Annotated in this window: 56 protein-coding genes and 3 pseudogenes (1 of these 59 running past the window's edge); 35 read left to right on the forward strand and 24 right to left on the reverse strand. The window is 51.9% G+C overall.

Going from position 1 to position 57671, the window contains the following annotated elements; all coding sequences use genetic code 11:
- Positions 1-306 precede the first annotated feature (306 nt).
- From CJP72_RS08175 to CJP72_RS08185, 3 genes are all read right to left on the reverse strand, one after another.
- Positions 307-597 (reverse strand): hypothetical protein, encoded by a 291-nt coding sequence (locus tag CJP72_RS08175; protein ID WP_162380378.1) that lies wholly within the window; start codon positions 595-597, stop codon positions 307-309.
- 71 nt (positions 598-668) lie between these two features.
- Positions 669-1028: a hypothetical protein gene (locus tag CJP72_RS08180; RefSeq protein ID WP_162380379.1), complete on the reverse strand. Its 360-nt coding sequence runs from the start codon at positions 1026-1028 to the stop codon at positions 669-671.
- 129 nt (positions 1029-1157) lie between these two features.
- Positions 1158-2192, reverse strand: a complete 1035-nt coding sequence (locus CJP72_RS08185; RefSeq protein ID WP_162380380.1) for a hypothetical protein — start codon at positions 2190-2192, stop codon at positions 1158-1160.
- Between the two features lie 197 nt (positions 2193-2389).
- Here CJP72_RS08185 and CJP72_RS08190 point away from each other — a divergent pair, with 197 nt between their 5' ends.
- The 3 genes from CJP72_RS08190 to CJP72_RS08205 all read left to right on the forward strand — a co-directional run bounded on the left by CJP72_RS08190 (position 2390) and on the right by CJP72_RS08205 (position 5496).
- A complete protein-coding gene (locus CJP72_RS08190) occupies positions 2390-3889 on the forward strand; it encodes a carboxypeptidase M32 (protein WP_162380381.1) in 1500 nt (499 codons plus the stop codon).
- Positions 3890-4072: 183 nt separating this feature from the next.
- Positions 4073-4402, forward strand: a complete 330-nt coding sequence (asr, locus tag CJP72_RS08195) for an acid resistance repetitive basic protein Asr (RefSeq protein WP_162380382.1) — start codon at positions 4073-4075, stop codon at positions 4400-4402.
- Positions 4403-4674: 272 nt separating this feature from the next.
- Positions 4675-5496, forward strand: a complete 822-nt coding sequence (locus CJP72_RS08205) for a trypsin-like serine peptidase (RefSeq protein WP_162380383.1) — start codon at positions 4675-4677, stop codon at positions 5494-5496.
- Here CJP72_RS08205 and CJP72_RS08210 read toward each other — a convergent pair.
- From CJP72_RS08210 to CJP72_RS26280, 4 genes are all read right to left on the reverse strand, one after another.
- Positions 5487-7649: a bifunctional diguanylate cyclase/phosphodiesterase gene (locus tag CJP72_RS08210; RefSeq protein WP_162380384.1), complete on the reverse strand. Its 2163-nt coding sequence runs from the start codon at positions 7647-7649 to the stop codon at positions 5487-5489. The genes CJP72_RS08205 and CJP72_RS08210 overlap by 10 nt on opposite strands.
- 95 nt (positions 7650-7744) lie before the next feature.
- The gene (mdtI, locus tag CJP72_RS08215; RefSeq protein WP_162380385.1) at positions 7745-8074 is read right to left on the reverse strand and encodes a multidrug/spermidine efflux SMR transporter subunit MdtI; all 330 of its coding nucleotides are present in this window, start codon (positions 8072-8074) and stop codon (positions 7745-7747) included.
- Positions 8061-8426 (reverse strand): multidrug/spermidine efflux SMR transporter subunit MdtJ, encoded by a 366-nt coding sequence (gene mdtJ, locus CJP72_RS08220; RefSeq protein ID WP_162380486.1) that lies wholly within the window; start codon positions 8424-8426, stop codon positions 8061-8063. The genes mdtI and mdtJ overlap by 14 nt, the downstream gene beginning before the upstream one ends.
- Before the next feature lie 106 nt (positions 8427-8532).
- The gene (locus CJP72_RS26280; protein WP_442870747.1) at positions 8533-8703 is read right to left on the reverse strand and encodes a protein YdgV; all 171 of its coding nucleotides are present in this window, start codon (positions 8701-8703) and stop codon (positions 8533-8535) included.
- A gap of 136 nt (positions 8704-8839) precedes the next feature.
- On the opposite strand from CJP72_RS26280, the gene CJP72_RS08225 reads away from it, so the two are divergent.
- A complete protein-coding gene (locus CJP72_RS08225) occupies positions 8840-9874 on the forward strand; it encodes an AI-2E family transporter (protein WP_162380386.1) in 1035 nt (344 codons plus the stop codon).
- A 56-nt stretch (positions 9875-9930) separates the two neighbouring features.
- Here CJP72_RS08225 and pntB read toward each other — a convergent pair whose 3' ends face one another.
- Together pntB and pntA are read right to left on the reverse strand one after the other, a co-directional pair.
- Entirely contained in the window at positions 9931-11319 is a 1389-nt protein-coding gene (gene pntB, locus CJP72_RS08230; protein ID WP_162380387.1) for a Re/Si-specific NAD(P)(+) transhydrogenase subunit beta, read from the reverse strand.
- 10 nt (positions 11320-11329) lie between these two features.
- On the reverse strand, positions 11330-12859 hold the full coding sequence (gene pntA, locus CJP72_RS08235; protein ID WP_162380388.1) for a Re/Si-specific NAD(P)(+) transhydrogenase subunit alpha: 1530 nt from the start codon (positions 12857-12859) through the stop codon (positions 11330-11332).
- A gap of 525 nt (positions 12860-13384) precedes the next feature.
- Between pntA and ydgH the strand changes: the two genes are divergently transcribed.
- The 3 genes from ydgH to folM all read left to right on the forward strand — a co-directional run bounded on the left by ydgH (position 13385) and on the right by folM (position 16659).
- Positions 13385-14329 carry a DUF1471 family protein YdgH gene (ydgH, locus tag CJP72_RS08240; protein WP_162380389.1) on the forward strand — a complete coding sequence of 315 codons (945 nt, stop codon included), beginning with the start codon at positions 13385-13387 and terminating at the stop codon, positions 14327-14329.
- A 187-nt stretch (positions 14330-14516) separates the two neighbouring features.
- Positions 14517-15899, forward strand: a complete 1383-nt coding sequence (locus CJP72_RS08245) for an amino acid permease (protein ID WP_162380390.1) — start codon at positions 14517-14519, stop codon at positions 15897-15899.
- A 37-nt stretch (positions 15900-15936) separates the two neighbouring features.
- Positions 15937-16659 (forward strand): dihydromonapterin reductase, encoded by a 723-nt coding sequence (gene folM / locus CJP72_RS08250; RefSeq protein ID WP_162380391.1) that lies wholly within the window; start codon positions 15937-15939, stop codon positions 16657-16659.
- Here the strand turns inward: folM and CJP72_RS08255 are convergent.
- On the reverse strand, positions 16656-16991 hold the full coding sequence (locus CJP72_RS08255; protein ID WP_162380392.1) for a GlpM family protein: 336 nt from the start codon (positions 16989-16991) through the stop codon (positions 16656-16658). The two genes, folM and CJP72_RS08255, sit on opposite strands and share 4 nt — an antisense overlap.
- Before the next feature lie 126 nt (positions 16992-17117).
- On the opposite strand from CJP72_RS08255, the gene rstA reads away from it, so the two are divergent.
- The gene (gene rstA / locus CJP72_RS08260) at positions 17118-17852 is read left to right on the forward strand and encodes a two-component system response regulator RstA (protein WP_193568652.1); all 735 of its coding nucleotides are present in this window, start codon (positions 17118-17120) and stop codon (positions 17850-17852) included.
- A 12-nt stretch (positions 17853-17864) separates the two neighbouring features.
- Positions 17865-18119, forward strand: a pseudogene (locus CJP72_RS08265) (SOS response-associated peptidase family protein); the annotation flags it as partial.
- Between the two features lie 61 nt (positions 18120-18180).
- Here the strand turns inward: CJP72_RS08265 and CJP72_RS08270 are convergent.
- Positions 18181-19566 (reverse strand): FAD-binding oxidoreductase, encoded by a 1386-nt coding sequence (locus CJP72_RS08270; protein ID WP_162380394.1) that lies wholly within the window; start codon positions 19564-19566, stop codon positions 18181-18183.
- A 179-nt stretch (positions 19567-19745) separates the two neighbouring features.
- Here CJP72_RS08270 and CJP72_RS08275 point away from each other — a divergent pair.
- The 3 genes and pseudogenes from CJP72_RS08275 to tus form a co-directional block, all read left to right on the forward strand.
- Positions 19746-20009: pseudogene (locus CJP72_RS08275) on the forward strand (hypothetical protein); the annotation flags it as partial.
- Positions 20006-21313 carry a two-component system sensor histidine kinase RstB gene (gene rstB, locus CJP72_RS08280; RefSeq protein ID WP_162380395.1) on the forward strand — a complete coding sequence of 436 codons (1308 nt, stop codon included), beginning with the start codon at positions 20006-20008 and terminating at the stop codon, positions 21311-21313. The pseudogene CJP72_RS08275 and the gene rstB, both read left to right, overlap by 4 nt.
- Positions 21314-21381: 68 nt before the next feature.
- Positions 21382-22311, forward strand: coding sequence for a DNA replication terminus site-binding protein (gene tus, locus CJP72_RS08285; protein WP_162380396.1), 930 nt, complete (start codon positions 21382-21384; stop codon positions 22309-22311).
- Here tus and fumC read toward each other — a convergent pair.
- On the reverse strand, positions 22308-23711 hold the full coding sequence (gene fumC, locus CJP72_RS08290) for a class II fumarate hydratase (RefSeq protein WP_162380397.1): 1404 nt from the start codon (positions 23709-23711) through the stop codon (positions 22308-22310). The genes tus and fumC overlap by 4 nt on opposite strands.
- A 265-nt stretch (positions 23712-23976) precedes the next feature.
- Positions 23977-25623 carry a class I fumarate hydratase gene (gene fumB / locus CJP72_RS08295; protein ID WP_162380398.1) on the reverse strand — a complete coding sequence of 549 codons (1647 nt, stop codon included), beginning with the start codon at positions 25621-25623 and terminating at the stop codon, positions 23977-23979.
- A gap of 198 nt (positions 25624-25821) precedes the next feature.
- Between fumB and manA the strand changes: the two genes are divergently transcribed.
- Positions 25822-26997, forward strand: a complete 1176-nt coding sequence (gene manA, locus CJP72_RS08300; protein ID WP_162380399.1) for a mannose-6-phosphate isomerase — start codon at positions 25822-25824, stop codon at positions 26995-26997.
- 101 nt (positions 26998-27098) lie between these two features.
- Entirely contained in the window at positions 27099-28607 is a 1509-nt protein-coding gene (locus CJP72_RS08305) for a YdgA family protein (protein WP_162380400.1), read from the forward strand.
- A gap of 83 nt (positions 28608-28690) precedes the next feature.
- On the opposite strand, the gene CJP72_RS08310 is transcribed toward CJP72_RS08305, so the two are convergent.
- Positions 28691-29719: a Mal regulon transcriptional regulator MalI gene (locus CJP72_RS08310; RefSeq protein WP_162380401.1), complete on the reverse strand. Its 1029-nt coding sequence runs from the start codon at positions 29717-29719 to the stop codon at positions 28691-28693.
- A 200-nt stretch (positions 29720-29919) separates the two neighbouring features.
- Between CJP72_RS08310 and malX the strand changes: the two genes are divergently transcribed.
- From malX to add, 3 genes are all read left to right on the forward strand, one after another.
- Positions 29920-31512, forward strand: coding sequence for a maltose/glucose-specific PTS transporter subunit IIBC (malX, locus tag CJP72_RS08315; RefSeq protein ID WP_162380402.1), 1593 nt, complete (start codon positions 29920-29922; stop codon positions 31510-31512).
- A gap of 10 nt (positions 31513-31522) precedes the next feature.
- On the forward strand, positions 31523-32695 hold the full coding sequence (locus tag CJP72_RS08320; RefSeq protein WP_162380403.1) for a MalY/PatB family protein: 1173 nt from the start codon (positions 31523-31525) through the stop codon (positions 32693-32695).
- A 102-nt stretch (positions 32696-32797) separates the two neighbouring features.
- Entirely contained in the window at positions 32798-33799 is a 1002-nt protein-coding gene (add, locus tag CJP72_RS08325; RefSeq protein WP_162380404.1) for an adenosine deaminase, read from the forward strand.
- 53 nt (positions 33800-33852) lie between these two features.
- Here add and CJP72_RS08330 read toward each other — a convergent pair whose 3' ends face one another.
- A complete protein-coding gene (locus CJP72_RS08330; RefSeq protein WP_162380405.1) occupies positions 33853-34893 on the reverse strand; it encodes an oxidoreductase in 1041 nt (346 codons plus the stop codon).
- Between the two features lie 241 nt (positions 34894-35134).
- Between CJP72_RS08330 and blr the strand changes: the two genes are divergently transcribed.
- The 12 genes from blr to gstA all read left to right on the forward strand — a co-directional run bounded on the left by blr (position 35135) and on the right by gstA (position 45591).
- Entirely contained in the window at positions 35135-35260 is a 126-nt protein-coding gene (blr, locus tag CJP72_RS08335; protein ID WP_162380487.1) for a division septum protein Blr, read from the forward strand.
- Positions 35261-35564: 304 nt separating this feature from the next.
- Complete coding sequence (ydgT, locus tag CJP72_RS08340; protein WP_162380406.1) at positions 35565-35780, forward strand: transcription modulator YdgT; 216 nt, start codon at positions 35565-35567, stop codon at positions 35778-35780.
- Between the two features lie 91 nt (positions 35781-35871).
- Entirely contained in the window at positions 35872-36312 is a 441-nt protein-coding gene (locus tag CJP72_RS08345) for a DUF2569 domain-containing protein (RefSeq protein WP_162380407.1), read from the forward strand.
- A gap of 76 nt (positions 36313-36388) precedes the next feature.
- Positions 36389-36970: an electron transport complex subunit RsxA gene (gene rsxA, locus CJP72_RS08350; RefSeq protein WP_005121199.1), complete on the forward strand. Its 582-nt coding sequence runs from the start codon at positions 36389-36391 to the stop codon at positions 36968-36970.
- Positions 36970-37548: an electron transport complex subunit RsxB gene (rsxB, locus tag CJP72_RS08355; protein WP_162380408.1), complete on the forward strand. Its 579-nt coding sequence runs from the start codon at positions 36970-36972 to the stop codon at positions 37546-37548. Before rsxA ends, rsxB begins: the two co-directional genes overlap by 1 nt.
- The gene (gene rsxC / locus CJP72_RS08360) at positions 37541-39748 is read left to right on the forward strand and encodes an electron transport complex subunit RsxC (protein ID WP_162380409.1); all 2208 of its coding nucleotides are present in this window, start codon (positions 37541-37543) and stop codon (positions 39746-39748) included. Before rsxB ends, rsxC begins: the two co-directional genes overlap by 8 nt.
- Positions 39749-40807 (forward strand): electron transport complex subunit RsxD, encoded by a 1059-nt coding sequence (rsxD, locus tag CJP72_RS08365; protein WP_162380410.1) that lies wholly within the window; start codon positions 39749-39751, stop codon positions 40805-40807.
- 3 nt (positions 40808-40810) lie between these two features.
- Positions 40811-41431, forward strand: coding sequence for an electron transport complex subunit RsxG (rsxG, locus tag CJP72_RS08370; protein WP_162380411.1), 621 nt, complete (start codon positions 40811-40813; stop codon positions 41429-41431).
- Between the two features lie 3 nt (positions 41432-41434).
- The gene (rsxE, locus tag CJP72_RS08375; protein ID WP_162380412.1) at positions 41435-42130 is read left to right on the forward strand and encodes an electron transport complex subunit RsxE; all 696 of its coding nucleotides are present in this window, start codon (positions 41435-41437) and stop codon (positions 42128-42130) included.
- Complete coding sequence (gene nth, locus CJP72_RS08380) at positions 42127-42762, forward strand: endonuclease III (protein WP_162380413.1); 636 nt, start codon at positions 42127-42129, stop codon at positions 42760-42762. Before rsxE ends, nth begins: the two co-directional genes overlap by 4 nt.
- 612 nt (positions 42763-43374) lie before the next feature.
- The gene (gene dtpA, locus CJP72_RS08385) at positions 43375-44880 is read left to right on the forward strand and encodes a dipeptide/tripeptide permease DtpA (protein WP_162380414.1); all 1506 of its coding nucleotides are present in this window, start codon (positions 43375-43377) and stop codon (positions 44878-44880) included.
- A gap of 105 nt (positions 44881-44985) precedes the next feature.
- A complete protein-coding gene (gene gstA, locus CJP72_RS08390; RefSeq protein ID WP_162380415.1) occupies positions 44986-45591 on the forward strand; it encodes a glutathione transferase GstA in 606 nt (201 codons plus the stop codon).
- Between the two features lie 93 nt (positions 45592-45684).
- On the opposite strand, the gene pdxY is transcribed toward gstA, so the two are convergent.
- The 5 genes from pdxY to anmK form a co-directional block, all read right to left on the reverse strand.
- Positions 45685-46545, reverse strand: a complete 861-nt coding sequence (pdxY, locus tag CJP72_RS08395; protein ID WP_162380416.1) for a pyridoxal kinase PdxY — start codon at positions 46543-46545, stop codon at positions 45685-45687.
- A gap of 59 nt (positions 46546-46604) precedes the next feature.
- Entirely contained in the window at positions 46605-47879 is a 1275-nt protein-coding gene (gene tyrS, locus CJP72_RS08400; protein WP_162380417.1) for a tyrosine--tRNA ligase, read from the reverse strand.
- A 126-nt stretch (positions 47880-48005) separates the two neighbouring features.
- A complete protein-coding gene (gene pdxH, locus CJP72_RS08405) occupies positions 48006-48662 on the reverse strand; it encodes a pyridoxamine 5'-phosphate oxidase (RefSeq protein WP_162380418.1) in 657 nt (218 codons plus the stop codon).
- A gap of 58 nt (positions 48663-48720) precedes the next feature.
- Entirely contained in the window at positions 48721-49044 is a 324-nt protein-coding gene (gene mliC / locus CJP72_RS08410; RefSeq protein WP_162380419.1) for a C-type lysozyme inhibitor, read from the reverse strand.
- Between the two features lie 92 nt (positions 49045-49136).
- Positions 49137-50258 carry an anhydro-N-acetylmuramic acid kinase gene (gene anmK / locus CJP72_RS08415; RefSeq protein WP_162380420.1) on the reverse strand — a complete coding sequence of 374 codons (1122 nt, stop codon included), beginning with the start codon at positions 50256-50258 and terminating at the stop codon, positions 49137-49139.
- Between the two features lie 253 nt (positions 50259-50511).
- On the opposite strand from anmK, the gene slyB reads away from it, so the two are divergent.
- Positions 50512-50979, forward strand: coding sequence for an outer membrane lipoprotein SlyB (gene slyB / locus CJP72_RS08420; RefSeq protein WP_162380421.1), 468 nt, complete (start codon positions 50512-50514; stop codon positions 50977-50979).
- Between the two features lie 105 nt (positions 50980-51084).
- On the opposite strand, the gene slyA is transcribed toward slyB, so the two are convergent.
- A complete protein-coding gene (gene slyA / locus CJP72_RS08425; RefSeq protein ID WP_162380422.1) occupies positions 51085-51525 on the reverse strand; it encodes a transcriptional regulator SlyA in 441 nt (146 codons plus the stop codon).
- A gap of 194 nt (positions 51526-51719) precedes the next feature.
- On the opposite strand from slyA, the gene CJP72_RS08430 reads away from it, so the two are divergent.
- From CJP72_RS08430 to CJP72_RS08440, 3 genes and pseudogenes are all read left to right on the forward strand, one after another.
- Positions 51720-51956 carry a DUF1656 domain-containing protein gene (locus CJP72_RS08430; RefSeq protein WP_162380423.1) on the forward strand — a complete coding sequence of 79 codons (237 nt, stop codon included), beginning with the start codon at positions 51720-51722 and terminating at the stop codon, positions 51954-51956.
- Between the two features lie 2 nt (positions 51957-51958).
- Complete coding sequence (locus CJP72_RS08435; RefSeq protein ID WP_162380424.1) at positions 51959-52822, forward strand: efflux RND transporter periplasmic adaptor subunit; 864 nt, start codon at positions 51959-51961, stop codon at positions 52820-52822.
- Positions 52822-54862 (forward strand): annotated as a pseudogene (locus CJP72_RS08440) (FUSC family protein). Before CJP72_RS08435 ends, CJP72_RS08440 begins: the two are co-directional and overlap by 1 nt.
- Here the strand turns inward: CJP72_RS08440 and sodC are convergent.
- From sodC to CJP72_RS08455, 3 genes are all read right to left on the reverse strand, one after another.
- Positions 54838-55359, reverse strand: coding sequence for a superoxide dismutase [Cu-Zn] SodC (gene sodC, locus CJP72_RS08445; RefSeq protein WP_162380426.1), 522 nt, complete (start codon positions 55357-55359; stop codon positions 54838-54840). The pseudogene CJP72_RS08440 and the gene sodC overlap by 25 nt on opposite strands.
- A gap of 75 nt (positions 55360-55434) precedes the next feature.
- Positions 55435-56331 carry an aldo/keto reductase gene (locus CJP72_RS08450; RefSeq protein ID WP_162380427.1) on the reverse strand — a complete coding sequence of 299 codons (897 nt, stop codon included), beginning with the start codon at positions 56329-56331 and terminating at the stop codon, positions 55435-55437.
- A 49-nt stretch (positions 56332-56380) separates the two neighbouring features.
- On the reverse strand, positions 56381-56620 hold the full coding sequence (locus CJP72_RS08455; protein WP_162380428.1) for a DUF1289 domain-containing protein: 240 nt from the start codon (positions 56618-56620) through the stop codon (positions 56381-56383).
- Between the two features lie 152 nt (positions 56621-56772).
- Between CJP72_RS08455 and CJP72_RS08460 the strand changes: the two genes are divergently transcribed.
- Together CJP72_RS08460 and nemA are read left to right on the forward strand one after the other, a co-directional pair.
- Positions 56773-57372 (forward strand): TetR/AcrR family transcriptional regulator, encoded by a 600-nt coding sequence (locus CJP72_RS08460; protein ID WP_162380429.1) that lies wholly within the window; start codon positions 56773-56775, stop codon positions 57370-57372.
- A gap of 57 nt (positions 57373-57429) precedes the next feature.
- Positions 57430-57671: the 5' portion of an alkene reductase gene (gene nemA, locus CJP72_RS08465; RefSeq protein ID WP_162380430.1), read on the forward strand. It continues 856 nt past the right edge of the window; the window shows 242 of its 1098 coding nt (coding positions 1-242); it begins with the start codon at positions 57430-57432; the stop codon falls past the right edge of the window.

Here is a 57671-nt window from a genome sequence, read left to right on the forward strand (position 1 = left end):
ATTCTGTTAAGAGTTTTCGAAGTGACTTTAATATCTATACAGTGTTGGTTAACAGTACTGGTCACAGTGTTCAAGAAAATCATGTTATGTCGTAGACAACATGGTTTGATGTGACCATAAAACTTAACAGTTACTGTTAAAAGTTCTGTTAACCCTTTCTTCTCGCTCTGTACGTAGCTCGATTGCTTACGCATCAGATGTACACTGTTAAGTTATCTTTTAAGTATACTGTAAAGACCCCGTATCGGTGAATAGCTGGTACGGGGTCTTGTCGTTTCACAAAAGATTGAAATTAGACCTAGTTGGTTAACTATTTTCTTTGCAGAGTTCGTAAATGTAAGTTTGCAAATGCGATTGAGCATCATCACTCATACTCGGTAGTTGGTCTCCCATCGCAATTGCCATATTCACCGACCAGTCTGAACAATTACCATCAGCCTGTCCTACGTTACTTATAATGGCTTGCTTAACCTGCGCCAGGTCGTCAGCAGAAAAGTTAAAATCCTGCGCTACCTTGCGTCCTGCACTTCGAGAATCAGCATGAACTGTAGTTGTAGTGAATAATGCCAGCAGCGCACAAACCAGTACTCTTTTCATTTTTATTATCCTTAATATTTTAGTTTTAAACATATTATGAAGTACATCAAATACAATATACATAATCACAATCAGTGTGCAACCTGGTGTGCTCGCTCGTAGTATTTCAGATACATTTTCCACATCGCTACCATGAACATTGCTTTTGGGTCACCCATACCATCTTCAGCATTAGGAGCATATTCTGCAATTATCTCCGCAGCCTCTCTTTGTTGTTTCTTATTTTCATTTAAACCATCTTCCGTACCCAGCAAACACACCATTTGCATGTTTGCCGCTATCGGCTGCGAATCAAGTACCTTTAAAGTATCACTGTATACAGAATCACAAGCATTGAAGAGATAATGATATTTCTGGTCTTGTGACTTAAGCCCCTCTGCATTAGCTGTTACGGATATCATGAGCAGGACGACGACATTAAAACATTTCATATGTTTCTCCTTTTTAGAATGTAAGTGCAAAGCCATTTCCGTAATCGGTATCTGTGTACAAAACCGGAGTGAGGGCTTTTCCATTTAAGCTTTCTTCAGTTCGATAGTTCTTCTATCGTGTCCCCTTTTTTAACATGCCTTGTTTATCGCCAACAGCATTTGTTTAAGCGGTTGCCTTGTCTTGTAGACACGGTCAGATGTGGTGGTGTGTGCATGACCCAAGATGTGATACCGAACGGAATCTGGTACGTCACAGTCACGTAAACGGTCAGACAGACTGTACCTGAAATCATGAGAACTGTGCTTTACCCCAATTTGCGCAAAAGCAAACACAATACGACTACCAGCAGCATTATTTTTAGACCATCCCAATGCGGGTTTAGCCTCCCATATTCCCATTCTCAAAAGTTCATCGCTTATCGGTATGTCTCTGATAGAGGAATCATTTTTAACTTGCTTACCGTCTTCAGCATTGACGCTGATGCACTTGATACCCTCAATCTCACGGTAATCACATGGGCGTAACTGTATCGCCTCCCCGATTCTCATCCCTGTATTCCAGAGAATAGCAAGAAGCCATTTCAGACCAGTGTAGTTTTGAACATACTCGGTCTTCATCACCTGGTTATATTGTGACACTGTAACCTCTGTCTTATGATTCACAGTTGCAATCTTCGTGTAAGTCATTCCCTTCACTGGATTTACCGTCAAATAATCCCTCTTGCTAACACAGAAATTGAACAGAGCTTGCAGTTTGATGAGTGCATCCTGTCTGCTTCGCGGTGCCTGATAATGTTTCTCAAGAAAACCTTTGAACTCCGATATGTGTTGTTTGCTGACTTCTTCAATATTTCGTACAGACCTCTTCTCAGCCCAATCAATAAACAGGTTTACACTGCGTCTGTTCAGCTTTTCTGTACGTAGTTTCCAGTCTGAACGATTATCCATACACCACTCTTCCAGAACTTCAGATAGAGAATGAGCAGGCTTTTCCTCTGGTTCAGTAACGACTGGTGTTTGAAGCACCTCGCTCACCTCTTCCCTCTGCCCTAACGCGATGAGAAGTGCCTCATCCGTTAATCTGTCACGATATCTTTTGAGTGTGCCTCTCAGTGTTTCGAAGGACAGACAAAACTCTTTGCACTTCACATACTGGATAGTCATCTTCTTCGCCCTCAGTTTTGCAATCTCTGGTTGTCGAGTCCTGAGACTGACCGATAGCGTTCTGTTGTTCAGTTTCTTTCTCCACAGGTAACCATCCTTAGCAGAATGGGTAAGATGGGTGCATGAAAAGTGAATGAAATGGTCATGAATCACGGTAAACTCTCCAGAACACATCCAACCGAACGAGAACAAGAAGAATGAGTAAAAGTGTTAACTATCAACAACTCACCCGCACCTTTTTGCGTTTATCCCGTTTTTCCCATCTCTCTGCCATCGCCAGTTGGGATATGTTTGCCATGATGCCTCCCGGAGGAAGCCACGCCAGAGGCGAAGCGCTGGCGGAACTGAGCGTTCTGGAGCATCAAATCATCACCGACCCTTCCGTGGCGCAGTGGATTGCCGCTGCCGGGCAGGAAGATCTCGACGAGATTGAACGCGCCAACCTTCGTGAGATGACACGCCTGCATCATCAGGCGTCATTGCTGCCTGAGTCGCTGGTTGAGGCCAAATCACTGGCGGGAAGTCGCTGTGAACATGCCTGGCGCAGCCAGCGTCCGGCAAATGACTGGCAAGGGTTTTCACAAAATCTCAAAGAGGTGGTGAAATACAGTCGTCAGGAGGCACAGTTACGTGCGCAAGCCAAAGGCTGTACTCCCTACGATGCGCTACTGGATGTCTTTGAACCGGATATGACCAGCGCGCAACTAGACGTGCTGTTTGCCGATGTGAAAAGCTGGCTTCCCGACCTGCTGAATAAGGCGGTCGCCAAACAATCTGAGCGCCAGCTTGTTGCGCCTGTGGGACCTTTCCCAACGTCGGTTCAGCGTGAACTGGGGCTGGAAACCATGGCGTTGCTGGGTTTCGATTTCAACGGCGGACGTCTGGATATCAGCGCCCATCCTTTCTGCGGCGGCGTACCGGAAGATGTGCGGATCACCACGCGTTACGATGAAAACGAACTTCTCAGCGCGCTGTTTGGCGTCATCCACGAGACCGGGCATGCGCGCTATGAACAAAATCTGCCGCGTAACTGGCCAGGACAGCCCATCGCGCTCGCGCGATCTACCGCTATCCATGAGTCCCAGAGTCTGTTTTTTGAAATGCAGCTGGCTCGAAGTGAGGGATTCCTGAAACACCTGCTCCCGGCGGTTAAACGTCACTTTGGCGATCAAGGCGCCTTTGATGAGGCGAACTTTATGGCCTGGAATCAGCAAGTGAAGCCTGGATTCATCCGTGTCGATGCCGATGAAGTCAGCTACCCCGCACATGTGATCTTACGCTATGAAATTGAGCGGGCGCTGATCAACGGTGACATCGACGTTGACGACATACCGGCGCTGTGGAATGAGAAAATGCAAGCCTGGTTGGGACTGTCAACTGACGGTAATTACCGTGACGGCTGCATGCAGGATATTCACTGGACCGATGGCGGATTTGGCTACTTCCCGTCCTATACGCTGGGCGCGATGTACGCCGCACAGCTGTTCAGTGCCGCAAGCCGGGCGTTACCAGATCTGAACGCGCACATCGCTAAGGGAGACTTCACCGCCCTTTTCGATTGGTTGCGGCAAAACATCTGGCAGCACGGGAGCCGATTCACCACCGCGCAGCTCATTACCCAGGCAACCGGAGAACCCCTCAGTAGCCGGTACTTCCGCGAACACCTTGAATCGCGTTATTTGTCATTACCCCGCTAAAAAACATGGCCCGATAGCGCAGGCATATCGGGCTTTTCCCCTTCGAAACAGACTCTTGCCACCTTGTACATATCGTTACACGCCGATACCAATGACTCACGGAAGCGCTGAATTTACAGCGATATAGTTATTTCAACGGCCCCGCAGTGGGGTTGAATGAAAAACCAAATCGAGGGTATTAAAATGAAAAAAGTATTAGCTCTGGTTGTTGCCGCTGCTATGGGTCTGTCTTCTGCTGCATTTGCTGGCGAAACCGCAACATCCACTACCGCACCAACGGTCACCAAATCGGCTTCCGCGACCACCACTCACCACAAAAAACATCACAAAGCCGCGCCCCAGAAAGCGCCTGAACAGAAAGCGCAGGCCGCAAAAAAGCACACCCAAAAGTCTGCAACCAAACCGGCAGTAGAACAAAAGGCGCCTGAGCAAAAAGCGCAGGCTGCCAAAAAACAGACCAAAAAACCGGTAAAACACGAAGCGGCTAAACCTGCCGCTCAGCCTGCCGCGTAAGACTCCCCCAGGTTCAATGGCACTCCCCCGTGCCATGACACACGGCGCTAAATTGTTCTGATTTAGCGCCGTCCTTTTGGAGGGTGATATGGTGCCTCATTACCGTTTTGAGTTCATTCTTATCGCACTTATTTTATGTGCGCTTATTGCCACGCACTTTTATCTTTCCTGATGTAGTTATCTGATTTTACTCCCACTTTTTTGCCGTCCCGTCTATAGTATTTACTGAGGGTTCATTTTTAATAATCATAATTACCCACACAGAGTGTGATATGCACAAAACCATTGCTGTATTACTGGCTTCAGTTTGTCTTTCTCCTGTCGTGACTCATGCGGATGAGGTTGATACGACTGCCACGGATACCAGTGAAGTCAAAACACTATTTTTTGGTCAGGATGATCGCGTACAGGTCGCTGACCCAACCCAACCGCCCTGGGATGCGATTGGGCAACTGGAGACCGCCAGCGGTAACCTCTGCACCGCAACGCTCATCTCACCGCATCTGGCGCTGACGGCGGGACACTGTTTGCTGATCCCACCGAAAGGTAAGCCGGATAAAGCCGTTGCCTTACGTTTTGTGTCGAAGAAGGGACTCTGGCGCTACGAAATTCACGGGATTGAAGGACGGGTCGATCCCTCACTGGGTAAGCGTCTGAAACCCGACGGCGATGGCTGGATTGTTCCCCCGTCGGCGGCATCCTGGGACTTCGGCCTGGTGGTGTTACGCTACCCACCCTCCGGCATTACCCCACTCCCCTTATTTGAAGGCGATAAAGCGGCGTTAACCGCTGCGCTGAAGACCACCGAGCGTAAAGTGACGCAGTCGGGTTATCCGGAAGATCATATTAATGCACTGTATACGCACCAGGATTGTCTGGTCACCGGTTGGGCGCAAACATCGGTCCTCTCTCACCAGTGCGACACGCTGCCAGGCGACAGCGGATCGCCATTGATGCTGAAGACCGAGGCGGGTTGGCAGCTAATTGGCGTGCAAAGCTCCGCCCCGGCGGCCAAAGATCGCTGGCGAGCGGATAACCGAGCGCTCTCTGTCACGGGGTTTCGCGATAAACTGGAAGCGTTGGCTCAGCAATGACGCTGCTGGCGCAACTGTAACAGCGATTTGATCGGCATCGGCTGGCTAAAGTAGAAGCCCTGAAGCTGATCACATCCGGCAAGACGCAACAGTTTCATCTGTTTTTCTGTCTCCACGCCTTCCGCAATGACTGCCATACCAAGTGCGCTGGCAATACGGATGGTGCCGCTCACCAGCGCTGACGCCTGGTCGTCATCATCCACCAGACCTGCCAGCGATTTATCAATCTTAATGGTGTCGAAGTTAAACCGGCGTAAATAACCGATGCTCGAATATCCGGTACCGAAATCATCCAGCGCCACCGCCGTACCCAGCGATTTTAAATTCGCGATGGCGGCACGCGCCCTTTCCGGACTCTCCAGCACATACGTTTCGGTGACTTCCAGCTGTAAACGCCCCGCAGGAAAACCGGTTTCCTGCAAGACGCCCGCCACTTTGTTCTCAAAATCCGGGTCGCGGAACTGAGCGGGAGAAATATTCACCGACAGTTTAAGATCGCCAATTGGCTGCAGATCAAAACAGGCGCGGCGCAAGACAAACTGGCCGAGCCGATAGATAAGCCCACTGGTTTCAGCAATGCGGATAAACTCATCCGGCTTTAATTCACCCGCAGGTCGACGATGCCAACGAGCCAGCGCCTCCACGCCAATCATTTTTTGGCTTCGGGCATCAACAATAGGCTGATACCAGACATCAAACTCGTCTCTTTCCAGACCGAGACGGATGTCATTTTCAATGACAATCTCGCGTTCCCGAGCGCTGTTTAATGCGGAATCGTAATGCGTAATTCGCCCCTTGCCGGTACTTTTGGAGTGATACATCGCGATATCCGCCCGCCGGAACAACTCTGAACTGGTACTCTCTACCAACGACCCACTCGCAATACCAATGCTGGCGCCAATGTGGATGGTTCTTTCCCCGAGGCTAATGGGCGTATTGAGATAATCAAGAACACTGCCAGCAAATGCCGCTGCTCGTTCTTCCGCTCGCTCGCCACCGACCATCATTGCAAACTCATCTCCTCCCATGCGCGCCAGCATCCCTTCCGAAGGGATTTTATCTCTCAGCGTTTGGGCAATGGTGACAATCAATTGATCGCCAACGTGATGACCATAAATATCATTAACGTCTTTAAACCCATCGAGGTCGATAAAGACCACGCTTTTCGTTCCTGGCTCACCGCTTAACCGGGAGTGCTCCAGCTTTTCAATTAACGCGCGACGGTTAGGTAAATGGCTTAACCAGTCAATGCGTGCGATGCGTCTTGCTTGCTGTTCACCTTTTGCCAGTTTGTAGAGTCCAACGCTGCTCAACAGAATAAAGAGCAGAATTAACGCCGCCGCGAGTATGACGATATGCGTAATGTCGCTTGAAGCCGCCTGCGCCGCCTGTACGCCGGGTAGGCGCGCCTGCCAGCTAAGATAACCGAGCACCTCTCCGGCCGAACTTTTCAGCGGTACGCTGGGACCCGCCGAGGGTTCATCAGTATAGGAAAGGTTTTCTATCTGAAAGGTTTTACCCAGTCCGCTCAGGATCTCTGCATTGAGATGGCGGGTAATGACAAGGTAACGGCGTTCGCTTCCCTGAACGGGAAATCCTTCCGTCATCGGGCGAATTAATCCAATACCAACAAAAGCAACGCCTTCCCGGGTACGGGTGATTCCGGCGTAAATATTTTTTTCGGCGGCGAGAGAGTACGCATGTTGGTCGATCAAGAACTGCATACCCCGGCCCAAAAAACGGAGGTTATCTTCCGTATATGGCTTACCGTGGAATGCGCCCCATAAAACGTGAAAGTGCTCATCGAGGATAAACGTGCCGTCATACAGGTTATTGATCTTAAGACCTGAACCCCAGGTTTTATGTAACCACGCGGTGTCTAACGTGGGTCGATAAGCCTCTTTGACCGCCTCGTCCCAAACGGCGTTGTCCAGCACCAGTGACCATACGCGGTTCACCGAGGTTTGCACCGCCCCTTGTACCGACAGCGCCGTGCGGCGGTCGTCAATTTCGTTGGTTTTGCTGCTGATGAGGTGAAGTGAGAGATAAAGCAGTGCCACGACCGAGATGATCAGACCTATCCCGGCCATAAAAATCATGACAAATAGCGTTTTCGCTGTAGGAATATTACGCCAGTGCAACCAATTTGCCATTCGGATCCCTCGCCCGTCGCCTGACTAATTGTATTATTTATAGCGTACTACAGCCGGAAAATTTCGCTGCCTGATTCTTTCAGGCAGCGATCACATCAGGCAAGTTTTATCATAACCATCCCGGCCAACAGGAGTACCAGACCCATCCAGCCTTTATTGTTCAGACGTTGGCCAAAAAGCACCCAACCCGCCGCCAGCGTAGCGGCAATACCGAACCCGCCCCACAGCGCGTACGCCACGGAAAGGTCAATTCCCTTCACCGCCTGCGACAGCGCGCTAAACGCGGCCAGGACGGCGGCGAGAGACAACATACCGTAAAATTTACGCCGAAAACCGTCAGAGAATTTCAGAAAGACGTTGGCGATAATTTCCAGCACGATGGCCGCCGCCAGCCAGGCGGCATGAACCCATTCAAACTGTTGCATGCGCCACCCCTTTCACCGTTTTCGCGGGCTTTCGCGTACCGGATTTAATCAGCACAATACCCAGTACCAGAGTCGCCAGTCCAGCAATTTTCATCGCTGACAACGCTTCATCAAATAACAACACACTAAACAGCGTAATAAATAAAATACCGATCCCTTCCCACAAGGCATAGGCTACGCCAAGCGCTATTTTTTTAACGGCAAACGACAGAAAAATATACGAGAGCGAAATCATCACCAGCATCAAAATAAACCCGGTGTTGCCATCGCTAACACTCGCCCATTTCATCGAAAGCGTTCCGGTAATTTCGGTCGCAATTGCCAGCGCTAATAAAATCCAGTAAAACATGATGCTTCTCCTGCTTGAGAATAAAGTCCTGCGGATTTGCTGCATGCAGCAAACCAAAATAGAATCAGATAGCTCAGCGCGTCGCGCCAGCTCAGGCAGAAGAATGGGACTAAAGCGCGTTGCGCCAGAGCTGCTCACCAGCAAGCAGGAAAGTAGAGGAAGTACGAAGGTGTGTCGATGTAGAAAAAAACGTCCTGAACATATTGTCCATAATATTACAATTATCCGCAGTGTTGCTTCTCGTCATCGCGGATGATAATTGTCCTCGGTAGTTAAACACACCGGATTTGTACCACAGCCATAGATTTAACTCAAAACCTTTTCACTTCTTTACCTCAATTGTTCAATTTTTGGTAGCGCAGTTCGACACAAATCACATTATTATAAACACCAGAAAGCAGAATTCAGGAATTACCATGGCAAAACCAATTATCACGCTTAATGGTCTAAAAATAGTGATTATGCTGGGAATGTTAGTCATCATTCTCGTGGGAATTCGTGTTGCGGCGGATATCATTGTCCCTTTTATTTTGGCGCTATTTATTGCGGTTATTTTAAATCCAGTGGTACAACGGATGGTCAAATTTCGTATCCCCCGCGTGCTGGCGGTGTCATTGCTGATCGTCATCATCGTGCTGGCGATGGTGCTGCTGCTGGCGTATTTAGGAACCTCATTAAATGAACTCGCACGAACGCTGCCACAGTACCGCTCATCGCTGATTATCCCCCTGAAAAATATTGAACCGTGGCTACAACGTGCAGGGATTGGCGTTTCTGTGGATGAACTGGCGAAATTTATCGACCCTAACGCGGCCATGACGCTGGTCACTAACCTGTTGACCCAACTGTCTAACGCCATGTCGTCTATCTTTTTACTCTTGTTAACCGTCGTCTTTATGCTACTGGAAGTACCACAATTGCCTGGCAAGCTAAAACAGATGATGGCCAACCCCACAGAGGGAATGGCAGCCATCCAGCGTGCCATTGATAGCGTTTCGCATTATCTGGTGCTGAAGACCGCCATTAGCATTGTCACGGGTCTGGTCGCCTGGGGAATGTTAGCGGCGTTGGATGTACGTTTCGCCTTCGTGTGGGGGTTGCTGGCATTCGCGCTGAACTATATTCCTAATATTGGTTCCGTGCTGGCGGCGATCCCACCTATCGCCCAGGTACTGGTGTTCAGCGGATTTTACGACGCACTTGCCGTGCTGGCGGGATACCTCGCCATCAATCTGGTGTTCGGTAATATTCTCGAACCCCGCATCATGGGACGTGGATTAGGACTTTCGACGCTGGTGGTTTTTCTCTCATTGATTTTCTGGGGATGGCTACTGGGCCCCGTTGGTATGCTGCTCTCGGTGCCGCTCACCATCATCGTTAAAATCGCGCTTGAGCAAACCACCGGCGGTCAGAGCATCGCGGTTTTACTGAGTGACCTCAACAAAGCCTGATATAAAAAACGGCCTCCGCAGAGGCCGTTCACAGCATTTCCAGATATCAGCTATCTTTAAAGCGCTTTCAGAATGGCATCTACGCTGGCTTTTGCATCGCCAAACAGCATATGCGTATTCTCTTTAAAGAACAGCGGGTTTTGCACGCCTGCGTAGCCGGTATTCATAGAGCGTTTGAAGACGATAACGTTCTGCGCTTTCCACACTTCCAGTACAGGCATACCGGCAATCGGGCTACGCGGATCGTCGAGCGCCGCCGGGTTAACGGTGTCGTTCGCGCCAATTACCAACACGGTGTCGGTGTCGCTGAAATCGTCGTTGATCTCATCCATTTCCAGCACGATGTCGTACGGTACTTTCGCCTCTGCCAGCAGTACGTTCATGTGACCTGGCAGACGCCCTGCCACCGGGTGGATACCGAAACGCACTTTGATACCGCGTGCGCGCAGTTTCTCGGTGATTTCCGCCACCGGATACTGCGCCTGCGCCACCGCCATGCCGTAGCCTGGGGTGATGATCACCGAGTGGGAGTTTTTCAGCATGTCAGCGGTGTCTTCCGCATTGATTTCGCGGTGTTCACCCACTTCTTCATCCGCCCCCGTTGAAGAACCATCAGTACCGAAGCCACCGGCAATCACGCTGATAAAAGAGCGGTTCATCGCCTTACACATGATGTATGACAGAATCGCACCCGAAGAACCGACCAGCGCGCCGGTTACAATCAGCAGATCGTTACTCAACATAAAGCCCGCCGCCGCCGCCGCCCATCCTGAGTAGGAGTTCAGCATGGATACCACCACCGGCATGTCCGCACCACCAATCGACGCCACTAAGTGCCAACCAAACGCGAGCGCGATAATGGTCATCACCAACAAGGCGAGAACCTGCAGGCCGACGCTTTCGGTACGGACAAAAAGCACCATCAGCAGGAAGGAAATGACCAGCGCCGCCAGGTTCATTTTGTGGCGGTTCGGTAACATCAGCGGTTTGGAAGAGATCTTCCCACGCAATTTGCCAAACGCAACAACAGAACCGGTGAAGGTGACCGCACCAATGAAGATACCGAGGAACACTTCCGTCAGGTGAATGTTCACCAGAATCGGCTCCAGACCGGCTTCGTGGTACAGGTAGCTGTTAAAGCCAACCAGCACGGCAGCCAGACCGACGAAGCTATGCAGGATCGCCACCAGCTCCGGCATTTCGGTCATTTCAACTTTCTTCGCCAGACGAATACCAATCGCGCCGCCGATGATCATGGCGACCAGAATCCAGGCCACATTGCCGGTATCCGGGCCAAAAATCGTGGCAATCAGCGCAATCGCCATCCCGGCGATACCAAAGTTATTACCCTGCTGGGAGGTTTCATGCTTCGAGAGCCCCGCCAGACTGAAAATAAACAGGATCGCGGCAACAATGTATGCAGCTGTAACTAATCCTCCAGACATGTGTTACCCCTTAGTTTTTCCGGAACATTTTCAGCATGCGCTGAGTCACGGTGAAGCCACCGAAAATATTAATACTGGCGATAAGCACCGCAATAAAGCTCAGGAAGCTCACCCAGCCGCCCTGGCCGATTTGCAACAATGCGCCCACCACAATAATCCCCGAGATGGCGTTAGTGACCGACATCAATGGGGTATGCAGCGCGTGCGAAACGTTCCATACCACGTAGTATCCCACCACGCAGGAAAGCGCGAACACCGTAAAGTGACCGAGGAACTCTTTCGGCGCCACATCCGCCAGCCAGCCGAAGAGGATGATTGCCAGGGCCATAAAGGCGAATTTACGCCACGGCGAAGCCGGTTTCGCGGGCTCTTTCGGCGCCGCTGCCGCTTTTGCCGCAGCCTGTGGTTGAGCAGACACCTGAATCGGCGGTGCCGGCCAGGTGATTTCGCCGTCACGTACGACGGTGACGCCACGAATCACCACATCGTCGAAATCAACGGTGACATTACCGTCTTTTTCTTTGCACAACAGTTTGAGCAGATTGACAAGGTTAGTGCCATACAACTGGGAAGACTGCGTTGGCAGACGCCCCGGTAGATCGGTATAACCAATCACTTTCACGCCATTTTCGGTGGTCGTTATCTGGTTCGCAACGGTGTATTCACAGTTGCCGCCATTCTGTGCAGCCAGGTCAACAATCACACTGCCCGACTTCATGGAGTCGACCATTTCGCGGGTGATCAGTTTTGGCGCGGGTTTGCCTGGAATAAGCGCCGTGGTGACGATAATGTCGACCTCTTTGGCCTGCGCCGCAAAGAGTGCCATTTCCGCTTTGATAAACGCCTCAGACATGACTTTGGCATAGCCATCGCCGCTGCCCGCATCCTCTTTAAAATCCAGCTCGAGGAATTCAGCGCCCATACTCTGGACCTGCTCTTTTACTTCCGGACGGGTATCGAAGGCGCGAACGATCGCCCCAAGGCTGTTTGCCGCGCCAATCGCCGCAAGACCCGCGACGCCAGCACCGATCACCATCACTTTTGCAGGAGGAACCTTGCCCGCAGCGGTAATCTGGCCGGTAAAGAAGCGGCCAAATTCATGCGCGGCTTCAACGATAGCGCGGTAACCGGCGATGTTCGCCATTGAGCTCAGGGCATCCAGTGACTGCGCGCGTGAGATACGCGGCACGGAGTCCATTGCCATGACGGTGACATTACGCTCAGCAAGCTTTTGCATTAATTCCGGGTTTTGTGCAGGCCAGATAAAACTGACCAGCGTCGTCCCGGCGTTCAGCAACGGAATTTCTTCCTCTTCTGGTGCATTGACCTTCAGGATGACCTCTGACTGCCAAACCGCATTTCCATCTACAATTTCAGCGCCTGCTTGCACAAACGCCCTGTCGTCAAAACTTGCCAGTTGACCAGCGCCGCTTTCAATCGCGACGGTAAAACCCAGTTTCAGCAGTTGCTCAACCGTTTTCGGCGTCGCGGCGACACGGGTTTCATTGGTAAACCGCTCTTTTGGTATGCCAATTCGCATAATATTCCCTTCCATCGTTTTTTATGATGATGGTTTGTCAGTGATCGCAAGATGCATACACACACTTGCTGAAGAGGTAAGCGTTACCCCTGCAAAATAAAACAGTAACAAACTCTTTATAACCTACTGAAAATAGTGCCTGTGATCTAGCGCCAAAAAGCAGTATTTATTGTTAAATTCGCAAAAGATGAACGATTCAGCCTGCAGACAGGGATAATGACCTTGAAATAGCGTTCAAAGGCCGATAATCCGCTCAAGCGGAGCGGCAAAACATGATTTAGCGCCAGTCATAAACACACAATTAACATTAAATTAACTTATGCAATTCATCGTTCTCATTAGCTTTAGCGCTTAAAAGCCTGTTTTTTAGACATATCAGGGAATGTGATCGGCTTTGTGATGTCACGTGACACGATGTATGAAAATTGACGCAGACATTGACAGGGATTAAATGCAATAATCAGCCACGTTTCTAGTCAATAACAATACCAGTACCTGGTTTGCGCAAGGCGAAGGATTATTTTTATGAAGCTTAAGAACACTCTCCTGGCGTCCGCACTTCTTTCTGCGACTGCTTTTTCTGTAAATGCAGCGACAGAACTGACGCCGGAGCAAGCGGCAGCATTGAAACCTTATGACCGTGTCGTGGTCACTGGTCGTTTTAATGCGATTAGCGATGCGGTGAATGCTGCATCCCGCCGTGCAGATAAAGAAGGTGCAGCCTCTTTTTATGTTGTTGATACATCTGATTATGGTAGTGGCGGTAACTGGCGCGTCGTGGCCGACCTCTATAAAGCGGATGCTGAAAAAGCGGAAGTCTCCAAAAATCGCGTGATTAACGGCATTGTAGAATTACCAAAAGATCAGGCTGTTGCGCTGGAACCGTATGACACCGTGACGGTGCAAGGTTTCTTCCGGAACCAACCGGAAGTCAATGACGCCATCACCAAAGCAGCAAAACAGAAAGACGCGTACGCCTTCTTTATCGTTCGCCAGATTGACGCCAACCAGGGCGGTAATCAGCGTATCACCGCATTCCTCTACAAAGCGGATGCGAAAAAACGTGTGATTCAGAGCACTGACGTGATTCCGGCTGATTCCGAAGCGGGACGCGCGGCGCTGGCCGAGGGCGGCGAAGCGGCGAAGAAAGTTGAAATCCCAGGTGTTGCAGCAACCGCTGCGCCGAGCGCCGATGTCGGTCGCTTCTTCGAAACGCAATCGACCAAAGGTGGACGTTACACCGTCACTCTGCCGGACGGAACGAAAGTCGAAGAACTGAACAAAGCGACAGCCGCCATGATGGTGCCTTTCGACAGCATCAAATTCACCGGTAACTACGGCAACATGACGGAAGTCTCGTATCAGGTTGCTAAACGTGCCGCGAAAAAAGGTGCCAAGTACTACCACATCACTCGCCAGTGGCAAGAACGTGGTAATAACATGACCATCAGCGCCGATCTGTATAAATAAGGCGCATCAGTAACAAAATAAGGCGGCTTTTTGCCGCCTTTAGTATTTTTAATCATAAATCTGCCCATGATGATTGCATGCGGTCCCTTCTCTCCGTAAAATCCCGCGCCTTGAGTTGCTTTCACTATTTTTATGCATTTTGGCAAAATAATTATTCTCCCACTCTCGTTTTTACAACTGGATAGCGATGGAAAAGAAACTGGGTCTGAGCGCGCTCACCGCGCTGGTACTAAGCTCAATGCTTGGCGCAGGTGTTTTCAGTCTGCCGCAAAACATGGCGGCAGTTGCCAGCCCGGCGGCGTTATTGATTGGTTGGGGTATCACTGGCGCAGGCATTTTACTGCTGGCCTTTGCCATGTTGATCCTGACGCGTATTCGCCCCGACCTTGATGGCGGGATCTTCACCTACGCGCGTGAAGGCTTTGGCGAGTTGATCGGCTTCTGCTCCGCGTGGGGATACTGGCTATGCGCCGTCATCGCCAACGTCTCCTATCTGGTGATTGTCTTTTCGGCCCTCAGCTTTTTCACCGACACGCCTGAGCTGCGTCTTTTTGGCGACGGGAATACCTGGCAGTCTATTATCGGCGCGTCAGTATTGCTGTGGGTGGTTCACTTTCTTGTGCTGCGCGGCGTCCAAACGGCGGCAAGCATTAATTTGGTTGCCACGCTGGCAAAGCTCCTGCCGCTCGGACTGTTTGTCATCCTGGCGTTCATGCTGTTTAAGCTCGACACCTTCCGTCTCGATTTTACCGGTCTGGCATTGGGCGTCCCGGTTTGGGAGCAGGTGAAAAACACCATGCTGATAACGCTCTGGGTGTTTATTGGTGTGGAAGGCGCAGTCGTCGTTTCCGCGCGCGCCAGAAACAAACGCGACGTTGGACGCGCTACGCTGCTGGCCGTGCTCGCCGCGTTAGGCGTGTATTTGCTGGTGACTCTGCTCTCTCTCGGCGTGGTTGCCCGTCCGGAACTGGCGGAGATTCGTAACCCGTCTATGGCCGGACTGATGGTCAAAATGATGGGGCCGTGGGGCGAAATCATCATCGCTGCGGGGCTGATCGTCTCTGTTTGCGGCGCGTACCTGAGCTGGACCATTATGGCAGCGGAAGTCCCCTTCCTCGCCTCGACGCACAAAGCGTTCCCGCGTATTTTCGCGCGTCAGAACGCGCAGGGTGCGCCGTCGGCATCGCTGTGGTTAACCAACCTTTCTGTCCAGGTTTGTCTGGTTCTGATCTGGCTCACTGGCTCTGATTACAACACACTGCTGACCATTGCCTCTGAGATGATTTTGGTGCCTTATTTTCTGGTCGGCGCCTTTTTGTTGAAGATTGCTACGCGCCCCCTTCACCAGGCCGTGGGTGTCGGTGCCTGTATTTATGGTTTATGGTTGTTGTACGCGTCCGGCCCTATGCATCTGTTACTGTCGGTCGTGCTTTATGCCCCGGGACTGCTGGTTTTCCTCTACGCCCGCAAGACACATACGCACGATAATGTGTTAAACCGTCAGGAAATCGTCCTGATTGGCCTGCTGTTAGTGGCTGCAGTTCCAGCAACGTGGATGTTGGTGGGGTAAATATCGCCCCATCGTTTGATACCAAAAGGAGATTACGATGGGTAAGCATCCGTCCTTACCAATTCTTATTACCGGTGGAGGCCGTCGTATCGGTCTCGCCGTAGCATGGCACTTCCTGAATCAGCAACAGCCGGTCATTGTGAGCTACAGGACACGCTATCCTGCGATTTCGCATCTGGAGAAGGCCGGCGCGGTATGCATTCAGGCCGATTTTTCAACCGATGAAAACGTGCTGTCCTTTGCTGAAGAGGTCAAAGCAAAGACTGACGGATTGCGCGCTATTCTGCATAACGCCAGCGCCTGGAGAGCGGAAACACCCGATACGCCGCTCTCCGATGTGTTGTCTTCGATGATGCAGATTCACGTCAATACCCCCTATCTGCTTAACCACGCGCTAGAAAACCTGTTACTGGGTCGCGGTCATGCCGCCAGCGACATTATTCACTTCACCGATTACGTTGTAGAGCGTGGTAGCGACAAGCACATTGCCTATGCGGCCAGTAAAGCAGCGCTGGACAACATGACTCGCTCATTCGCCCGTAAACTGGCCCCGGACGTCAAGGTTAACGCCATTGCCCCTTCGCTCATTTTATTTAATGAAGGCGATGATGCTGAGTACCGCGAGCAGGCGCTGAATAAGTCGCTGATGAAAACCGCGCCTGGTGAAAAAGAGGTCATCGACTTAGTGGATTACCTGCTCACCAGCGACTTTGTGACAGGACGTAGTTTTGCCCTCGATGGCGGGCGTCACTTACGTTAATGCAGCTTGATCCAACAGAGGATCAGCAGCCAGGCGCTTATCCCCCAGCACGCTACCGAGCCGCCAAGGGCGAACGGTAAGCGCATAAAACCTGTGAAATACCACAATGAAACCAAATACACAAAATAGGGAATAATCGACCACATGCTAAACACGATGGTCGTGCGTAATGCCTCTACCCCGCGCTCACTGGCCACAATATAGTGAGCGATGAGCGCAAACGTGGGAAACAGAGGGATTAACCCAGCGATATAATAATTTTTTGTTTTTGCCAGCAAACCGATCAACACCACCACCAGCGCACCCAGCGCGGCTTTTATAACGAGTCCCATTCCTCTGCCTTAACACAGCGATAACATCAGTCTCTAGCATAACGGAAGCGATCTCGTTTAGAAAAGAGTAATAGCAGGGAAAACAGCGGCAGTGTATGTTGTCGTTTTATTTTCATAATGAACGATATGAACACCATCGTATTTGTCGAGGATGAACCCGAAGTGGGTTCGCTGATTGCCGCCTACCTGGCCCGGCATGACATTGAGGTCATTGTTGAGCCTCGTGGCGATCGGGCTGAAGAGGTTATTCTGCGAGCGCAACCCGATCTGGTGTTGTTGGATATAATGCTGCCTGGCAAAGACGGCATGACCATCTGCCGCGACCTGCGTGAGCGTTGGCATGGCCCCATCGTTCTGCTCACCTCGCTGGATAGCGATATGAATCATATTCTGGCGCTGGAAATGGGTGCCTGCGACTACATTCTGAAAACCACCCCGCCTGCTGTGTTGCTGGCTCGCCTGCGTTTACATCTCCGACAGAGCGAACATTCAGCCCAAACGAAAGGCATTCAGGACGCCATCGTCGCACCGCACAAAACGCTACGTTTTGGCACGCTCGCCATCGACCCGATTAACCGTACTGTGGTGTTGTCTGGTGAGCAGGTTTCGCTTTCTACAGCAGACTTTGAGCTTCTGTGGGAGCTGGCAACACATGCCGGGACAATTATGGACCGTGATGCGTTGCTGAAAAACTTGCGCGGCGTAAGCTATGACGGGCTGGATCGCAGTGTCGACGTGGCAATATCCCGCCTGCGGAAAAAATTACAGGATAGCGCCACCGAACCTTACCGAATAAAAACGGTTCGCAACAAAGGCTATTTGTTTGCTCCCCATGCCTGGGAAGATGCGCCACATGATTGATTGAGGACATTCAGTCGTATGTTCAAACTCCTTTGGCAACATGGCCGGGCTATCTGTTTCGCGCACGGAGGGTTTGAATGGAAATAAGAGGGCGACAAAAAACGGCCCTACTTCGTTCACCTCGCTGATGGACAGCCAATATTCATGGCGGCAATCGGCAGCGCCCGTGCCCCCTTCGAACGCGGCGATGAGGCAGACGGTTTACTGATTGTGACGTCAGCGGCTGATGAGGGTTTAATCGATATCCACGTTACTGCGCCTAACGTTTAGCATCCGTAGTATGCGTAGCGTACTGGCGGCATACTGCTGTCAGGCGCAATACCTGGTCTCATACCGGCTTGATGTTCTGATTCATCCGGAAGAGGTTCGTCGGGTCGTACTTATTCTTGAGCTCCACGAGTCGATTGTAAGTCGCACCGTAAGCGAAGGCGATGCGGTCATTCTCCTCCTGGGTGAGGAAGTTGATGTATGCACCGCTGCTGGCAAACGGTTGTGATTTAGCGAAGAATTCGCGCGCCCAGGTAATGCAGTGCTCATCCTCGGTGGCTGACTCCCAGCGACCATGCACATTCATCACGTAGTTGGCATCCCGACTTGAGTAGGCCATTGCTTCGGGCGAGACGCTGGCTGTCTGGCCTCCAATTGTCCCGATGAATATCTCACACTGGGGTGACGGCAACCTGGCGGCGTATTCGATGATGGCATCGATAACCCCCTCACTGAGTTGCGAGAAGTTGTGCGACTTCCAGTAGTTACGCGCCCCTTTTGACAATAGCGGGTCGAATGCCTGCTGCCAGGCGATATAGGGTTGCACTCCGATGTGCTCGCCGAGAACCGTACCAAACCCGCGTAATGGCTCAATAAGCTTCTCACCCTCGTTAGGGTCGCCCACATAACACAGCGCGAGCGCAACCATCTCTTTCCCGTGAACGTCCTCGGGCAGAAAAGGGAGCGGAGGCGCCTTGCGCGTTACCATCCAAACATTGAGCTCTTCCGGCATCGTCTCGGTGAACTGGGCGAACTGCGAGATAACGGGCTTTGCCTGATCAAACGGAAACACGATGAGTCCACTCAATACATTCGGCCCGACGGGATGGAGTTGGAATTCGAAGCAAGTAACAACACCGAAGTTGCCACCCCCACCCCGCACCCCCCAAAAGAGATCCGGATTTTCTGATTCGCTGGCGTGTAATTGGCGGCCATCTGCCGTAACGACCTCCGCGGAGAGCAGATTGTCTATTGTCATACCGTACTTGCGACTCAGCCAGCCGAACCCGCCGCCGAGCGTCAGGCCAGCCACACCTGTCGTCGAGTTAATGCCCAGTGGCGTGGCAAGGCCATGTGCCTGCACCACCTTATCAAAATCGCCAAGGGTGCAGCCAGGTTCAACGTTAGCCCTACGGGTTGCCAGGTCCACTTGCACTTTCTTCATCAGCGAGAGGTCGATCATTAGGCCGTCGTCGCACACGGCATTGCCCGCGATATTGTGTCCACCTCCTCGGATCGAAATGAGGAGATTTTGCGTTCGTCCAAATTCGATGGCCTGGACGACATCTTCAGGCGACGTGCAACGGGCGATCAGCGCGGGTTTACGATCAATCATGGCGTTCCAGATCTGGCGCACCTCGTCGTAACCTGCATCGTCAGGAAGAATCACCTCCCCCAGGAAGTGAGTTTTGAACTCGTCGATATTTAGCTTTAGTAACTCCTTCATGATTGTCTCCTACCATTGAGTATCCCTATTCATTATGGTGGATTTCACAATCCCTGATGGTTTAAAGGGTATTTAATGTGGCGTTTTGGACTGCCCCCACCCCGGTAGACGATCCTGCCTCTAGTTTGAGCATAGGGGGAGCATATGGGTACACCACGATTTACACCTGAATTTAAGGAAGAAACCGTCCGTATCAAACACGTCATACGTTTGCATGTTGGATGTTGTCAGCTGGCGCAAACCCTGCTTTTATAACAACTCAAATGGGACATGAAAACGCACAGAGGGTTTATACCGTTTACTCTGCCTGGATACCTGCTCTGGACGGTGATCAGATTGCGTTCCTCAACAAGCGCATCGATGAATACAACATTGCCCCTATAGTGCCCCTGAAGGTAAAGTCAGTTTATCTAACTAATTGTATTTATGGTGTTATTTCATGAAGAAGCTGTTTATTCAGTTTTATCTGTTGCTGTTTGTCTGCTTTCTGGTCATGACTTTGCTGGTGGGTTTGGTTTATAAATTCACTGCCGAACGCGCGGGTAAGCAGTCGCTCGACGATTTGATGAAAAGCTCGCTGTACCTTATGCGCAGCGAATTGCGTGAGATCCCCCCCAGCGACTGGGGAAAAACCCTAAAAGAAATGGATCTCAATCTCTCGTTTGATCTGCGCGTCGAACCGCTGAATAAATACAAACTGGATAGCGTCACGACACAGCGATTGCGGGAAGGCGACATCGTCGCGCTTGACGATCAATACACGTTTATTCAGCGTATTCCGCGCAGCCACTATGTTCTGGCCGTGGGGCCGGTGCCGTATCTCTATTTTCTGCATCAAATGCGTTTGCTGGATGTCGCGTTGATGGCTTTTATCGCCATCTCCCTCGCCTTTCCTGTCTTTATCTGGATGCGCCCGCACTGGCAAGAGATGTTGAGACTTGAATCCGCAGCGCAGCGCTTCGGCGAGGGACATCTCTCCGAGCGGCTCCATTTTGACAATGGTTCCAGTTTTGAACGTCTGGGGATCGCATTTAATCAAATGGCGGACAACATCAACGCCCTGATTGCCAGCAAGAAACAACTTATCGATGGTATTGCCCACGAACTACGCACCCCGCTTGTTCGTTTGCGCTATCGCCTGGCGATGAGCGACAACCTGAGCGAACAAGAATCACAGGCGCTAAATCGCGATATTGGGCAACTGGAAGCGTTGATTGAGGAATTGCTGACTTACGCTCGCCTCGACAGGCCGCAAAATGAATTAAAACTCACAGTGCCCGACCTGCCGGCATGGCTGACGACTCATCTTGACGATGTGCAAAACGTCAATCCTGAACGTGAAGTACATCTGAGCAACCTGACGTCAGGGGATTACGGCGCGCTGGATATGCGACTGATGGAGCGCGTACTGGATAACCTGCTCAACAATGCCTTGCGCTATTGCCATGCCACCGTGCATGTCAGCCTGCTGTTAGCGGGCAACCATGCCACACTGCTCGTTGAGGATGATGGTCCTGGTATTGCCCCTGATGCGCGTGAACGTATCTTTGAACCGTTTGTACGCCTTGATCCCAGCAGGGATCGCGCCACCGGTGGCTGTGGACTCGGATTAGCGATTGTTCGATCTATCGCGTTGGCGATGGGGGGAACGGTAAGCTGCGGGGAAAGCGCGTTGGGCGGCGCACAGTTCAGTTTCAGCTGGCCGGTGTGGCATAACATCGCCGATTTTCCCCCTGTCAGACCCTAACCGCACAGTGGTCAGGCGCGGAATGTTGTGGTATATAAAAAGTATGTTGTAACTAAAATGGTGAGTATATGGCCCGTTACGATCTCGTTGACCGCCTGAATGGTACCTTTCGCCAAATAGAGCAAGAACTGGCAGCCCTGACGGAAAATCTTGAGCAGCAGACGTTGCTGATTGCGCGAGTCTTTTCACTGCCTGAAGTGACAAAAGAGGCGGAACATTCGCCGCTGGAAACCATCCATGTTAAACAGCATCTGGGAAAGGAAGCCGAAGCGTTTGCTTTGCGCCATTACCTGCACCTGTTTATTCAGCAACAGTCTGAAAATCGCAGCAGCAAAGCCGCAGTGCGCCTGCCGGGGGTACTCTGTTATCAGGTTAATCATGCCTCGCAGGCGATGTTGGAAAACCGGATTCAACGCATCAACCAATTAAAAACCACGTTTGAGCATATTGTGACGGTCGAATCCGCCCTTGCGCCCAATGCGCGTTTTGAGTGGGTACACCGTCATTTGCCTGGACTGATTACACTGAATGCTTACCGCACACTGACAGTGATTCGGGATCCGGCCACCCTGCGATTTGGCTGGGCAAACAAGCATATCATCAAGAATTTGCGCCGTGATGAGGTTCTGGCGCAACTGGAAAAGAGTCTGAACTCGCCACGAAGCGTGTATCCGTGGACCCGCGAAGAGTGGCAAACCAAACTGGAGCGCGAATACCAGGACATCGCCGCCCTGGGGCAGCACGCCAGACTGAAGATTAAAAGGCCGGTGAAAGTACAACCTATCGCCAGAGTCTGGTACAAAGGGCAACAGAAGCAGGTTCAGCACGCCTGCCCGACACCGCTTATCGCGTTGATTAATACTGATAACGGCGCTGGCGTACCGGATATTGGTGAATTATTAAACTACGATGCTGAAAATATTCAGCACCGGTTTAAACCCCAGGCGCAGCCGTTACGATTGGTAATCCCACGGCTGCACCTGTATGTCGCGGATTAATGGCCCGGTTTCATACTACCGACCATCAATTCCGGGCGAACCCAGCTGTCGAACTCCGCTTCCGTCAGGTAGCCTAACGCCAGGGCTGAGGCTTTCAACGTCAGCCCTTCTTTATGCGCTTTTTTGGCGATTTCTGCGGCTTTGTCATAGCCGATATGCGTGTTGAGCGCCGTCACCAGCATCAGCGATTCGTTAAGTAACTGGTTAATGCGCTCGCGGTTCGGCTCAATTCCCACGGCACAATGCGCGTTAAAACTCTCCATGCCGTCGGCCAACAACCGGACAGATTGCAGGAAGTTATGAATCACCATGGGACGATAGACGTTAAGCTCAAAATTCCCTGATGCCCCGCCCATATTCACCGCCACATCATTGCCCATCACCTGGCAACATAGCATGGTCAGCGCCTCGCACTGGGTCGGGTTCACTTTACCTGGCATTATCGAGCTTCCCGGTTCATTTTCCGGAATCGCTATTTCGCCAATCCCACAGCGTGGACCTGACGCCAGCCAGCGTACATCGTTGGCAATTTTCATTAGCGATGCCGCCAGCCCCTTTAACGCACCGTGCGCATGAACCAGCGCATCACAGGTCGCCAGCGCTTCAAATTTATTCGGCGCAGTGACAAACGGCGCGCCAGTACTTACCGCCAGTTCATCCGCCACGCGGCGGGCATACTCCGGATGGGTATTCAGCCCGGTTCCGACAGCGGTTCCGCCCAGCGCCAGTTCCGCGACATGCGGCAAGCTGTTCTCAATATGTTTGAGATTGTGTTCCAGCATCGCCACCCAACCTGAAATCTCCTGGCCGAGCGTTAGCGGCGTCGCATCCTGCAGGTGCGTACGACCAATTTTGACAATATCTGCAAAGGCATGGGATTTTTCAGTGAGCGTTTTGCTCAACACGTTCACCTGCGGGATCAACTGATTGCGTAGCGCCAGCAGCGCAGCGACATGCATCGCCGTTGGGAAAACGTCGTTCGAACTCTGACTCTTATTGACGTCATCATTCGGATGCACTTTGCGTTCCATACCGCGAACGCCGCCCAACAGTTCGCTGGCACGGTTTGCCAGCACTTCGTTCATGTTCATATTGCTCTGGGTTCCCGACCCGGTCTGCCAGATAGCCAGCGGGAACTCATCGGCATGTTTGTCAGCCAGCACTTCATCTGCTGCCTGTCTGATAGCAGAGGCTTTCTCCGCCGACAGTAATCCTAAATCTTCGTTGACCTTTGCCGCTGCGCGCTTGGTCAGCGCCAGCGCGTGGATCAGTGAGACGGGCATTTTCTCCGTAGAAATACGAAAATGCTCCAAAGAACGCTGGGTTTGTGCGCCCCATAGCTTATCTATCGGGACATCAATCGCACCCATCGAATCTTTCTCGCGGCGTACCGTTACCATGACCTGCTCCTTATACCATCATTTGATTAGGTTATGTTTCGACATGGCCCACTTGCTTGCGGTCTACTAAGTATCAACGAAATCGACACCGCCATTTGGTTGTTTGTGCGGTAAAAAAACCGCCCCGACGGGCTAACACCGTGAATGTAAGACCGGGATATCCGGGGCGACCACCGGGTTTGGCGTCCCTGCGGGAACCCAATCCCGGCGTTTCCCCTTATTCATTGGCTTAAGTAAACGGTGTTACCCCAAAGGGCGGCAGAGGTTACTTAACGCAGCGTGCGCACTGCGACGTCTGAATCTGCTGGAAGAAATCGTTACCTTTATCATCGACAAGGATAAAGGCCGGGAAATCTTCGACTTCAATTTTCCAGATAGCTTCCATCCCCAGTTCAGGATATTCCACACACTCCAGACTCTTGATACTGCCCTGAGCCAGTACCGCCGCCGGGCCGCCAATACTGCCAAGATAGAAGCCACCGTGCTTATGACACGCATCGGTAACCTGTTGGCTGCGGTTGCCTTTCGCCAGCATGATCATACTGCCACCAGCCGACTGGAGCTGATCCACATACGAATCCATACGTCCTGCCGTGGTTGGACCAAGCGACCCCGAGGCATACCCTTCTGGCGTTTTCGCCGGGCCGGCGTAGTAGATAGGATGGTCTTTCACGTACTGTGGCAAACCTTCACCGTTATCCAGCCGCTCTTTTAACTTCGCGTGAGCAATATCGCGCCCCACAATGATAGTGCCGTTCAACGACAAACGCGTCGATACCGGATATTGAGACAATTGCTCAAGGATTGCTTTCATCGGGCGATTAAGGTCGATCCGAACCGCTTCCCCTTCACCAGCCTGACGTAATGCTTCCGGGATGTATTTCCCTGGGTTATGTTCGAGTTTCTCGATCCAGATACCTTTGCGGTTGATCTTCGCTTTGATGTTGCGATCCGCAGAACAGGAGACGCCCATCCCCACCGGACATGACGCGCCGTGACGCGGTAAGCGAATCACCCGGATGTCGTGGGCGAAATATTTCCCGCCAAATTGCGCGCCCAGCCCAAGATTTTGCGCTTCGATTAGCAGCTCTTTTTCCAGTTCGACATCACGAAATGCCTGGCCATGCTCGTTACCTTCGGTTGGCAGCTCATCATAATATTTTGCCGACGCCAGTTTAACGGTCTTCAGCGTCGCTTCCGCCGAGGTGCCGCCAATCACAAAGGCGATGTGGTACGGTGGGCAAGCCGCCGTCCCCAGCGTGCGCATTTTATCGACCAGATAATTTTTCAGTTTTCCGGGTGATAACAGCGCTTTGGTTTCCTGATACAGGTAGGTTTTATTCGCCGAACCGCCGCCTTTCGCGATACACAGGAATTTGTACTCGTCGCCATCGACACTGTAGAGATCAATCTGCGCAGGCAGATTGGTACCGGTATTGACCTCTTTGTACATATCCAGCGCGGCGTTTTGCGAATAGCGCAGGTTATCTTCGATGTAGGTGTTATAAACCCCGCGGGCAAGCGCGGCTTCATCACCGCCGCCAGTCCAGACACGTTGCCCTTTTTTACCGACGATAATCGCGGTGCCGGTATCCTGGCAGGTTGGCAAAATGCCTTTCGCCGCGATGTCGGAGTTACGCAAAAATTGCAGTGCGACATACTTATCGTTTTCACTGGCATCCGGGTCACGGAGAATATCAGCCACCTGCTGCTGATGCGCAGGGCGCAACATAAAAGAGGCATCATGGAATGCCTGTCGCGCCAGGAGGGTTAAGGCTTGTGGATCAACTTTAAGCACCTCCTGCCCTGCAAACTCGGCGACGGAAACATGCTCACTGGTCAGTAGATAATATTCGGTGTCATCCTTTTGGAGGGGAAAAGGATCCTGATAATGGAAGGGTTTGTTTGACATTGTACTCTCACTTACAACTCGGTCTGTTTATACTCTGGGCAGATTTTCCAAAGCCCTGCTAAAAAACAATTCACCTATCCTACACATTTTTTTAACAAAAACTGAGACAAGTACGACTTTTTCCGCGCGGAGGTTACTTCCACCGGGTTTCTTGCTTTAATACACGCAGTAATTTCCACATTGAAACAAGGCTTGATAATGCAAAAACTCATCAACTCAGTGCAAAACTATGCCTGGGGAAGTAAAACTGCGTTAACAGAACTCTATGGGCTCGCCAATCCGTCTCAGCAGCCAATGGCTGAGCTCTGGATGGGGGCGCACCCGAAAAGCAGCTCCAGAGTTCAGGATGCTAACGGGCAGACTGTCTCATTGCGCGATGTTATCGACCACAACAAATCAGCACTGCTTGGGGATGCGGTCGCCAACCGCTTTGGTGAGTTGCCGTTCCTGTTTAAAGTGCTGTGCGCCGCTCAACCGCTCTCCATTCAGGTACATCCGAACAAACACAATTCTGAAGTCGGTTTTGCGAAAGAGAATGCAGCGGGTATCCCGATGGATGCCGCAGAACGCAACTATAAAGATCCTAACCACAAACCCGAATTAGTCTTCGCCCTGACGCCATTCCTGGCGATGAATGCATTTCGTGAGTTTTCCGAAATTGTCTCTCTGTTACAGCCAGTTTCCGGCGCGCACTCCGCCATTGCGCACTTCCTGCAAGCACCCAACGCGGAACGTCTGAGTCAGCTCTTTGCCAGCCTGCTCAATATGCAGGGTGAGGAAAAATCCCGCGCACTGGCGGTGTTAAAGGCCGCACTGAACAGTCAACAAGGCGAGCCGTGGCAGACTATCCGCGTGATTTCTGAGTTCTACCCGGATGACAGTGGCCTCTTTTCACCGCTGTTGCTGAATGTGGTCAAACTGAACCCTGGCGAAGCCATGTTCCTGTTTGCCGAAACTCCGCATGCGTACCTGCAGGGCGTGGCGTTAGAAGTCATGGCGAACTCCGACAACGTACTGCGTGCCGGATTAACGCCAAAATATATTGATATCCCGGAGCTTGTCGCCAACGTTCAGTTTGTGGCAAAACCGGCGTCTCAGCTGCTAACTACCCCCGTCAAAAATGGCGCGGAGCTGGACTTCCCTATTCCGGTGGATGATTTTGCGTTTTCTTTGCATGATCTGTCGACGCAGGAAACCGCAATTGCCCAAGCCAGCGCGGCCATTCTGTTCTGTGTTGAAGGTGAAGCGGTGCTGAGCAAAGGTGAAGAGCGGCTGGTTCTTAAGCCGGGGGAATCGGCATTTATCGGCGCACACGAGTCCCCAGTATTTGCCAGCGGCGTGGGCCGTTTAGCCAGGGTTTATAACAAGCTTTAGCAACATACTGAATTTTTTAACAACTCTTGCTAAGCTAGTAAGTGGCTTATAACTTATCCAGGCGGATTCTCCCGCCTGGTTTCATTTTATGGATAATCGATATGAAAAAATCGCTGGTAGCTGCGGGAGTCATCGTTGCACTTGGCATCGTCTGGACGGGTGGCGCCTGGTACACAGGGAAGAAACTGGAAACGCATCTTTCTGAGATGATTTCTGAGGCCAATACCCAACTTAAACTGAATTCACCGGAAGCGAACATAGAACTCAGTTATCAGAACTACCAGCGCGGCGTATTCAGCAGCCAGTTGCAGTTGGTGGTAAAACCCATCGCAGGCAAAGAGAGTTCATGGATGAAACCAGACGACAGTTTGGTGGTGAATGAAGCGGTAGATCATGGCCCCTTCCCGCTCGCCCAACTGAAGTCTCTGAATCTTGTCCCTTCAATGGCCTCAGTAAAAACCACCCTGGTGAACAATGCGTTTAGTAAGCCGTTGTTTGATTTCGCCAAAGGTGAGTCGCCGTTCGAAATTAACTCCCGTATCGCTTACAGCGGTGACACGCGCTCCAATATCGCCATCAAGCCGTTGAGCTACGAAAATGAAGGCGAAAAAGTGGCATTCAGCGGGGGTGAATTCCAGCTCGATGCGGACAAAGAAGGGAGCATCATTTCTCTGACGGGTGAAGCGCAAAGCGGGCTGGTTGATGCCGTCAATGAATATAACCAGAAAGTACAAATCACCTTTAATAACCTGAAAACTGACGGCGCCAGCAGTGTCGCCAGTTTTGGCGGACGCATAGGCAACCAACAGCTGTCGTTAGAAAAACTGGCAATCTCAATAGAAGGCAAAGAGATGTCGGTGCTGGAAGGGATGAACATCAGCGGGAAATCCGAACTGACGCCTGATGGTAAAACCATCAACAGCCAACTGGACTACGCGCTAAAGAGTCTTAAAGTTCAGGGGCAGGATTTGGGCAGCGGTCAGCTGACCTTGAAAGCGGGCCAGATTAATGCAGAAGCCTGGCACCAGTTTAGTAAGCAGTATAACGCGCAAACACAGGCGCTGTTGGCGCAGCCAGACGTGGCACAAGATCCTGACCTTTATCAGGAAAAAGTGACTGAAGCGTTTTTCACCGCCCTGCCGTTGCTGTTGAAAGGCGACCCCGTGATCACCGTCGCGCCATTGAGCTGGAAAAACGCCAAAGGTGAAACCGCGCTTAATTTGTCTCTTTTCCTGAGAGATCCGACAACCTCAACCGATGCGCCGCAAAACCTGGCGCAGGAACTGGACCGCTCTGTCAAATCCCTCGAAGGTAAGCTGACAATCCCAGTAGATATGGCGGTTGAGTTCATGACGCAGGTCGCGAAGCTGGAAGGCTATCAGCAGGAAGAAGCGACCAGCATGGCGAATCAACAGGTGAAAGGTCTCGCCGCGATGGGACAAATGTTCCGTATCACGACGATGCAGGATAATACCATCGCCACCAGCCTGCAGTACGCGAACGGTCAGGTCACACTGAACGGGCAAAAAATGCCGCTGGATGAGTTTATCGGGATGTTCGGCGTACCGGCGCTCTCTGTTCCGGACGCGCCTGCAGTACCTCAGCCGTAATGTTCTAAATGCAGTCTGCCCGATGACATCACGCTCATCGGGCGTTTCCCTCAGCGACGGATTCAACTGTCGCGCCTGCACGCTTACTTCTGCGTGATAAGTCGGGCCGAAATGGTCTGACTACGCGAATAGCTCTCCTCGTGACCGATCTTCTGCAGGATACGTTCTGCCAGGGTATACCCTATCTCGCGGGCGGGAGTGCTGGCCCAAACAATGGGCAAATCATCCAGTGCTTGTTCCGCAACGTCGGCAAACGCCGCCAGTGAAATTTGCTGATCAAAATAGCGATCGACTCCACTTTCACCGCTTTGACGACCTGCCCGCATCAAGCCAAACCACGCGCCCATCGCGATGGTTTCGTTATAGCAGACCACCGCGCTGATGGTCGGGTTGTGTCGCAGCAACGCGGTTATCGCTTCAGCGGCCTGCTTCTGGCTGGAAGCACATTCCAGCACCCAGTCGCTGTGGAACGGTAAACCGAATTTTAAGAGGGTTGCGCAATAGCCGCCAACGCGCTCTGCCCGGGTCAACGATGAACTTTGCCCTCCAAGCCATGCAATGCGCTGGTGCCCGTGGCGAATAAGATGTTCGGTCAGCAATTGCGCCGCCTGCATGTTATCCGGGCGGACCGTATCCACTTCATCAAGGTAACTGGCGCGTGAAGCAAACACTACCGGGATCCCTTTTTCCTCTGCGAGTTGTCGCAAGATGTCGCTACTGCCTGCCGCACCGGCAATCACCACCCCATCAACGCCCTGATTGAGTAACATAGAAAAACGTTGAGTGAGCTGTTCGCCGTCCTGTCCACCGTGAAGGAGAAAAACCATCCGCCCCTGCGACTCCAGCGCTTCCGTCAGCCCGGCGGTCAGTTCCGCATAAAAAGAGGCCGACAGATCACGCACAATCAGCCCAATGACGCCGCTCTGCCCGCCACGCAGCGCCGAAGCCTGACGGTTGCGAACAAAACCGAGCTGTTCAATCGCCGCATTCACGCGTTCTCCGGTGGCAGACGAAATACGGCCTTTACCGCTCAGTACCAATGAAACCGTACTGACAGAAACGCCCGCAGCCAACGCAACATCATGAATAGTAATTTTTTTGGCTATGGCCATGAAAACAAAAAACTCCCCGAAAACGTGACTTACCCAAGCCTTCGCCAGGTAGAGATAAAACGTTTTATCAATTACTTATATTTATACGCTTTATTATCCTTCGATAATGTGATTTATGCCGCACTAAAATTAGGTAAAACGTTTTATCTTCTCGTCCCACTAATCTAAAACAGAGCTCTCTTTTCACAAGGAATCGTTAGATGACGACGAGATCAACGCCAAAAATAACCTTATGGGAGTTTTTCCAGCAGTTGGGGAAAACGTTTATGTTGCCCGTGGCCCTGCTGTCATTCTGCGGGATCATGCTGGGCATCGGCAGCTCTCTAAGCAGCCACGACGTTGTCACGCTGATCCCGGCGTTGGGGAATCCGGTGCTACAGGCCTTATTCACCTGGATGAGTAAAGTCGGTTCGTTTGCGTTCAGTTTCCTGCCGGTGATGTTCTGTATCGCCATCCCGCTCGGGCTGGCGCGCGAAAACAAAGGTGTTGCCGCCTTTGCGGGATTCGTGGGTTATGCCGTGATGAACCTTGCCGTGAACTTCTGGTTAACCGCGAAAGGGATTCTTCCGACTACCGACGCTGCGATACTGAAAGCCAACAACGTACAGAATATTCTGGGGATCCAGTCTATCGACACCGGGATCCTCGGTGCGGTTATCGCCGGTATTATTGTCTGGATGCTGCATGAGCGTTTTCATAACATCCGCCTGCCGGATGCGCTGGCCTTCTTTGGCGGCACCCGTTTCGTCCCGATCATCTCCTCCGTCGTGATGGGACTTGTCGGCCTGGTTATCCCGCTGGTGTGGCCGGTTTTCGCAATGGGGATCAGCGGACTGGGACACATTATTAACAGCGCCGGAGATTTCGGTCCGATGATATTTGGTACCGGCGAACGCCTGCTGCTGCCGTTTGGTCTGCACCACATTCTGGTGGCGTTGATTCGTTTCACCGAAGCAGGCGGCACCCAAGAGGTTTGCGGTCATAGCGTCAGTGGCGCATTGACCATTTTCCAGGCACAGTTAAGCTGCCCGACAACTCACGGTTTTTCTGAAAGCGCCACCCGTTTCCTGTCTCAGGGCAAAATGCCAGCTTTCCTCGGCGGTCTGCCAGGCGCCGCACTGGCCATGTATCACTGCGCACGCCCGGAAAATCGTCACAAAATTAAGGGACTACTGATTTCTGGTCTGATCGCCTGCGTTGTTGGCGGCACGACAGAACCACTGGAATTCCTGTTCCTGTTTGTCGCGCCCGTTTTGTATGTCATTCATGCCCTGCTGACCGGTCTTGGCTTCACCGTTATGGCGATTCTGGGCGTCACTATCGGTAACACGGACGGCAACATCATCGACTTTGTGGTGTTCGGTATTCTGCACGGCCTGTCAACGAAGTGGTATCTGGTACCGGTGGTAGCGGCCATCTGGTTTGCGGTCTACTACGTGATTTTCCGTTTCGCCATTACCCGCTTTAACCTGAAAACGCCGGGTCGTGATACCGAAATTGCCAGCAATATTGAGAAAGTCGTCGCAGGCACGCCGGGTAAATCTGGCTACAACGTTCCGGCAATTCTCGCCGCGCTGGGGGGTAGCGACAATATCGTCAGCCTGGATAACTGTATTACACGCTTACGTTTGTCCGTTAAGGACATGTCGCTGGTGAATGTACAGGCGTTGAAAGACAATCGCGCCATCGGTGTGGTACAGCTGAACCAGCACAATTTACAGGTGGTCATTGGTCCGCAAGTACAGTCTGTAAAAGACGAAATGGCCAATCTGATGAATACCGTTCAGGCATAAGGATAGCGATATGTTCGATTTTTCGAAGGTCATCGACAGGCACGGTACCTGGTGTACGCAGTGGGATTATGTCGCCGACCGTTTTGGTTGCGCCGATCTGCTGCCATTTACCATCTCTGATATGGATTTCGCCACTGCTCCCTGTATTCTTGAGGCGCTGAATCAGCGCCTGACACACGGTGTTTTGGGGTACAGCCGTTGGAAGAATGAAGAATTTCTGGGCGCAATCAGCCACTGGTTTTTGACCCGCCATCATACCCCGATTGACCCACAATCGGTGGTGTACGGTCCTTCTGTTATCTATATGGTTTCTGAGTTGATCCGCCAATGGTCCAATGTGGGCGAAGGCGTGGTCATGCATACCCCTGCTTATGATGCCTTTTATAAAGCCATTGAGGGAAACCAGCGCACCGTTCTGCCTGTAGCACTGGAAAAACGGAGTAACGGTTGGTACTGCGATATGGCGAAGCTCGAGGCAACTCTCGCTCGTCCTGAAAGCAAGATCCTGCTGTTGTGCAGTCCCCAAAACCCCACAGGCAAAGTCTGGACCCGTGACGAACTGGAGACAATGGCTGAACTTTGCCATCGCCACAACGTCCGGGTTATTTCTGATGAAATTCATATGGATATGGTTTGGGGAGAACAACCTCACATCCCGTGGAGCAACGTGGCACGCAGTCACTGGGCGCTGCTGACCTCCGGGTCCAAAAGTTTCAATATCCCGGCACTCACTGGGGCGTATGGGATTATCGAAGATGAAACCTGTCGGGAACGCTACCTGAGCGCCCTGAAAGGCCGTGACGGCTTGTCTTCACCGGCAGTACTGGCGCTCACCGCGCACATTGCCGCCTATCAGGACGGTGCGGACTGGCTTGATGGGCTGCGCGACTACCTCAGAGAAAATCTCAATTTTATCGCGCAGTCATTGAATACGGCATTTCCAGAACTGAACTGGCAGGTGCCGCAATCAACCTATCTGGCATGGATCGATCTTCGTCCGTTAAACATCGATGATAAGGCATTACAAGATGTACTGATTCATCAGGAAAAAGTCGCCATTATGCCCGGCGGCACGTACGGTCAGGAAGGCCAGGGATTTGTGCGTCTGAATGCCGGTTGCCCCCGAGCCAAACTTGAAAAAGGCGTTGCCGGTTTGATCAACGCTATCCGGGCCGTACGCTAACGCTAATTGCGCAATGAAATTAATCATTGCGCAACATAGATTTTACCCCCCGTTTGTTTTTATAATAGCGAGCACTTTTATATTCAAAAAATGAGTGCGACCATGATTGATACTTCCCTTCCGTTAACTGATGTTCATCGCCACCTTGATGGCAACATTCGTGCCCAAACGATTCTTGATCTTGGCCGCCAGTTTAATTTGCCCCTCCCTGCTCAAACACTTGAAACCCTGATCCCGCATGTACAAATCACCTCAACAGAACCTGATCTGGTCAGTTTTCTGTCGAAGCTGGACTGGGGCGTGAAAGTTCTGGCCTCACTGGACGCCTGTCGTCGGGTGGCCTACGAGAATGTGGAAGATGCCGCACGTAACGGTTTGCATTATGTTGAGCTGCGTTTTTCGCCTGGCTACATGGCAATGAACCATCAACTCCCGGTTGCAGGCGTTGTCGAAGCGGTCATCGCTGGGGTGCAAGAAGGCAGCCGGGCGTTCGGTGTTGAAGTACGTCTGATTGGCATCATGAGCCGTACATTCGGTGAAGCGGCATGTCTGCAAGAGCTTGAGGCATTGCTGGCCCACCGCGATCGGATCACTGCTCTCGATCTGGCGGGAGACGAACTCGGATTCCCGGGCAGTTTGTTCCTGACGCACTTTAATCGCGCGCGTGACGCTGGCTGGCATATTACCGTCCATGCAGGCGAAGCCGCCGGCCCGGAGAGTATCTGGCAGGCTATTCGCGAACTGGGGGCTGAGCGTATTGGGCATGGCGTAAAAGCTGTTGAAGATCGCGCCTTGATGGATTTTCTGGCAGAGCAGCGTATCGGTATTGAATCTTGTCTGACCTCCAATATTCAGACCAGCACCGTCGCATCGCTCTCTGTTCACCCGCTGAAAACATTTCTTGAGCATGGCGTGTTAGCCAGCCTCAATACCGATGATCCCGCCGTACAAGGGGTAGATATCATTCACGAATATACCGTTGCGGCACCTGCGGCAGGTCTGACGCGTGAGCAGATTCGCCAGGCACAGATTAACGGTCTGGAAATGGCCTTCCTGAGTGAAGCGGAAAAACGCGCTCTGCGCGAAAAAGTGGCTGCGGCCTAAGCGTATCGTTGCCGGATAAGCGCGACTTATCCGGCATTGCCGAAAAGAGACAATCAGACCAGAGACAGCGTGGCGCGGTGTTTCGCTGACTCAATACCCAGTTCAATCAGTTCCATAATTTGAATGGCCTGACTTGCCGGAACCGGATTTTCTCCATGACCGTTCAACGCATCGCGAATACCGGCATAATAAGCCGGGTAGTTACCCGGAACAGTCAGCCAGGTCTCTTCCACACGTTCTTCACCCTCAACACGTGTTAATACACCGTCACGCATGTCGTAGCCCCAGTCTTCCTGTGGAAGACGTTCGCCATTTTTCAGGCGTTCTTCTTGCGGATCAAGACCATATTTTACAAAGCTTGCGCGCGAACCGTGCACGATGTAGCGTGCCGATTCCGCCGCCGCCAGCATCGTGCCATGCAGAACCACGCGACGCTGCGGGTAGGCCAGCACGGCGTGGAAGTAATCGGTAGACTGAGCCCCCGGACGCAGTTGGGCGAGATCGACCGTCATACTGACAGGTAAGCCGAACAGATTAATGGCCTGATCGAGCAAATGCGGCGCCAGATCATACCAAATACCGCTACCCGGACCGCCTTGTTCCCGCCAGCGATCGCGAACCTGCGGACGAAAACGGTCAAAGTGAGATTCAAAATAAGCAACCTCGCCCAGTACGCCATCCGCCAGCAAGGCCTTCAGCGTCAGAAAGTCACTGTCCCAACGTCGATTATGGAAAACGGAAAGTACCCGTCCCAGACTGCGGGCTAATGACTCAAGCTCACGCGCTTGTGACAGTGTCACGGTAAACGGTTTGTCCACCACGACATGTTTTCCCGCTTCCAGCGCCGCTTTTGCGAGCGGGAAATGCGTGTCGTTTGGGGTGGGGATCACAATAAGGTCGATATTCGGATCGTTGAAAAGATGCTTAGGCTCAGAGACAACCGTCACAGAAGGCCAGTCAGCCTTCACTTTTGTTTCATCACTACTGGAAACCGCCACCAGTTCCAGTCCAGGCGTCCCCACAATCAAAGGGGCATGGAAGGTTTTGCTGGCATAACCGTAACCTATTAACCCAACACGGATGTTGTCACTCATGTCATTGCCTCTCATTACAGAACATTCACATTTCACACTATCCCATAACCGCTCACAAGAGTTTAATAGCCATACGACAACAAAGGCCATAAGTTAACTTAAGTCAAACAAATGCCACTTTACTTAAACTTGTTGCGAAAAAGTCATTGAAACCGTTCCCGATGAACTTGCTGTCTTAATTGTTGATGGGTAACATTTGCATCCTGTGTTTATGGATAAATCAAAGCAAATGTCGTCAGTGATGAATCGTCTTATTGAATTAACAGGCTGGATTGTTCTTGTGGTCTCCGTCATTCTTTTGGGTGTGGCTACTCATATCGACAATTATCAACCTCCAGAGCCTACCGCCACCGTTGGGAAAAAATAACCGTCGCAGGGTTCAGGCGTCGTAAATGGCATGAGGCAAGGATGTTTACCGTTTGGTCATCCTATTAATCTGCTGCAAATCTATCAAAAATGGATAAATGTACCGCGTCCAGCCCCGACGCTTATTGCCTGTTTTAATGAAGCGCGTTACCCTTCCGACGGGCGCTTAATTGCGCCAGTCTGTTTATACGTAAGAACTATCTTATTTTGAAAATCACATGTCGCTTAACCTTCCCTGCGTATATATGTGTATTTTCATATTTACTACTCCGTTGGTGTTATTTTTTTAATATGGATCCCCATTTATGACCGTTCAGGATTATCTATTAAAATTCCGTAAAATCAGTTCACTCGAAAGTCTGGAAAAATTGTTCGATCATCTTAACTACACGCTTACCGACGATCGGGAGATTATCAATATGTATCGTGCCGCCGACCATCGTCGTGCAGAATTGATCTCCGGTGGGCGACTGTTTGATGTTGGCCAGGTCCCCAAATCCGTCTGGCATTACGTGCAATAACGAAGAGAGTAGCGATCGTCGTTAAAAGATTTATAATAATCGCCCCAAAATATTTGGCATGCCTGTTAGCGCCAGCAAATCTGGAGAAGATATGACCACAATACCGGCACAACGAATCGGAGGCTGGTTGCTTGGCCCGTTAGCCTGGCTGTTAGTCGCGCTATTGAGCGCATCACTGGCATTGTTGCTTTACGTCACCGCACTTGCTACCCCGCAAACGTTAAAAGCGCTGAGTGAGCAAGAAACTGGCAACCTGGTGCTCTGGGGCATTTCATTTTTGACGGCAATTGCAATGTGGTATTACACGCTGTGGCTGACAATTGCCTTCTTCAAACGCAGGCAATGTGTGCCTAAGCACTATATTCTCTGGCTGCTGGTCTCGGTATTACTGGCCATCAAAGCGTTTGCGTTTTCGCCAGTACCTGATGCTTTTGCCGTTCGCCAACTGTTGTTTCCATTACTGGCGGCAGCCCTGATGGCGCCCTATTTCAAACGTTCAACGCGCGTAAAAGCCACGTTTGTGAACCCGTAATAACCTTACAGTTAACCTGTTGTCGCCTGCTGTAGATTGACAGATAATAGGCGGCTTTTTTATTTCAGGCCGAAAAATGACTGATTACCTGCTGCTGTTTGTCGGAACTGTGCTGGTCAACAACTTTGTACTGGTTAAGTTTCTGGGCCTTTGTCCATTTATGGGGGTTTCCAAAAAGCTGGAAACCGCGATGGGTATGGGGCTTGCCACCACCTTTGTGATGACACTTGCGTCAATTTGCGCCTGGTTGATCGACACCTGGATTCTGATCCCGCTCGATCTCATCTATCTGCGCACGCTGGCGTTTATTTTAGTCATTGCCGTGGTCGTGCAATTTACCGAGATGGTAGTGCGTAAAACCAGTCCAGCACTGTATCGTCTGTTGGGGATCTTCTTGCCGCTTATCACCACGAACTGCGCGGTATTAGGCGTGGCGTTGCTCAACATTAACCTCGGTCATAATTTTCTGCAGTCGGCGCTGTACGGTTTTTCTGCGGCCGTCGGCTTCTCTCTGGTCATGGTATTATTCGCCGCTATTCGTGAACGTCTCGCGGTGGCAGACGTTCCAGCCCCCTTTCGTGGCAACGCGATAGCGCTGATTACCGCAGGTTTAATGTCATTAGCCTTTATGGGCTTTAGTGGTTTGGTGAAGTTGTAATGAACACTATCTGGATTGCCGTTGCCGCCGTGAGCCTTCTGGGTTTGGCGTTTGGCGCCATTCTGGGTTATGCCTCCCGCCGTTTCGCGGTTGAAGATGATCCGGTTGTTGAGAAAATTGACGAAATTCTGCCGCAAAGCCAGTGTGGGCAATGCGGTTATCCCGGCTGCCGCCCCTATGCCGAGGCCATTGGCAGCGAAGGTGAGAAAATAAACCGTTGCGCACCTGGCGGTGAAGCCGTCATGCTCAAAATTGCGGAATTGCTGAATGTGGATCCGCAACCCATTGACGGTGATGAACAGGACCTCACTCCGGTCCGTATGCTGGCGGTCATTGATGAAAATAACTGTATCGGCTGCACAAAATGTATTCAGGCCTGCCCGGTAGACGCAATTGTGGGCGCGACCCGAGCCATGCACACGGTCATGAGCGATCTGTGCACCGGCTGCAATCTGTGTGTCGACCCTTGCCCGACTCAGTGCATCGAATTACGTCCGGTAGCGGAAACGCCTGACAGTTGGAAGTGGGATTTGAACACCATTCCCGTTCGTATCATTCCCGTGGAACAACATGCTTAAGTTATTCTCTGCCTTCAGAAAAGATAAAATCTGGGATTTTGACGGCGGCATTCATCCGCCGGAAATGAAAACCCAGTCCAACGGTACGCCCCTGCGCCAGGTTCCACTGGCGCCGCGTTTCGTTATGCCCTTAAAACAGCATATTGGCGCCGAAGGTGAGCTGTGCGTCAACGTGGGCGATCGCGTGTTACGCGGACAACCATTGACCCGAGGTCGCGGAAGAATGCTTCCGGTTCACGCGCCAACCTCCGGCACCGTCGTGGCTATTGCCCCCCACTCCACCGCGCATCCTTCCGCCCTGGCAGAACTCAGTGTCATTATCGATGCTGATGGCGAAGATTGCTGGATTGAACGCGAGGGTTGGGCGGATTACCGAACACACAGCCGTGAAGAACTGATCACGCGTATTCACCAGTTTGGCGTGGCGGGACTCGGCGGCGCGGGATTCCCTACCGGCGTTAAGTTACAAGGCGGTGGCGACAGGATTGAAACGCTGATCATCAATGCGGCGGAATGCGAACCCTATATCACGGCAGATGATCGTTTGATGCAGGACTGCGCCGCCCAGGTAGTGGAAGGTATCCGCATTCTCGCGCACATTCTGCAACCGCGAGAGATTTTGATCGGGATTGAAGATAACAAACCGCAGGCCATTTCTATGATGCGGGCGGTGCTGGCGGACGCGCACGACATTTCGCTGCGTGTCATCCCGACGAAATACCCCTCCGGCGGCGCGAAACAGCTCACACAGATTTTGACCGGTAAACAGGTCCCGCATGGCGGTCGTTCCTCCGATATTGGCGTGTTGATGCAAAACGTCGGCACCGCGTATGCCATTAAACGCGCGGTGATTGATGGTGAACCGATCACCGAGCGCGTCGTGACGTTGACTGGCGAGGCGGTGAGTCGTCCTGGCAACGTTTGGGCGAGACTGGGTACCCCGGTTCGCCACCTCCTCGACGATGCAGGTTTTTGCCCTTCTGCCGATCAGATGGTGATTATGGGGGGGCCGCTCATGGGCTTCACCCTGCCGTGGCTGGATGTACCGGTGGTGAAGATCACCAACTGCCTCCTTGCGCCAACGGCCACTGAACTGGGCGAACCGCAGGAAGAAAAAGGCTGTATCCGTTGTAGCGCCTGCGCCGATGCGTGTCCGGCCGATCTGTTGCCTCAGCAATTGTACTGGTTCAGCAAAGGTCAGCAGCACGACAAAGCGACGGCACATAATCTGGCGGACTGTATTGAATGCGGCGCCTGCGCCTGGGTATGCCCAAGCAATATCCCGTTGGTACAGTACTTCCGACAGGAAAAAGCCGAAATTTACGCCATCAGTCAGGAAGAAAAACGCGCCGCTGAAGCGAAAGCGCGTTTCGAAGCCCGACAGGCGCGACTTGAGCGAGAGAAAGCCGCACGCCTTGAGCGGCACAAAAGCGCTGCCGTACAACCGGCGGCGAAAGATCATGATGCGATTGCCGCCGCACTGGCGCGAGTCAAAGAAAAACAAGCCCAGGCAATGCAACCGGTGGTGATACAGGCGGGGGCAAAACCTGACAATAGTGCAGTGATTGCGGCGCGCGAAGCACGCAAAGCACAGGCCAGGGCAAAACAGGCGGAGAACGGCAACGCTGAAGAACACCGTACCGATGCCGATCCACGCAAAGCCGCCGTCGAAGCCGCCATTGCCCGCGCCAAAGCGCGCAAGCAGGAACAGCAGACGGCCAGTGAACCTGCCGAACCTGTAGATCCACGCAAGGCCGCCGTTGAAGCTGCCATTGCCCGTGCCAAAGCGCGTAAACAGGAACAGCAGACGGCCAGTGAACCTGCTGAACCCGTAGATCCACGCAAAGCCGCCGTCGAAGCCGCCATTGCCCGCGCCAAAGCGCGTAAGCAGGAACAGCAGGCGGCCAGTGAACCTGCTGAACCCGTAGATCCACGCAAAGCCGCCGTCGAAGCCGCCATTGCCCGCGCCAAAGCGCGTAAGCAGGAACAGCAGGCGGCCAGTGAACCTGCCGAACCTGTAGACCCACGCAAAGCCGCCGTCGAAGCCGCCATTGCCCGCGCCAAAGCGCGTAAGCAGGAACAGCAGACGGCCAGTGAACCTGCCGAACCTGTAGACCCACGCAAAGCCGCCATCGCCGCAGCGATTGCCCGCGCTCAGGCAAAAAAAGCCGCACAGCAGCAGGTTGTTAACGAGGAATAAATGGTATTCAGAATCGCAAGCTCCCCTTATACCCATAACCAGCGCCAGACATCGCGAATCATGCTGCTGGTACTTATCGCCGCGTTGCCGGGGATTGCCGCGCAGCTGTGGTTTTTTGGTTGGGGTACGTTGCTCCAGATAATCCTGGCCTCAGCCAGCGCACTGATTGCCGAAGCCATCGTGCTCCGGTTACGAAAACAGCCTGTTGTCTCCATATTAAAAGATAACTCCGCTCTGCTGACGGGTTTGCTGTTGGCGGTGAGTATTCCACCGCTCGCGCCCTGGTGGATGATCGTGTTGGGGACCGTGTTTGCTGTCATTATCGCCAAACAGCTTTACGGCGGACTTGGGCAAAACCCATTTAACCCCGCCATGATTGGCTATGTGGTACTGCTGATCTCGTTTCCGGTACAGATGACCAGTTGGTTGCCTCCGCACGAAATCGCGGCGTCTGCACCAGGTTTATCCGATGCGCTACAGGTGATCTTCACCGGGCATACCGCCACTGGCGGTGATATGAATACACTGCGTATGGGGATTGACGGTATCAGCCAGGCGACCCCACTTGATACTTTTAAGACATCAATACGTGCGGGTCATCCTGTTGATCAGATCATGCAATACCCCATCTACAGCGGGATGCTAGCCGGTGCTGGCTGGCAATGGGTAAATCTGGCCTGGCTGGCTGGCGGCATAGGGTTGCTGTGGACCAGAGCTATAAAATGGCACATTCCCGTCAGTTTCTTGCTGACGCTTACCCTTTGCGCTTCGTTAGGCTGGCTTTTTTCACCTCAGTCACTGGCATCGCCACAGTTACATCTGCTTTCCGGCGCAACCATGCTGGGCGCGTTTTTTATATTGACCGATCCCGTAACAGCCTCAACGACGAATCGTGGTCGGTTGATATTTGGCGCGCTGGCGGGCTTGTTAGTCTGGCTGATCCGTAGCTTTGGCGGTTATCCCGACGGTGTGGCCTTTGCCGTTTTGCTGGCGAATATCACCGTTCCCCTGATCGACTATTACACCCGACCTCGCGTGTACGGTCATCGAAAAGGATAAACCATGCTGAAAACAATTCGTAAACACGGCATCACACTGGCGCTGTTTGCCGCGGGGTCGACAGGACTGACTGCCGCTATCAATATGATGACAAAAACGACGATTGATGAGCAGGCAGCGTTGCAGCAAAAAGTGTTGTTCGATCAGGTTATTCCGGCGGACCGTTACAATAATAACCTGCAGAATAGCTGCTTTGTCGTGAACAGCCCGGCATTAGGGAAAGGTGCTCATCGTGTTTATATTGCCCGTATGGATGATACTCCTGTTGCGGCAATCCTCGAGGCAACAGCGCCTGATGGCTACTCTGGCGCGATCCGGCTGTTAGTGGGCGCCGATTTCAACGGTACGGTGCTCGGCACACGGGTGACAGAGCACCATGAAACACCGGGCCTGGGCGATAAAATTGAATTGCGTCTCTCCGACTGGATAACTCACTTTACGGGCAAGAGCATCGGCGGAGAAAATGACGCGCACTGGGCTGTAAAAAAAGATGGCGGCGACTTTGATCAGTTCACCGGCGCGACCATTACGCCGCGAGCCGTTGTTAATGCAGTGAAACGCGCAGGCCTGTATGCGCAAACACTTCCTGCGCAACTCCCCCAACTCACCGCCTGTGGAGAATAAACCATGAGCGAAATTAAAGACGTCATTGTCCAGGGGCTCTGGAAAAATAACTCCGCCCTCGTGCAATTACTCGGTATGTGCCCCTTGCTGGCGGTTACCTCAACCGCCACCAACGCGCTGGGTTTAGGTCTCGCCACGACGCTTGTACTGACGCTGACCAACCTGACAATTTCGACACTACGTCGCTGGACGCCTGCGGAGATCCGCATCCCTATCTATGTGATGATCATTGCTTCCGTGGTCAGCGCAGTGCAAATGCTCATCAATGCTTATGCGTTTGGCTTGTACCAGTCGCTGGGGATTTTTATCCCTCTGATTGTGACGAACTGCATTGTGGTAGGACGTGCAGAAGCGTTTGCTGCCAGAAAAGGCCCGGCTCTCTCAGCGCTTGATGGTTTTTCTATCGGAATGGGGGCGACCTGCGCGATGTTCGTGCTCGGATCGCTGCGCGAGATCATCGGCAACGGCACCTTGTTTGACGGTGCGGACGGTCTGCTCGGCAACTGGGCCAAAGTGTTGCGGGTAGAAATTTTCCATACCGACTCCCCCTTCCTGTTGGCAATGTTGCCTCCGGGAGCCTTTATCGGTCTGGGGCTCATGCTGGCCGGGAAATACCTTATTGATGAGAAGATGAAAAAGCGTCGTGCCGAGGCCGCAGCGGCAGAAGCCCCGGCAGGCGAAACAGGGAATGTCTCATGAACAAAGCAAAACGTCTGGAAATCCTGACCCGTCTTCGCGACAACAATCCACACCCCACCACAGAGCTAAATTTTACGTCGCCGTTTGAACTGCTGATCGCCGTTTTGCTCTCCGCACAGGCCACAGACGTTAGCGTGAACAAAGCGACTGCGAAGCTCTACCCCGTCGCCAATACCCCTGCGGCGATGCTGGCGCTCGGCGTAGAGGGCGTTAAGTCCTATATCAAGACGATTGGCTTGTTCAACAGCAAAGCCGAAAATGTCATCAAAACCTGTCGGATATTGCTGGAGCAACATAACGGCGAGGTTCCTGAAGACCGCGCCGCCCTGGAGGCGTTGCCAGGGGTCGGACGTAAAACCGCCAATGTGGTACTCAATACCGCCTTTGGCTGGCCGACTATCGCCGTCGATACGCATATTTTCCGCGTGTGTAATCGGACCCAGTTTGCACCGGGTAAAAATGTTGAGCAGGTCGAAGAAAAACTGCTCAAAGTGGTTCCAGGGGAATTTAAAGTCGATTGTCACCATTGGTTAATCCTGCACGGACGCTATACATGTGTCGCCCGCAAACCCCGTTGTGGTTCCTGCATTATCGAAGATCTCTGTGAATTTAAAGAGAAAGTCGATATTTGAGCTAAACGGAGGAAGCCCTTCCTCCGTACATTCATAACGTTTTGTTACACCCTTAAGACATCGCTATTCACCGACAATGATACCAGGCCAGCGCGCCTTTCTAATGGAATATTCTGGTCATTAAACACCCCACCAGGTTAATCGTTTTTTTAATAGCGGAAATTTCTATTCATACGCGACAAAGATCACTTTGATAACTCAATGTGAATTTTTTTAACATCTTTTGTTAATGTCACAATCAGATGGCCTGTTCCCTTCTTTTCACTACAAAACATTAAACTGGCTATTTTTCAGATAATGGCCTATTTCACTACAAAAAACCTTATATAGCAGAACATATCGCCATTACGGGGATTTTTGCCCCTTTCTGTAGAGTAAAAAACTGCCTTTCCTCAATAGAAAAAATTTAACGCTAAATAACATTTCCTGAGACCGATGATTCCACCAGATAAGTTAAATGTAACAGTTTATTACAAACCCCTTGTCTGCCAGGGCAAGATAGTGAACATTACTTGCCGTTTCCCCTCCCACTATAACAATCGGACGGATGAACTTGACTCATCACGTACCTGAACTCCCCCGTTAATATGGGATGTAAAAAAAGAGGTAAAAGTGTCTACTGCAAACAATAAACCAACTGAAAGCGTGAGTTTGAACGCATTCAAACAACCTAAAGCGTTCTATCTCATTTTCTCTATCGAGTTATGGGAACGTTTCGGTTATTACGGCCTGCAAGGAATTATGGCCGTCTACCTGGTAAAACAACTGGGTATGTCAGAAGCGGATTCCATCACCCTGTTTTCCTCCTTTAGCGCCCTGGTTTATGGACTGGTCGCCATCGGTGGTTGGTTAGGTGATAAAGTCTTGGGCACCAAACGTGTCATTATGTTGGGTGCTGTCGTGCTGGCTATTGGTTATGCTCTGGTAGCATGGTCTGGTCACGATGCGGGTATCGTTTACATGGGTATGGCGGCCATTGCGGTCGGTAACGGCCTGTTCAAAGCGAACCCGTCTTCTCTGCTTTCTACCTGCTATGCGAAAGATGACCCGCGTCTGGACGGTGCATTCACCATGTACTACATGTCCGTCAACATCGGCTCATTTTTCTCCATGCTGGCAACGCCATGGCTGGCAGCCCGTTACGGCTGGAGCACGGCATTTGCGCTGAGCGTTGTAGGGATGCTGATCACCGTTGTTAACTTCGCCTTCTGCCAGCGTTGGGTTAAACAGTACGGTTCCAAACCTGACTTTGAGCCGATCAACTTCCGCAATCTGCTGCTCACCATTCTGGGCGTTATCGCGTTGATCGCTATTGCTACCTGGCTGCTGCACAACCAGCAGATCGCACGTATGGCACTGGGCTTTATCGCGCTGGGCATCGTCTTTATCTTCGGTAAAGAAGCCTTCGCCATGAAAGGCGCCGCGCGTCGTAAAATGATTGTTGCCTTCATTCTGATGCTTGAAGCCATCATCTTCTTCGTGCTGTACAGCCAGATGCCAACGTCTCTGAACTTCTTCGCCATTCGTAACGTTGAACACTCCATTTTGGGTATCGCGTTTGAACCAGAGCAGTATCAGGCACTGAACCCGTTCTGGATCATTATCGGTAGCCCAATTCTGGCCGCTATCTACAACAAGATGGGTGATACCCTGCCGATGCCAACCAAGTTTGCGATCGGTATGGTGCTGTGCTCCGGTGCGTTCCTGATCCTGCCTGTTGGCGCGAAATTCGCTAACGAAGCAGGTATCGTCTCCGTTAACTGGCTGATCATGTGCTACGGCTTACAGAGTATCGGTGAGCTGATGATTTCTGGTCTGGGTCTGGCAATGGTCGCACAGCTGGTTCCACAGCGTCTGATGGGCTTCATCATGGGCAGTTGGTTCCTGACGACAGCAGGCGCAAACATTATCGGTGGTTATGTTGCTAACATGATGGCGGTGCCGGAAAACGTGACCGACCCACTGATGTCTCTGGAAGTCTATGGTCGTGTGTTCCTGCAGATTGGTATCGCCACTGCGGTTATCGCTGTTCTGATGCTGCTGACAGCACCAAAACTGAATCGCATGACTCAGGACGACGATGTACGCGAAAAAGCCTCCAAGGCTGCAACCGCGTAATTTTCAGGGAAACTGATTTTAAGGCCGCTAACGTTATGTTAGCGGCTTTTTTTTTAGTCGCCGTAGCACTACCATTGGTTAAACCTCAGCAAAAAGGAGTTACCGATGAAATTGTTCTACAAACCGGGCGCCTGCTCTCTTGCTTCCCATATCACCCTTCGCGAGAGCGGTAAAGATTTCACGCTGGATAGCGTTGATCTGATTAAAAAACGTCTGGAAAACGGCGATGATTTTTTCGCGGTGAATCCGAAAGGACAGGTTCCTGCACTCCTGCTGGACGACGGTACTCTGCTGACTGAAGGGGTCGCCATTATGCAATACCTGGCCGACACCGTCCCCGACCGTCAGCTCCTGGCGCCCACCAGCAGCATAGCTCGCTACAGAACGCTGGAATGGCTTAACTACATTGCGACAGAACTGCATAAAGGCTTTACGCCGCTATTCCGTCCGGACACCCCGGAAGAGTATAAACCGACGGTTCGCACTCTTCTGGAGAAGAAACTGCACTACGTGAATGATGTTCTAAAAGATGACCAGTGGATTTGCGGGCCGCGTTTCACCATTGCAGATGCTTATCTGTTCACGGTACTGCGGTGGGCGCGAGCCGTTAAGCTCAATATGGAAGGGTTAACGCATATTGACGCGTACATGGCGCGGGTTGCAGAGCGCCCAACCGTCAAGGCGGCGCTTAAAGCGGAAGGTCTGAATTAACGATGGTTTCTGCCGGGTGGCGCTATCGCTTACCCGGCAGATAATACGCCCTGACCATCAGCCCGATAAGCGATAACGCTATCGGGCATGAGTTCAGAGCTGCGTGGCGCTAAAGTAGTGTTCGGGAATCGCAATGCGATCCTGTGCGGCAACTACCTGCAACTCATACTCCTGCATTCTTTTCGTGGCGATCATGATTTCATAGACTGCCGCCGTCACATGCTCAAGCGCTTCCTGTAGGGTTGCACCCTGCAACAGTTTGACTAACAGCAAACCACTGGTCACATCGCCGACACCCACTGGCTGGCGAGAACCGAAATCCACTAACGGACGACTGATATGCCACGCTTCATGGCGGGTCACCAGGAGCATTTCAAAGCGATCCGCGCTGTAGCCTGCGCGCGCCAGATGTTTCACCAGCACGGTTTTTGGCCCCATCGCAATCAACTCACGGGCAGCCTGCACAGCTTCGTCAACATTATGTACGGCATGTTCACAGAGAATTTCCAGCTCAACCAAGTTCGGCGCAATGATGTCACTCGCTGGCAGCGCATGACGGACATGGAATTCCGCCACGCCTGGGGCGACGATACACCCTTTTTCAGGATGCCCCATGACCGGGTCGCAGAAATACTTCGCCTGCGGATTCACCGCCTTCACCTGGCGAACAATCCCCAGAATATGTTCACCCTGTTCTGCTGAGCCAAGATAGCCGCTGAGTACGGCATCGCACTTCTGCAACTGATCAATTTCGGCGATTCCCTGCACAATTTCAGTTAAATGGCTGGGCGGCATGACGCACCCTGTCCATTTACCGTATTGCGTGTGATTCGAAAATTGAACGGTATTGAGTGGCCAGACATTCGCGCCAAGACGGCGCATCGGAAATTCTGCTGCACTGTTACCCGCATGGCCAAAAACGACATGAGACTGGATGGCGAGGATATTCTTCATTTTTTTACCTGAACATTAAAAATAAGGGAGTGATTTCTCACTCCCTGTTACTTAATGCGTTACTTCCAGCAAATCAGACAGTAGTTCTTTTTGCCACGGCGCAGTAAGGTATAGCGACCAAACAGACGATCCGCATCGTTGAAGAAATATTCCGGATCAGATTGTTTCTCGCCATTGATGGTGACGGCATTCGAGGCAATTGTTTTACGCGCCTGACCACGAGACGGTTGCAGTTCAGAATCCACCAACGCCTGCATCAGATCGGCACCCTTCTCCATCTCGACCATCGGTACGCCATCCTGCGCCAACTGTTCGAAGTCGGCTTCGCTCAGCGCACTCAGCGTGCCATTGAACAGACTTTCGGTGATGCGTTTTGCGGCGACCAAACCTTCTTCACCATGCACCAGACGCGTCACCTGCTCGGCCAGAACATACTGAGCACGCGGAGCCTTACCGCTGTTTTTGTCTTCTTCTTCAAGGGCATTGATCTCTTCAATGTCCATAAAGGTGAAGAACTTCAGGAAGCGATACACATCAGCATCTGCGGTGTTGATCCAGAACTGGTAGAACTTGTACGGGCTGGTTTTCTTCGGATCCAGCCAGACTGCGCCGCCTTCGGTTTTACCAAATTTGGTGCCGTCGGCTTTGGTGATCAGCGGAACCGTCAGACCGAAGACCTGATTCTGGTGCAGACGACGCGTCAGATCGATACCGGAGGTGATGTTGCCCCACTGATCGGAACCACCAATCTGCAGCGCAACGCCGTGCAGTTTGTTGAGGCAGGCAAAGTCATAACCCTGCAACAGGTTATAGGAGAATTCAGTAAAGGAGATGCCCTGATCGTCACGGTTCAGACGTTGCTTCACCGCTTCTTTGTTGATCATCTGATTCACGGAAAAGTGCTTGCCGATATCACGCAGGAAAGTCAGCACGTTCATGCCGCCAAACCAATCATAGTTATTGGCCGCAATCGCTGAGTTCTCGCCACAGTCGAAGTCGAGGAACGGCGCAACCTGTTTACGGATCTTATCTACCCACTCCTGCACGGTGTCTTCGGTGTTCAGTTTACGCTCAGCGGCTTTGAAGCTTGGGTCGCCAATCAGACCGGTCGCGCCGCCCACCAGTGCAACAGGTTTGTGACCTGCCTGCTGGAAGCGTTTCAGGCATAACAATGGAACGAGATGCCCCAAATGCAAGCTGTCAGCGGTAGGATCGAAGCCGCAATAGAGCGCGATCGGGCCTTGCGCCAGTCGCTCTGCTAACGCTTCCTCGTCCGTCACCTGGGCTACCAGCCCCCGCTCTTGCAATTGTTTAATCAAGTTACTGCTTGCCATCAAAATCTCCATGTATAAAACGACTGCACCTTTGCCGGTACACGACTTTTCGCCTGATGCGAAAGAAACATAGGATAAAGCGCCGGAATCAGGAGTACCAGCGCTTAAAACAAGAAATTTGCATCTTTAGGGAGCAAGCCTGTCGATTTTCCACCCGTTGTTTTCGCGCTGGTACAAAAAGCGGTCATGCAAACGGTGTTCGCCACCCTGCCAGAATTCCATTTGCTCAATGCTGACGCGAAATCCGCCCCAGAAACTGGGCAGTGGCACTTCGCCCTGCTGGAATTTTTGTTTCAGCTCCAGAAACTTGCTTTCGAGGATGCCACGCGCGGAGATACGGCTCGATTGTTTCGAAACCCAGGCGCCAATCTGGCTGTCACGCGGGCGACTGTGGAAATACTTCACCACCTCAAGCGTGGAAAGGCGTTCCGCTTTACCAATCACCATCACCTGACGTTCCAGCATATGCCACGGGAATAACAGGCTGATGCGCGGATTGTTTTCGAGCTGATGCGCCTTACGGCTGCCGAGGTTGGTGTAAAACACCATCCCTTTTTCGTCGTAATGCTTGAGCAGAACAATACGTTGATAAGGTTGACCGTTTTCATCAACGGTCGCCACTACCATCGCCGTCGGATCGGCAAGCCTGGCATCACATGCCTGACTCAGCCAGCGCTCAAAAAGGGATAAAGGTTCGGCGGGAAGATCGTGGCGACGAAGGCCACCTTTGGTGTATTCACGGCGCAAATGCGCGATTTGCTGCAATTCGTCGTTATCAGACATGATGTTCGCTACGGATTGTCAGTGGGTGGCGCTATTGTGCGCCGCCCTGCTGAAAATCTCAACGCTTCGGGTTTTGTAACTGGCAGTTATTTAGCACAATTCTGTCACGTTTGTAGACAGTGGCACTGTCACCTTTTGACCAGAAGACGTAAATGCCATCCGTGTAGCGCGCACCGGATGCGGATATGCCCTGAGTGAGGGTTTGTTGTTGATTATCGTAAATAAAACTCACCTCTTGTCGTGTATTGTTCAATTTGACGGTGAGTGGTTTTTCATCGCACTGGTATTCCAGCGTCTCTGTTTGCATACGCTCAACAAATTGATTGTAGACACTACAACCGGTGAGCAGCATTGGCAGACAAACAAGTAAGAGTTTTTTCATAGACGTATCCTGACGACTTTCCTGGTCCCGGAGGGTAAAACACCCTCCCTAACATCCTCAGTGTAACGGCAGACGGTCGAAGAAAAATTCAGTTAACTCTGAGATCGTGGATTCGCCGGGAAAATAGCGCCCAGCACGCTCGATTCTGAGGCCCCCGTCACTGATGGCAGGTTTCCTGGGAGTCCGGCGAGCGTTCGCCAGGCAAGCCAGGCAAAGGCAAGCGCTTCCATATCATCACCGCTGATCCCAGCATCATCCGTGCTGGTCACTTCTGTGCCAGGCAACAAGCCTGCCAGACGCGCCATCAGCAACGGGTTACGGCTCCCCCCGCCGCACACCATTAACCGCTCACAGCCACCACTCAGTAAAACTTGCTCTGAGATCGTGACTGCCGTCAGTTCTGCCAGTGTCGCCTGCACATCGCAAGGCTGAAGCCCCGGGAATAATGAGAGATGCCGTTCAATCCAGCCGTAGTTGAAATACTCACGCCCGGTACTCTTCGGTGCCGGCAGCGAAAAATACGGGTCGCTCAGCATATTCTGCAGCAATGGGAGAATAACATTGCCCTCGCTCGCCCACTGCGCGTCTTTATCATAGGGTTTACCACACTGTCGCCATATCCACGCATCCATGAGCATATTCCCTGGTCCCGTGTCATAGCCGCGAACCGGCTGTTCGGGGATCAGCAGCGACAAATTGGCAATCCCCCCGATATTCAGCACCATGCGCCGTTCAGTGGGATGCGCCAGCAGCGCCTGATGAAACGCCGGAACCAGGGGCGCGCCCTGACCGCCCAGCGCGATGTCACGGCGACGAAAATCCCCCACCACCGTGATCCCGGTGCGCGCCACAATCTGGTTGTTATCACCAATTTGCAAGGTATGCGGCGCAATCCCAACAGGTTCATGCCACACCGTCTGCCCATGACAGCCGATAGCAATAACATCCTGAGGTTTGAGATTTTGCTGTAAGAGCATCGCGTTGACAGCATCGGCAAAGAGTTGTCCGAGCTGCGTATCCAACTGACCAAATTGGGAAAGCGTAAGTTGCTGCCCCTGGCAAATATCCAGTATGGCCTGTTTCAGATGAACAGGAATCGGCCAGGTCAGACTCGCCTGTTGCGCCACCATATTTTCGTCAATTGCTGCCAGCACAACATCGACACCGTCAAGACTGGTCCCGGACATAACACCAATAAAACGGCCCGATTTCATATGTTTTCCTTTTTGGCATGGATTTCACTTATCACACTCAACCATAATATACTGGCCAATGCCACGCTTTCAGCGCGATGAAACTGTATTTGATTAATCGCGCAAATGATTCGTTTATACTTGGTTAACCCAATTCTGATTATGATTTTCACAATGTTCCAGCAGAACATGTGACCTTAGGCTCACAAATGCCATATAATTTGACCATGAGGGATGCTTAAGAAGCGTTTCGTGGTGAACAGGAGATTTATAAATGATTAAACGTGTGCTGATCGTTTCAATGATGGGGTTATCTTTGGCAGGCTGTACTAACACCGATAGCCTTTCCGGGGATGTCTATACCGCATCTGAAGCAAAACAAGTTCAGAATGTCACGTACGGGACTATTGTGAATGCTCGTCCGGTTCAAATTCAGGGTGGTGATGATTCAAACGTCATCGGCGCTATTGGCGGTGCGGTATTGGGTGGTTTCATCGGTAACACCGTCGGTGGCGGTACCGGACGCTCTCTGGCAACCGCGGCGGGTGCAGTAGCCGGTGGCGTTGCTGGTCAAAGTGTACAGGGTGCAATTAACAAAACGCAGGGTGTGGAGCTGGAAATCCGTAAAGATGACGGCAACACCATCATGGTTGTTCAGAAACAAGGCAGCACCACGTTCTCTGCAGGTCAGCGCGTTGTACTGGCCAGTAACGGCAGTCAGGTTACCGTGTCTCCGCGCTAACCGATCCGCTACCCTGAATAATTTGGGTTGATTGAATGCGCTAATACCGCGTGTAGTAAGACAAGTATGTGTGGCCTGCTCCGGTCACACATACCTCTTCCCGTGTTAATCCTGCGATTGCAACTCGATAATATTGTGCTCAAGTTTAGCAACCAGCTTGATTAAAATCTCAATTTCCTGCGGAGAAATCCCTTCAAGGATCTCCCCACGTGTCTTATTGATCACAGCTTCCATTTCAGTAATAAGCGGCGCGGCTTTTTCCGTGAGCTTTATACGTTTAGCGCGACGATCGCTTGCGCATGTTTGTCGCGAAATTAGCCCTTTCTCTTCGAGCTGATCCAACGTACGTACCAGCGAAGGCTGCTCAATACCGATCGCCTTCGCCAGTTGTATTTGCGACTGCTCCGGCGGCAGTTGATGTATGTTGTGCAGCGTTACCCAGTGTGTCTGCGTCAACTCCAGAGGTTTCAGTCGATGGTCAATCAGAGCACGCCAAATGCGCACCAACCGTGCCAGATCAGAACCTAGTGGCGATTCCAATTTCATCTCCTTATAATTAGCTTGCTAAGTTATTATGCTGATTTTAGAATAGTGTGCAGCATTTATATTCTCAAAACAAATGTATTGCTAAATTTGCTTACGGGTAGACATTTTTTCAGACATTATGCGCGAAAAACATGTCTTGCCCCGCGCTGTATTAACCTTAAAGCCACGCTTTCCAACGCAAAGGAATAGTGCTTGTGACATTCATGTTCAACGCTACAGGATTGCCTTTACAAGATCTGGTGTTCGGCGCATCAGTTTATTTTCCTCCCCTGTTTAAAGCATTCGCGCTGGCATTTGTCATCTGGTTGATTTGCCATCGCCTTTTACGCGACTGGATTTACTCAGGTGAAATCTGGCATCCCCTGTTGATGGACCTCTCTCTTTTTACACTTTGCGTCTGCCTGAGCCTTATCTTGCTGATTGTGTGGTAATTATGTCTTTGAAAACCATTAAATACTTCTCAACAATTGGGGTTGCCGCTATTGCCGTGCTGGCCGGCTGGTGGCTGTGGAATTATTACATGCAGTCGCCGTGGACGCGTGATGGCAAAGTCCGGGCAGAACAGGTGAGCGTGACGCCCCAGGTCTCCGGAAGCATTATTCAACTCAACGTTAAAGATAATCAGTTCGTCAATGCAGGCGATCTCCTCTTTACCATCGACAAGACCCCATTCCATATTGCTGAACTTAACGCACAGGCACAGCTTGCGAAAGCGCAGTCCGACCTCGCAAAAGCCAATAATGAGGCAAATCGCCGCCGGCATTTATCACAAAACTATATCTCTGCTGAGGATATGGACACGGCGAATCTGAACGTTAAAGCCATGCAGGCCAGTGTCGAAGTCGCCAGAGCAACCCTGAAACAAGCGCAATGGCAACTCACCCAGACGGAAGTCAAAGCGCCTGTCGCAGGCTGGGTCACCAATCTTTCGACCCGCACGGGCGATTATGCCGCCACCGGAAAGCCCCTGTTCGCGCTTGTCGACAGTCACTCATTTTATGTGATGGGGTATTTTGAGGAAACCAAATTACGCCATATCCGTGAAGGCGCTCCGGCACAAATCACGTTGTACAGCGGCAATGTAAAGTTACAGGGTCACGTATCCAGTATTGGCCGGGCCATCTACGATCAAAGCGTGGAAAGTGATTCTGGGCTGGTGCCTGATATCAAACCCAATGTTCCGTGGGTTCGCCTGGCACAGCGCGTCCCGGTACGTATTGAATTTAACGCGTTGCCGCATGACATCACGCTGGTGTCGGGCACCACCTGCAGCGTGGCGATTGCGGATCAGCGCTAATGAAACGCTTTCATCAGGTGTTGCACAACGCCCCCTGGTTTAAAGCGACATCGGGGCAGTGGCGCTATGCCTTACGTAACACCATTGCCATGTGTCTGGCGCTAACATTCGCCTATTATCTGAACCTGGATGAACCCTACTGGGCGATGACCTCTGCTGCTGTTGTGAGTTTTCCGACGGTGGGCGGCGTTATCAGCAAAAGTCTCGGGCGTATCGCCGGGAGTTTACTTGGCGCAGCGGCTGCCCTGATCCTGGCGGGACATACCCTCAACGAGCCCTGGCTCTTTCTGATGAGTATGGCGGCCTGGATTGGCTTTTGTACCTGGGCCTGCGCGCACTTCACCAACAATGTGGCCTATGCGTTTCAGTTGGCGGGATATACGGCCGCCATCATCGCCTTTCCAATGGTCAACATTAGCGAAATCACCCAGTTATGGGATATTGCTCAGGCCCGCGTTTGTGAAGTGATTGTGGGTATTCTTTGTGGGGCGATGATGATGATGATCTTGCCCAGTACCTCTGACGGCACCGCATTACTCACTGCGTTAAAAAACATGCACGCGCGATTGCTGGAACATGCCAGCCAACTCTGGCGACCCGAGACAACTGACGCTATTCGTTCCGCCCACGAAGGGGTGATTGGTCAAATTCTGACGATGAATTTGTTACGTATTCAGGCCTTCTGGAGCCATTATCGCTTTCGTCGCCAGAATGCCTTGCTCAATTCCCTGCTGCACCAGCAACTGCGCCTGACCAGCGTCATCTCGAGCCTTCGCAGGATCTTACTGAACTGGCCCCACCCACCAGCGCATCTGCAGGAGGTGATTGAAACGCTTCTGGTCACGCTCGCCAAACCGCAGACGGACAGTTACACCGTGGCGCGGATTATTGCCCCATTGCGCCCTTTGGACTGCCAGGATTATCGCCACGTCGCATTTTGGCAGCGTTTACGTTATTTCTGCCGGGTCTACTTACAAAGTAGCCATCGCTTAAATTTGCTGGAGAATGGCGCTTCGGTTGAGCAGATAAACGTGAAGCGCAGCCCAGGACTTGCGCGTCACACCGACAACGCGGAAGCCATCTGGAGTGGCCTACGGACTTTTTGCACATTGATGGTGATTGGCGCATGGAGCATTGGCGCGCAATGGGAGTCTGGCTCAAACGCCTTAACGCTGGCGGCCATCAGTTGCGTACTCTATTCCGCCGTTGCGACCCCTTTCAAATCACTCTCTCTGCTGATGCGCACGCTTATTCTGTTGTCGCTGTTCAGTTTCGTCGTCAAATTTGGGCTGATGGTACAAATCACCGAACTCTGGCAGTTCCTGTTATTCCTGTTCCCGCTGCTCACAACGATGCAGCTACTGAAGTTACAAATGCCAAAGCTGGCGGGACTTTGGGGGCAACTCATTGTGTTTATGGGGTCGTTTATCGCCGTCACCAACCCGCCGGTTTACGATCTGGCTGATTTTTTAAACGATAACACCGCCAAGATAGTCGGTGTTGCCCTCTCCTGGCTGGCATTCGCCATTCTACGTCCCAGCTCAGACGCCAGGAAAAGCCGACGTCACATTCGCGCATTACGCAGGGATTTTGTGGATCAGCTCAGTCGTTATCCCTCTCTGAGCGAGCATGAATTTGAATCCCTGACGTATCACCACGTTAGCCAACTCAGCAGCAGCCAGGATGCATTAGCGAGACGTTGGTTATTACGATGGGGAGTGGTATTGCTGAACTGTTCGCATGTTGTGTGGCAATTACGCGCCTGGGAGGCACGTTCAGACCCACTTTCGCAGGTAAGAGATATTTGCATTTCGTTATTGCATGGCGTGATGAGCGAGCGCGGCGTTCAACAACGCTCACTCGCGACCACATTACTGGAATTGCAGCGCATCTGCGACACGCTCGCGCACCATCATCAACCTGCGGCGCAAGAGCTGGCGGCGCTTATCTGGCGACTTCACTGTTCACTTTCACAGTTAGAGCAAGCGCCACCACAGGGTACGCTGACATCCTGATTATTTGATTACGCCACAGGCATAACGCGCCCCGCCACCGCCCAGCGGTTTTGGCTGATCGGACATGTTATCGCCGCCAACATGGATCATCAGCGCCTTGTTTTTAACATCACTAAGGGAGGTGAGTCGCGGAGCGATGACCGGGGTTGTCGCCGTACCATCGCTATTCACCACTAACAGGGGCAAGTCGCCCATATGTCCTGCGCCATTGGGACCTTCATGCTTGCCGGTTTTGTGGGGATCGAGATGTCCTCCTGCGGCCTCAGCGGCGGAGGCTTTACCTTCTTTCATTGCGGGCTCGCAGCTGCCGTTGGTATGGACATGGAAGCCATGTTCTCCCGCTGGCAACGCTTTGAGATCGGGGGTAAATTGCAGACCTTTATCGGTTTCTGTGATAGTGACCGTGCCAATCGCTTGTCCGACGCCCTGCGATGTCACCAGATTCATTTCTACTTTTTCACTGTTGGCTTGCGCACCCGCACAAACCAACAGCGTCAACATTGCCAGACTCACACGTTTCATAAGACCTCCGTCAATTTATCTCCCCGTTAAGTGTAAACCAGCGAAATAATATTGAGCGTAAAGTCCGTATGTTCGTTATGGCACGTCGTAACCGAGAGCAGCTTTGCGGATACGGAACCATTGCTGGCGCGACATATTCAATGATTCGGCTTCAATCGCTGAACGCACCCGCTCAATTTTCCCGGAACCGATAATAGGCAATGGCTGCGAGGGCAGTCGCAAAATCCACGCATATACCACCTGCTCAATGGATTGCGCATTGAGCTCTTCCGCAACCGTGGCAAGTTCATTACGCAGCGGCTGGAATTGCTCATCATTAAACAGGCGTCCACCGCCGAGGCAAGACCAGGCCATAGGGCGAATGCGCAGTTGCTGGAGCTGATCGAGCGTACCATCCAATAACAGCGGCTGGTGAACAGGCGAGATCTCCACCTGGTTTGTCGCAAGGGTGAACGGCAGGCGTGACTGCAACAACGAGAACTGTGCTGGGGTGAAGTTCGACACCCCAAAGTGGCTGACTTTTCCACTTTTGTGCAACTGTTTGAACGCTTGCGCGACATCATCGGCATCCATCAACGGATCGGGGCGATGAATCAACAGCAGGTCAAGATGGTCCGTTGCCAGATTTTTCAGCGACTGTTCCGCACTAGCAATAATATGGTCGCTGTCGGTAATGTAGTGACCGAGCGTGTTTTCTGCCCGGGCGGTAGTGGCAATACCACACTTAGTGACAATTTGCATGCGTTCGCGCAGATGTGGCGCCAGCTTCATGGCTTCGCCAAATGCTGCTTCACACTGGTAACCACCATAAATATCCGCATGGTCAACCGTGGTAACGCCTAATTCAAGATGCTCTTCAATGAAACTCACCAACTGACGCGCAGACATATTCCAGTCCATCAAACGCCAGTAGCCCATAACAAAGCGGGAAAACTCCGGACCTTGCGGCGCAATTGTGACACGCTGAACCATAACTGCTTCCTCATCAATAGACAGGTTTTGAGTATACGCAATTACGCTTTTAAAAGAGTGAAGGTTGTTGCGGATCTTCCTGGGGGGCGGATTTGTTTGCACGCAATCTGCGCATCAGACGCTGACGGCATAAGCGCAACACGTCTTGTTTTTCGCTGTCGCTCATTTTTTGCCAGTTAAAACGCTCATCCCGGCTGCGCAGACATCCACGACAAAACCCACGTTCATCCGACTGACAGATACCGCGACACGGGCTCTGGACGGGAAAAAACTCCAACTGCTCAGCCACATCCCCTCCTTAAATAAGTGGTCATACACACCCTGCTTCCTGTTGCGGCGCTCCGCCGGAAGAATGACCTGTATATGACAATTGAAGACGCTAACCGAAATTCTGGCAACTCTTGTTGCATTAGACCGACTGGTCTATTACACTCTTTTCCCATGAACAAGCAGACTGAACATGACACACGCGAACATCTTCTGGCAACTGGCGAAAAGCTTTGCATGCAGAAAGGCTTTACCGGAATGGGGTTGAGCGAACTGCTGAAAACCGCCGAAGTGCCTAAGGGTTCGTTTTATCATTATTTCCGCTCTAAAGAAGCGTTTGGCGTCGCGATGCTGGAACGTCATTATGCGGCGTACCATTTGCGTCTGGCGACGCTACTGGAATCCGGAGCGGGAAATTATCGCGACCGGGTACTGGCGTACTATCAGGAAACCCTGAACCAGTTTTGCCAGCAAGGCAGTATTAGCGGTTGTCTAACCGTTAAACTTTCCGCTGAAGTGTGCGATCTTTCGGAAGATATGCGCACCGCGATGGACAAAGGCGCACGGCACATTATTGCACTGCTGGCGCAAGCGCTGGAAAAAGGGCGTGATAGTCACTGTTTGTCGTTTGTCGGTGAACCTCTGCAGCAGGCGCAGGTGCTTTATGCGCTGTGGTTAGGGGCGAATTTGCAAGCCAAAATTTCGCGTAGCGCCGCACCGCTGGAAAGCGCGCTGGCGCATGTAAAAACCATCGTTGCAACGCCTGCCGTTTAACAGGCGTTTTTATTTACTTTATCACTAGACGACCGGTCTACTCAGGAGTCATCCACCATGTCATCCGAAAAATTATTTACCCCGCTGAAAGTCGGTGCCATCACCGCTGCAAACCGCGTATTTATGGCCCCTCTTACACGCTTGCGCAGTATTGAACCTGGTGATATTCCGACACCGTTAATGGCGGAGTATTATCGTCAACGCGCAAGTTCTGGATTGATAATCTCTGAAGCCACACAGATTTCTGCCCAGGCGAAAGGTTACGCTGGCGCTCCAGGGCTACACAGCCCGGAACAGAT

The sequence above is a fragment of the Citrobacter sp. NCU1 genome (assembly GCF_010231475.1).
GTDB lineage: Bacteria > Pseudomonadota > Gammaproteobacteria > Enterobacterales > Enterobacteriaceae > Citrobacter_D.

Excerpts from the sequence above, each read along its gene's own strand:
- rsxC (WP_162380409.1), top strand. The coding sequence starts at position 37,541 with ATGCTTAAGTTATTCTCTGCCTTCAGAAAAGATAAAATCTGGGATTTT.
- pntA (WP_162380388.1), bottom strand. The coding sequence starts at position 12,859 with ATGCGAATTGGCATACCAAAAGAGCGGTTTACCAATGAAACCCGTGTC.
- asr (WP_162380382.1), top strand. The coding sequence starts at position 4,073 with ATGAAAAAAGTATTAGCTCTGGTTGTTGCCGCTGCTATGGGTCTGTCT.
- CJP72_RS08190 (WP_162380381.1), top strand. The coding sequence starts at position 2,390 with ATGAGTAAAAGTGTTAACTATCAACAACTCACCCGCACCTTTTTGCGT.
- rsxE (WP_162380412.1), top strand. The coding sequence starts at position 41,435 with ATGAGCGAAATTAAAGACGTCATTGTCCAGGGGCTCTGGAAAAATAAC.
- rsxA (WP_005121199.1), top strand. The coding sequence starts at position 36,389 with ATGACTGATTACCTGCTGCTGTTTGTCGGAACTGTGCTGGTCAACAAC.
- mliC (WP_162380419.1), bottom strand. The coding sequence starts at position 49,044 with ATGAAAAAACTCTTACTTGTTTGTCTGCCAATGCTGCTCACCGGTTGT.
- slyB (WP_162380421.1), top strand. The coding sequence starts at position 50,512 with ATGATTAAACGTGTGCTGATCGTTTCAATGATGGGGTTATCTTTGGCA.
- malX (WP_162380402.1), top strand. The coding sequence starts at position 29,920 with ATGACGACGAGATCAACGCCAAAAATAACCTTATGGGAGTTTTTCCAG.
- rstA (WP_193568652.1), top strand. The coding sequence starts at position 17,118 with ATGAACACCATCGTATTTGTCGAGGATGAACCCGAAGTGGGTTCGCTG.
- folM (WP_162380391.1), top strand. The coding sequence starts at position 15,937 with ATGGGTAAGCATCCGTCCTTACCAATTCTTATTACCGGTGGAGGCCGT.
- CJP72_RS08330 (WP_162380405.1), bottom strand. The coding sequence starts at position 34,893 with ATGAGTGACAACATCCGTGTTGGGTTAATAGGTTACGGTTATGCCAGC.
- fumC (WP_162380397.1), bottom strand. The coding sequence starts at position 23,711 with ATGGTAACGGTACGCCGCGAGAAAGATTCGATGGGTGCGATTGATGTC.
- tus (WP_162380396.1), top strand. The coding sequence starts at position 21,382 with ATGGCCCGTTACGATCTCGTTGACCGCCTGAATGGTACCTTTCGCCAA.
- blr (WP_162380487.1), top strand. The coding sequence starts at position 35,135 with ATGAATCGTCTTATTGAATTAACAGGCTGGATTGTTCTTGTGGTCTCC.
- nth (WP_162380413.1), top strand. The coding sequence starts at position 42,127 with ATGAACAAAGCAAAACGTCTGGAAATCCTGACCCGTCTTCGCGACAAC.
- CJP72_RS08460 (WP_162380429.1), top strand. The coding sequence starts at position 56,773 with ATGAACAAGCAGACTGAACATGACACACGCGAACATCTTCTGGCAACT.
- CJP72_RS08305 (WP_162380400.1), top strand. The coding sequence starts at position 27,099 with ATGAAAAAATCGCTGGTAGCTGCGGGAGTCATCGTTGCACTTGGCATC.
- rstB (WP_162380395.1), top strand. The coding sequence starts at position 20,006 with ATGAAGAAGCTGTTTATTCAGTTTTATCTGTTGCTGTTTGTCTGCTTT.
- CJP72_RS08435 (WP_162380424.1), top strand. The coding sequence starts at position 51,959 with ATGTCTTTGAAAACCATTAAATACTTCTCAACAATTGGGGTTGCCGCT.
- rsxB (WP_162380408.1), top strand. The coding sequence starts at position 36,970 with ATGAACACTATCTGGATTGCCGTTGCCGCCGTGAGCCTTCTGGGTTTG.
- CJP72_RS08255 (WP_162380392.1), bottom strand. The coding sequence starts at position 16,991 with ATGGGACTCGTTATAAAAGCCGCGCTGGGTGCGCTGGTGGTGGTGTTG.
- CJP72_RS08270 (WP_162380394.1), bottom strand. The coding sequence starts at position 19,566 with ATGAAGGAGTTACTAAAGCTAAATATCGACGAGTTCAAAACTCACTTC.
- CJP72_RS08210 (WP_162380384.1), bottom strand. The coding sequence starts at position 7,649 with ATGGCAAATTGGTTGCACTGGCGTAATATTCCTACAGCGAAAACGCTA.
- CJP72_RS08180 (WP_162380379.1), bottom strand. The coding sequence starts at position 1,028 with ATGAAATGTTTTAATGTCGTCGTCCTGCTCATGATATCCGTAACAGCT.
- ydgT (WP_162380406.1), top strand. The coding sequence starts at position 35,565 with ATGACCGTTCAGGATTATCTATTAAAATTCCGTAAAATCAGTTCACTC.
- CJP72_RS08345 (WP_162380407.1), top strand. The coding sequence starts at position 35,872 with ATGACCACAATACCGGCACAACGAATCGGAGGCTGGTTGCTTGGCCCG.
- add (WP_162380404.1), top strand. The coding sequence starts at position 32,798 with ATGATTGATACTTCCCTTCCGTTAACTGATGTTCATCGCCACCTTGAT.
- sodC (WP_162380426.1), bottom strand. The coding sequence starts at position 55,359 with ATGAAACGTGTGAGTCTGGCAATGTTGACGCTGTTGGTTTGTGCGGGT.
- pdxH (WP_162380418.1), bottom strand. The coding sequence starts at position 48,662 with ATGTCTGATAACGACGAATTGCAGCAAATCGCGCATTTGCGCCGTGAA.
- rsxD (WP_162380410.1), top strand. The coding sequence starts at position 39,749 with ATGGTATTCAGAATCGCAAGCTCCCCTTATACCCATAACCAGCGCCAG.
- CJP72_RS08205 (WP_162380383.1), top strand. The coding sequence starts at position 4,675 with ATGCACAAAACCATTGCTGTATTACTGGCTTCAGTTTGTCTTTCTCCT.
- slyA (WP_162380422.1), bottom strand. The coding sequence starts at position 51,525 with ATGAAATTGGAATCGCCACTAGGTTCTGATCTGGCACGGTTGGTGCGC.
- CJP72_RS08450 (WP_162380427.1), bottom strand. The coding sequence starts at position 56,331 with ATGGTTCAGCGTGTCACAATTGCGCCGCAAGGTCCGGAGTTTTCCCGC.
- CJP72_RS08245 (WP_162380390.1), top strand. The coding sequence starts at position 14,517 with ATGGAAAAGAAACTGGGTCTGAGCGCGCTCACCGCGCTGGTACTAAGC.
- CJP72_RS08320 (WP_162380403.1), top strand. The coding sequence starts at position 31,523 with ATGTTCGATTTTTCGAAGGTCATCGACAGGCACGGTACCTGGTGTACG.
- rsxG (WP_162380411.1), top strand. The coding sequence starts at position 40,811 with ATGCTGAAAACAATTCGTAAACACGGCATCACACTGGCGCTGTTTGCC.
- fumB (WP_162380398.1), bottom strand. The coding sequence starts at position 25,623 with ATGTCAAACAAACCCTTCCATTATCAGGATCCTTTTCCCCTCCAAAAG.
- manA (WP_162380399.1), top strand. The coding sequence starts at position 25,822 with ATGCAAAAACTCATCAACTCAGTGCAAAACTATGCCTGGGGAAGTAAA.
- CJP72_RS08185 (WP_162380380.1), bottom strand. The coding sequence starts at position 2,192 with ATGACTATCCAGTATGTGAAGTGCAAAGAGTTTTGTCTGTCCTTCGAA.
- ydgH (WP_162380389.1), top strand. The coding sequence starts at position 13,385 with ATGAAGCTTAAGAACACTCTCCTGGCGTCCGCACTTCTTTCTGCGACT.
- tyrS (WP_162380417.1), bottom strand. The coding sequence starts at position 47,879 with ATGGCAAGCAGTAACTTGATTAAACAATTGCAAGAGCGGGGGCTGGTA.
- gstA (WP_162380415.1), top strand. The coding sequence starts at position 44,986 with ATGAAATTGTTCTACAAACCGGGCGCCTGCTCTCTTGCTTCCCATATC.
- CJP72_RS08225 (WP_162380386.1), top strand. The coding sequence starts at position 8,840 with ATGGCAAAACCAATTATCACGCTTAATGGTCTAAAAATAGTGATTATG.
- CJP72_RS08310 (WP_162380401.1), bottom strand. The coding sequence starts at position 29,719 with ATGGCCATAGCCAAAAAAATTACTATTCATGATGTTGCGTTGGCTGCG.
- CJP72_RS08175 (WP_162380378.1), bottom strand. The coding sequence starts at position 597 with ATGAAAAGAGTACTGGTTTGTGCGCTGCTGGCATTATTCACTACAACT.
- pdxY (WP_162380416.1), bottom strand. The coding sequence starts at position 46,545 with ATGAAGAATATCCTCGCCATCCAGTCTCATGTCGTTTTTGGCCATGCG.
- pntB (WP_162380387.1), bottom strand. The coding sequence starts at position 11,319 with ATGTCTGGAGGATTAGTTACAGCTGCATACATTGTTGCCGCGATCCTG.
- anmK (WP_162380420.1), bottom strand. The coding sequence starts at position 50,258 with ATGAAATCGGGCCGTTTTATTGGTGTTATGTCCGGGACCAGTCTTGAC.
- mdtI (WP_162380385.1), bottom strand. The coding sequence starts at position 8,074 with ATGCAACAGTTTGAATGGGTTCATGCCGCCTGGCTGGCGGCGGCCATC.